At 43.9% G+C, this 57,265-nt stretch carries 62 protein-coding genes and 1 other annotated feature (1 of these 63 cut by a window edge); of the genes, 23 read left to right on the top strand and 39 right to left on the bottom strand.

The window, feature by feature from the left end; translation table 11 throughout:
- From GLW00_RS05415 to GLW00_RS05390, 6 genes are all read right to left on the bottom strand, one after another.
- Positions 1-772 carry the 5' portion of a putative glycoside hydrolase gene (locus GLW00_RS05415; protein WP_160912017.1) on the bottom strand. The gene continues 449 nt to the left of window position 1, outside the view, so only the first 772 of its 1,221 coding nucleotides appear in the window; it begins with the start codon at positions 770-772; the stop codon falls past the left edge of the window.
- A gap of 165 nt (positions 773-937) precedes the next feature.
- Positions 938-1,876 carry an ABC transporter ATP-binding protein gene (locus GLW00_RS05410; RefSeq protein WP_160912015.1) on the bottom strand — a complete coding sequence of 313 codons (939 nt, stop codon included), beginning with the start codon at positions 1,874-1,876 and terminating at the stop codon, positions 938-940.
- Entirely contained in the window at positions 1,873-2,931 is a 1,059-nt protein-coding gene (locus GLW00_RS05405) for an ABC transporter ATP-binding protein (RefSeq protein ID WP_160912013.1), read from the bottom strand. Before GLW00_RS05405 ends, GLW00_RS05410 begins: the two co-directional genes overlap by 4 nt.
- Before the next feature lie 16 nt (positions 2,932-2,947).
- On the bottom strand, positions 2,948-4,078 hold the full coding sequence (gene opp3C / locus GLW00_RS05400) for an oligopeptide ABC transporter permease (RefSeq protein WP_160912011.1): 1,131 nt from the start codon (positions 4,076-4,078) through the stop codon (positions 2,948-2,950).
- A 6-nt stretch (positions 4,079-4,084) separates the two neighbouring features.
- On the bottom strand, positions 4,085-5,011 hold the full coding sequence (gene opp3b / locus GLW00_RS05395; RefSeq protein WP_160912009.1) for an oligopeptide ABC transporter permease: 927 nt from the start codon (positions 5,009-5,011) through the stop codon (positions 4,085-4,087).
- A 182-nt stretch (positions 5,012-5,193) separates the two neighbouring features.
- On the bottom strand, positions 5,194-6,897 hold the full coding sequence (locus GLW00_RS05390; RefSeq protein WP_160912007.1) for a peptide ABC transporter substrate-binding protein: 1,704 nt from the start codon (positions 6,895-6,897) through the stop codon (positions 5,194-5,196).
- Positions 6,898-7,304: 407 nt separating this feature from the next.
- Between GLW00_RS05390 and GLW00_RS05385 the strand changes: the two genes are divergently transcribed.
- Both GLW00_RS05385 and trpS read left to right on the top strand, forming a co-directional pair.
- Positions 7,305-7,676 (top strand): DUF3899 domain-containing protein, encoded by a 372-nt coding sequence (locus GLW00_RS05385; RefSeq protein ID WP_160912005.1) that lies wholly within the window; start codon positions 7,305-7,307, stop codon positions 7,674-7,676.
- Positions 7,677-7,729: 53 nt separating this feature from the next.
- Positions 7,730-7,926: a binding site (T-box leader), on the top strand.
- A gap of 58 nt (positions 7,927-7,984) precedes the next feature.
- Positions 7,985-8,983: a tryptophan--tRNA ligase gene (gene trpS / locus GLW00_RS05380; RefSeq protein ID WP_160912003.1), complete on the top strand. Its 999-nt coding sequence runs from the start codon at positions 7,985-7,987 to the stop codon at positions 8,981-8,983.
- A 29-nt stretch (positions 8,984-9,012) separates the two neighbouring features.
- Here the strand turns inward: trpS and GLW00_RS05375 are convergent, their stop codons facing one another.
- Positions 9,013-9,774 (bottom strand): YjbA family protein, encoded by a 762-nt coding sequence (locus tag GLW00_RS05375; protein ID WP_160912001.1) that lies wholly within the window; start codon positions 9,772-9,774, stop codon positions 9,013-9,015.
- A 90-nt stretch (positions 9,775-9,864) separates the two neighbouring features.
- Positions 9,865-10,065, bottom strand: coding sequence for a YuzI family membrane protein (locus tag GLW00_RS05370; protein WP_160911999.1), 201 nt, complete (start codon positions 10,063-10,065; stop codon positions 9,865-9,867).
- A gap of 181 nt (positions 10,066-10,246) precedes the next feature.
- Between GLW00_RS05370 and GLW00_RS05365 the strand changes: the two genes are divergently transcribed.
- Positions 10,247-11,242 (top strand): LCP family protein, encoded by a 996-nt coding sequence (locus tag GLW00_RS05365; RefSeq protein ID WP_335808446.1) that lies wholly within the window; start codon positions 10,247-10,249, stop codon positions 11,240-11,242.
- Between the two features lie 39 nt (positions 11,243-11,281).
- Here the strand turns inward: GLW00_RS05365 and fabF are convergent, their stop codons facing one another.
- Together fabF and GLW00_RS05355 are read right to left on the bottom strand one after the other, a co-directional pair.
- A complete protein-coding gene (gene fabF, locus GLW00_RS05360; RefSeq protein ID WP_160911997.1) occupies positions 11,282-12,523 on the bottom strand; it encodes a beta-ketoacyl-ACP synthase II in 1,242 nt (413 codons plus the stop codon).
- Positions 12,524-12,541: 18 nt separating this feature from the next.
- The gene (locus tag GLW00_RS05355) at positions 12,542-13,480 is read right to left on the bottom strand and encodes a beta-ketoacyl-ACP synthase III (protein ID WP_160911995.1); all 939 of its coding nucleotides are present in this window, start codon (positions 13,478-13,480) and stop codon (positions 12,542-12,544) included.
- Between the two features lie 193 nt (positions 13,481-13,673).
- Between GLW00_RS05355 and GLW00_RS05350 the strand changes: the two genes are divergently transcribed.
- On the top strand, positions 13,674-13,850 hold the full coding sequence (locus GLW00_RS05350; RefSeq protein WP_160911993.1) for a hypothetical protein: 177 nt from the start codon (positions 13,674-13,676) through the stop codon (positions 13,848-13,850).
- A gap of 89 nt (positions 13,851-13,939) precedes the next feature.
- Here the strand turns inward: GLW00_RS05350 and GLW00_RS05345 are convergent, their stop codons facing one another.
- On the bottom strand, positions 13,940-14,896 hold the full coding sequence (locus GLW00_RS05345; RefSeq protein ID WP_335808445.1) for a BMP family ABC transporter substrate-binding protein: 957 nt from the start codon (positions 14,894-14,896) through the stop codon (positions 13,940-13,942).
- 87 nt (positions 14,897-14,983) lie between these two features.
- Entirely contained in the window at positions 14,984-15,505 is a 522-nt protein-coding gene (locus GLW00_RS05340) for a hypothetical protein (RefSeq protein WP_160911991.1), read from the bottom strand.
- 132 nt (positions 15,506-15,637) lie between these two features.
- Here GLW00_RS05340 and GLW00_RS05335 point away from each other — a divergent pair, with 132 nt between their 5' ends.
- Together GLW00_RS05335 and GLW00_RS05330 are read left to right on the top strand one after the other, a co-directional pair.
- The gene (locus tag GLW00_RS05335; protein ID WP_237417443.1) at positions 15,638-15,817 is read left to right on the top strand and encodes a YjzD family protein; all 180 of its coding nucleotides are present in this window, start codon (positions 15,638-15,640) and stop codon (positions 15,815-15,817) included.
- A 194-nt stretch (positions 15,818-16,011) separates the two neighbouring features.
- On the top strand, positions 16,012-16,830 hold the full coding sequence (locus GLW00_RS05330; RefSeq protein ID WP_160911989.1) for an undecaprenyl-diphosphate phosphatase: 819 nt from the start codon (positions 16,012-16,014) through the stop codon (positions 16,828-16,830).
- 73 nt (positions 16,831-16,903) lie between these two features.
- Here GLW00_RS05330 and moaD read toward each other — a convergent pair whose 3' ends face one another.
- From moaD to GLW00_RS05305, 5 genes are all read right to left on the bottom strand, one after another.
- Positions 16,904-17,137: a molybdopterin converting factor subunit 1 gene (gene moaD, locus GLW00_RS05325; RefSeq protein ID WP_160911987.1), complete on the bottom strand. Its 234-nt coding sequence runs from the start codon at positions 17,135-17,137 to the stop codon at positions 16,904-16,906.
- Positions 17,134-17,595, bottom strand: a complete 462-nt coding sequence (locus tag GLW00_RS05320) for a molybdenum cofactor biosynthesis protein MoaE (protein WP_160911985.1) — start codon at positions 17,593-17,595, stop codon at positions 17,134-17,136. The genes moaD and GLW00_RS05320 overlap by 4 nt, the downstream gene beginning before the upstream one ends.
- The gene (gene mobB / locus GLW00_RS05315) at positions 17,592-18,110 is read right to left on the bottom strand and encodes a molybdopterin-guanine dinucleotide biosynthesis protein B (RefSeq protein WP_160911983.1); all 519 of its coding nucleotides are present in this window, start codon (positions 18,108-18,110) and stop codon (positions 17,592-17,594) included. The genes GLW00_RS05320 and mobB overlap by 4 nt, the downstream gene beginning before the upstream one ends.
- A gap of 168 nt (positions 18,111-18,278) precedes the next feature.
- Positions 18,279-18,563, bottom strand: a complete 285-nt coding sequence (locus tag GLW00_RS05310) for a metal-sulfur cluster assembly factor (protein ID WP_089654274.1) — start codon at positions 18,561-18,563, stop codon at positions 18,279-18,281.
- Between the two features lie 104 nt (positions 18,564-18,667).
- The gene (locus tag GLW00_RS05305) at positions 18,668-19,432 is read right to left on the bottom strand and encodes an alpha/beta fold hydrolase (RefSeq protein ID WP_160911981.1); all 765 of its coding nucleotides are present in this window, start codon (positions 19,430-19,432) and stop codon (positions 18,668-18,670) included.
- Positions 19,433-19,615: 183 nt separating this feature from the next.
- Here GLW00_RS05305 and GLW00_RS05300 point away from each other — a divergent pair, with 183 nt between their 5' ends.
- From GLW00_RS05300 to GLW00_RS05290, 4 genes are all read left to right on the top strand, one after another.
- Positions 19,616-20,434: a Cof-type HAD-IIB family hydrolase gene (locus GLW00_RS05300; RefSeq protein ID WP_160911979.1), complete on the top strand. Its 819-nt coding sequence runs from the start codon at positions 19,616-19,618 to the stop codon at positions 20,432-20,434.
- 94 nt (positions 20,435-20,528) lie between these two features.
- Positions 20,529-20,675, top strand: a complete 147-nt coding sequence (locus GLW00_RS20455) for a hypothetical protein (protein ID WP_202412394.1) — start codon at positions 20,529-20,531, stop codon at positions 20,673-20,675.
- A gap of 2 nt (positions 20,676-20,677) precedes the next feature.
- Positions 20,678-20,887, top strand: a complete 210-nt coding sequence (locus GLW00_RS05295) for a DUF3813 domain-containing protein (RefSeq protein WP_089654266.1) — start codon at positions 20,678-20,680, stop codon at positions 20,885-20,887.
- A gap of 516 nt (positions 20,888-21,403) precedes the next feature.
- On the top strand, positions 21,404-21,943 hold the full coding sequence (locus tag GLW00_RS05290) for a DUF6944 family repetitive protein (protein WP_160911978.1): 540 nt from the start codon (positions 21,404-21,406) through the stop codon (positions 21,941-21,943).
- Between the two features lie 38 nt (positions 21,944-21,981).
- Here GLW00_RS05290 and GLW00_RS05285 read toward each other — a convergent pair whose 3' ends face one another.
- Together GLW00_RS05285 and GLW00_RS05280 are read right to left on the bottom strand one after the other, a co-directional pair.
- On the bottom strand, positions 21,982-22,407 hold the full coding sequence (locus tag GLW00_RS05285; protein WP_160911976.1) for a hypothetical protein: 426 nt from the start codon (positions 22,405-22,407) through the stop codon (positions 21,982-21,984).
- A gap of 17 nt (positions 22,408-22,424) precedes the next feature.
- Positions 22,425-23,252 carry a DUF2785 domain-containing protein gene (locus tag GLW00_RS05280; protein WP_160911974.1) on the bottom strand — a complete coding sequence of 276 codons (828 nt, stop codon included), beginning with the start codon at positions 23,250-23,252 and terminating at the stop codon, positions 22,425-22,427.
- A gap of 133 nt (positions 23,253-23,385) precedes the next feature.
- Between GLW00_RS05280 and GLW00_RS05275 the strand changes: the two genes are divergently transcribed.
- Positions 23,386-23,649: a NifU N-terminal domain-containing protein gene (locus GLW00_RS05275; protein WP_160911972.1), complete on the top strand. Its 264-nt coding sequence runs from the start codon at positions 23,386-23,388 to the stop codon at positions 23,647-23,649.
- A 26-nt stretch (positions 23,650-23,675) separates the two neighbouring features.
- Here the strand turns inward: GLW00_RS05275 and GLW00_RS05270 are convergent, their stop codons facing one another.
- Entirely contained in the window at positions 23,676-24,575 is a 900-nt protein-coding gene (locus GLW00_RS05270; protein ID WP_160911970.1) for a BsuPI-related putative proteinase inhibitor, read from the bottom strand.
- A 63-nt stretch (positions 24,576-24,638) separates the two neighbouring features.
- Positions 24,639-25,487, bottom strand: coding sequence for a YitT family protein (locus tag GLW00_RS05265; protein WP_160911968.1), 849 nt, complete (start codon positions 25,485-25,487; stop codon positions 24,639-24,641).
- Positions 25,488-25,667: 180 nt separating this feature from the next.
- Here GLW00_RS05265 and GLW00_RS05260 point away from each other — a divergent pair, with 180 nt between their 5' ends.
- Both GLW00_RS05260 and GLW00_RS05255 read left to right on the top strand, forming a co-directional pair.
- On the top strand, positions 25,668-26,528 hold the full coding sequence (locus GLW00_RS05260; protein WP_160911966.1) for a DegV family protein: 861 nt from the start codon (positions 25,668-25,670) through the stop codon (positions 26,526-26,528).
- 130 nt (positions 26,529-26,658) lie between these two features.
- A complete protein-coding gene (locus tag GLW00_RS05255; protein WP_160911964.1) occupies positions 26,659-27,570 on the top strand; it encodes a DUF4349 domain-containing protein in 912 nt (303 codons plus the stop codon).
- 35 nt (positions 27,571-27,605) lie between these two features.
- Here GLW00_RS05255 and GLW00_RS05250 read toward each other — a convergent pair whose 3' ends face one another.
- The 8 genes from GLW00_RS05250 to GLW00_RS05215 form a co-directional block, all read right to left on the bottom strand.
- On the bottom strand, positions 27,606-29,018 hold the full coding sequence (locus GLW00_RS05250; protein ID WP_160911962.1) for an alpha-amylase family glycosyl hydrolase: 1,413 nt from the start codon (positions 29,016-29,018) through the stop codon (positions 27,606-27,608).
- A gap of 359 nt (positions 29,019-29,377) precedes the next feature.
- Entirely contained in the window at positions 29,378-30,088 is a 711-nt protein-coding gene (locus GLW00_RS05245) for an SIS domain-containing protein (RefSeq protein ID WP_160911960.1), read from the bottom strand.
- Positions 30,089-30,098: 10 nt separating this feature from the next.
- Positions 30,099-30,821, bottom strand: coding sequence for a GntR family transcriptional regulator (locus GLW00_RS05240; RefSeq protein ID WP_160911958.1), 723 nt, complete (start codon positions 30,819-30,821; stop codon positions 30,099-30,101).
- A 5-nt stretch (positions 30,822-30,826) separates the two neighbouring features.
- Positions 30,827-31,564 (bottom strand): glucosamine-6-phosphate deaminase, encoded by a 738-nt coding sequence (gene nagB / locus GLW00_RS05235; RefSeq protein ID WP_160911956.1) that lies wholly within the window; start codon positions 31,562-31,564, stop codon positions 30,827-30,829.
- Positions 31,561-32,745: an N-acetylglucosamine-6-phosphate deacetylase gene (gene nagA / locus GLW00_RS05230; RefSeq protein WP_160911954.1), complete on the bottom strand. Its 1,185-nt coding sequence runs from the start codon at positions 32,743-32,745 to the stop codon at positions 31,561-31,563. Before nagA ends, nagB begins: the two co-directional genes overlap by 4 nt.
- On the bottom strand, positions 32,738-34,675 hold the full coding sequence (nagE, locus tag GLW00_RS05225) for an N-acetylglucosamine-specific PTS transporter subunit IIBC (RefSeq protein WP_160911952.1): 1,938 nt from the start codon (positions 34,673-34,675) through the stop codon (positions 32,738-32,740). The genes nagA and nagE overlap by 8 nt, the downstream gene beginning before the upstream one ends.
- Before the next feature lie 771 nt (positions 34,676-35,446).
- Positions 35,447-37,288, bottom strand: a complete 1,842-nt coding sequence (gene asnB, locus GLW00_RS05220; RefSeq protein ID WP_160911950.1) for an asparagine synthase (glutamine-hydrolyzing) — start codon at positions 37,286-37,288, stop codon at positions 35,447-35,449.
- A gap of 477 nt (positions 37,289-37,765) precedes the next feature.
- Entirely contained in the window at positions 37,766-38,125 is a 360-nt protein-coding gene (locus GLW00_RS05215) for a YisL family protein (protein WP_160911948.1), read from the bottom strand.
- 161 nt (positions 38,126-38,286) lie between these two features.
- Here GLW00_RS05215 and GLW00_RS05210 point away from each other — a divergent pair, with 161 nt between their 5' ends.
- Positions 38,287-39,483 (top strand): ornithine--oxo-acid transaminase, encoded by a 1,197-nt coding sequence (locus GLW00_RS05210; RefSeq protein WP_160911947.1) that lies wholly within the window; start codon positions 38,287-38,289, stop codon positions 39,481-39,483.
- A gap of 40 nt (positions 39,484-39,523) precedes the next feature.
- Here the strand turns inward: GLW00_RS05210 and GLW00_RS05205 are convergent, their stop codons facing one another.
- The 3 genes from GLW00_RS05205 to GLW00_RS05195 are packed head-to-tail and all read right to left on the bottom strand — an operon-like array spanning position 39,524 to position 42,432.
- Positions 39,524-40,027 carry a GDYXXLXY domain-containing protein gene (locus GLW00_RS05205; protein WP_160911945.1) on the bottom strand — a complete coding sequence of 168 codons (504 nt, stop codon included), beginning with the start codon at positions 40,025-40,027 and terminating at the stop codon, positions 39,524-39,526.
- A complete protein-coding gene (locus GLW00_RS05200; RefSeq protein WP_160911943.1) occupies positions 40,024-41,223 on the bottom strand; it encodes a DUF2157 domain-containing protein in 1,200 nt (399 codons plus the stop codon). Before GLW00_RS05200 ends, GLW00_RS05205 begins: the two co-directional genes overlap by 4 nt.
- An 18-nt stretch (positions 41,224-41,241) precedes the next feature.
- Positions 41,242-42,432 carry a DUF418 domain-containing protein gene (locus GLW00_RS05195; RefSeq protein WP_160911941.1) on the bottom strand — a complete coding sequence of 397 codons (1,191 nt, stop codon included), beginning with the start codon at positions 42,430-42,432 and terminating at the stop codon, positions 41,242-41,244.
- Positions 42,433-42,518: 86 nt separating this feature from the next.
- Between GLW00_RS05195 and GLW00_RS05190 the strand changes: the two genes are divergently transcribed.
- From GLW00_RS05190 to GLW00_RS05165, 6 genes are all read left to right on the top strand, one after another.
- Positions 42,519-42,740: a spore germination protein gene (locus GLW00_RS05190; protein ID WP_160911940.1), complete on the top strand. Its 222-nt coding sequence runs from the start codon at positions 42,519-42,521 to the stop codon at positions 42,738-42,740.
- 11 nt (positions 42,741-42,751) lie between these two features.
- Entirely contained in the window at positions 42,752-42,979 is a 228-nt protein-coding gene (locus GLW00_RS05185) for a spore germination protein GerPB (RefSeq protein ID WP_160911938.1), read from the top strand.
- 44 nt (positions 42,980-43,023) lie between these two features.
- On the top strand, positions 43,024-43,578 hold the full coding sequence (gerPC, locus tag GLW00_RS05180; RefSeq protein WP_160911936.1) for a spore germination protein GerPC: 555 nt from the start codon (positions 43,024-43,026) through the stop codon (positions 43,576-43,578).
- Positions 43,575-43,778 carry a spore germination protein GerPD gene (locus tag GLW00_RS05175; RefSeq protein ID WP_160911934.1) on the top strand — a complete coding sequence of 68 codons (204 nt, stop codon included), beginning with the start codon at positions 43,575-43,577 and terminating at the stop codon, positions 43,776-43,778. Before gerPC ends, GLW00_RS05175 begins: the two co-directional genes overlap by 4 nt.
- Positions 43,771-44,142: a spore germination protein GerPE gene (locus GLW00_RS05170; RefSeq protein WP_160911932.1), complete on the top strand. Its 372-nt coding sequence runs from the start codon at positions 43,771-43,773 to the stop codon at positions 44,140-44,142. Before GLW00_RS05175 ends, GLW00_RS05170 begins: the two co-directional genes overlap by 8 nt.
- Before the next feature lie 63 nt (positions 44,143-44,205).
- Positions 44,206-44,424, top strand: coding sequence for a spore germination protein (locus GLW00_RS05165; protein ID WP_160911930.1), 219 nt, complete (start codon positions 44,206-44,208; stop codon positions 44,422-44,424).
- Positions 44,425-44,601: 177 nt separating this feature from the next.
- Here the strand turns inward: GLW00_RS05165 and GLW00_RS05160 are convergent, their stop codons facing one another.
- The 5 genes from GLW00_RS05160 to GLW00_RS05140 form a co-directional block, all read right to left on the bottom strand.
- Positions 44,602-44,889 (bottom strand): HNH endonuclease, encoded by a 288-nt coding sequence (locus tag GLW00_RS05160; RefSeq protein WP_146814212.1) that lies wholly within the window; start codon positions 44,887-44,889, stop codon positions 44,602-44,604.
- A complete protein-coding gene (gene addA / locus GLW00_RS05155; protein WP_160911928.1) occupies positions 44,873-48,592 on the bottom strand; it encodes a helicase-exonuclease AddAB subunit AddA in 3,720 nt (1,239 codons plus the stop codon). Before addA ends, GLW00_RS05160 begins: the two co-directional genes overlap by 17 nt.
- Positions 48,592-52,092 carry a helicase-exonuclease AddAB subunit AddB gene (addB, locus tag GLW00_RS05150; protein ID WP_160911926.1) on the bottom strand — a complete coding sequence of 1,167 codons (3,501 nt, stop codon included), beginning with the start codon at positions 52,090-52,092 and terminating at the stop codon, positions 48,592-48,594. Before addB ends, addA begins: the two co-directional genes overlap by 1 nt.
- Before the next feature lie 392 nt (positions 52,093-52,484).
- Complete coding sequence (gene lepB, locus GLW00_RS05145) at positions 52,485-53,021, bottom strand: signal peptidase I (protein WP_160911924.1); 537 nt, start codon at positions 53,019-53,021, stop codon at positions 52,485-52,487.
- 54 nt (positions 53,022-53,075) lie between these two features.
- Complete coding sequence (locus tag GLW00_RS05140) at positions 53,076-53,723, bottom strand: TVP38/TMEM64 family protein (RefSeq protein WP_160911922.1); 648 nt, start codon at positions 53,721-53,723, stop codon at positions 53,076-53,078.
- A 211-nt stretch (positions 53,724-53,934) separates the two neighbouring features.
- Between GLW00_RS05140 and GLW00_RS05135 the strand changes: the two genes are divergently transcribed.
- Complete coding sequence (locus GLW00_RS05135) at positions 53,935-54,351, top strand: YhjD family protein (RefSeq protein WP_160911920.1); 417 nt, start codon at positions 53,935-53,937, stop codon at positions 54,349-54,351.
- On the opposite strand, the gene GLW00_RS05130 is transcribed toward GLW00_RS05135, so the two are convergent.
- Complete coding sequence (locus GLW00_RS05130; protein WP_160911918.1) at positions 54,272-54,799, bottom strand: competence protein ComK; 528 nt, start codon at positions 54,797-54,799, stop codon at positions 54,272-54,274. The genes GLW00_RS05135 and GLW00_RS05130 overlap by 80 nt on opposite strands.
- Before the next feature lie 305 nt (positions 54,800-55,104).
- On the opposite strand from GLW00_RS05130, the gene GLW00_RS05125 reads away from it, so the two are divergent.
- A complete protein-coding gene (locus GLW00_RS05125; protein ID WP_160911916.1) occupies positions 55,105-55,551 on the top strand; it encodes a DUF3939 domain-containing protein in 447 nt (148 codons plus the stop codon).
- Here GLW00_RS05125 and GLW00_RS05120 read toward each other — a convergent pair whose 3' ends face one another.
- On the bottom strand, positions 55,552-56,298 hold the full coding sequence (locus tag GLW00_RS05120) for an SDR family NAD(P)-dependent oxidoreductase (RefSeq protein WP_335808444.1): 747 nt from the start codon (positions 56,296-56,298) through the stop codon (positions 55,552-55,554).
- A 635-nt stretch (positions 56,299-56,933) separates the two neighbouring features.
- On the opposite strand from GLW00_RS05120, the gene GLW00_RS05115 reads away from it, so the two are divergent.
- A partial coding sequence (locus tag GLW00_RS05115; protein ID WP_160911912.1) for a helix-turn-helix domain-containing protein occupies positions 56,934-57,265 on the top strand: 332 nt, incomplete at its 3' end.

The raw sequence follows: 57,265 nt of genomic DNA, 5'->3' as shown, positions 1-57,265 counted from the left end.
ATTCGACAAAGTCTGTAACAGCCTGTACACGTTTTTGGACATTGTCCATATCCATATCTCCGTACTTCCCTTGGCCATACTCGAGTACATCGTCACGGCTTCCAAATCCTTCTGGGAAGCGGACATAGTCGTACTGAATTTCTTCAAAACCCATCTCTGCTGCTATTTTAGCAAGTTCTACATTGTATTCCCAGACTTCCTCCATGAATGGATTGACGAAGGATTCACCTTTACCATTCTTCCAAACTTGACCGTTTTGTGTAAAAGATAAATCCGGTCGTTTTTCAGCAAGTAAGCTATCCTTAAATACTACAACACGAGCAATTGGATAGATTCCTTTTTCCTCGAGTTCTTCTAACATGGCTCTAGGATCGTCAATAAAACCCTCGGCAACATCCGCATAAGGGGAACCCTCTTCAGGCTCAAATGTAATGTTTCCGTTATCCTCTTTAATATCTATAACCATGGCGTTCAGTTCTGTATCTTCAACAAGCTTCGTAAGCTCCGCCATCTTCGCTCCACCGGCCGAAGGTCCCGTTACAAAAATACCTCTGACGGCATCTGGGTATTCGAAAGACAGTCCTGAGTTATATGTAAACCTTGCTGCTGGACTTGGAACGGTCAATTCCTTCAAACCCAATTGTTTTTTCGTAAGCATCGCGACTTCTTTTGATCCTTCTCCATCTTCCGCATTTACGTTATGTAATGACCCCATCATTCCGAAAAAGAGAATCCCTGTGAAGATGATCATCCATAGTTGTCTTTTCCCCATGTGCATCCTACTCCTATCCTAATTTCTTCTAATCTTTATTATAAAAGAGGAAGACCAAATATAACAGAGCTCCTTGGCATTTTTTCATAATTTTTCCCTATATCAAGACTATTTCCCTAAACATAGAAAAAAGGCTCTGTCACTTGGACAGAGCCTTAATACCTATTATTCTCCTGTTCCATGCTCACGTTGGTACTGCTCGAATTCTTTAGTAGTACAAAGAACATAGTGACCAGGACGTACTTCACGGAACTCGGGTTCTTCACTCGTATCATGTTTCGTAGGATCATAAGTGAAACGCTCACGAGAACGTTCATAGTCCGGATCTGGTAATGGAATGGCAGATAGTAGAGACTGGGTATAAGGATGAATTGGGTGCTTGTACAATTCATCTGCATCCGCAAGCTCAACCATTTTACCAAAGTACATAACGCCAATCCGATCACTGATATATTTGACCATCGATAAATCGTGGGCGATGAACAAATAGGTTAAACCTTTTTCTTCTTGAAGCTTTTTCAAAAGGTTAACTACTTGCGCCTGGATAGAAACATCCAGGGCGGAAATCGGCTCATCAGCGATGATAAAGCTTGGATCTACCGCAAGGGCACGTGCAATACCGATACGTTGTCGCTGCCCACCACTGAACTCGTGCGGATAACGGTTGGCGTGCTCTTTATTTAACCCTACCGTTTCCAACAACTCCTGGACTCTTGCTTTACGAGCTTTCACATCTTTTGCCAGCCCATGGATGTCCATTCCTTCTGCAATAATATCTTCAACCTTCATACGTGGGTTCAAGGATGCATAAGGATCCTGAAAAATCATTTGCATTTCACGGTTGAATTTTTTCAAATCTTCACGAGATTTTTTCCCGTGTACGTTTTCACCGTCGAAAATGACTTCTCCATCTGTCGCATCGTACAAGCGGATGATTGTTCGTCCAGTTGTCGACTTACCACAACCAGATTCGCCAACCAAACCGAATGTTTCTCCTTTGTAGATGCTGAAATTCAATCCGTCAACGGCTTTTACTACACTATGACGGCCTGTTTTGAAATGTTGTTTTAAATTTTTAATTTCGACTAGTTTTTCTTGACTCATACTCGTTCACCTTCCGAACTGCTGGATGAATTCGCCATACCTTCCATACGCTTTTTCACCGCTACTGGTGGTTCAACCTTGGGTGCATGCTCATGAAGTAGCCATGTAGCTGCATAATGCGAATCGCTGACCTTAAACATTGGTGGTTCCTGTTCAAAGTCGATCTTCATCGCATATTTATTACGTGCAGCAAAAGCATCCCCTTTTGGTGGATCCAACAAATCTGGTGGTGTACCAGGGATAGCAAATAACTCTTCATCTTCACTATCAAGAGAAGGCATAGACCCTAACAAACCCCAAGTGTATGGGTGTTGAGGATTGTAGAAAATATCATCAACTGTACCAATTTCAACAATTTTACCTGCATACATAACCGCCACTCGGTCGGCTACGTTGGCTACAACTCCAAGGTCATGAGTAATGAAGATGGTTGCTGAATCTGTTTTCTTTTGAATATCCTTCATCAACTCCAGGATTTGAGCTTGAATCGTTACATCCAAGGCAGTGGTCGGTTCATCAGCAATTAAAAGCTTTGGGTTACATGCCAATGCAATGGCAACAACCACACGTTGTCTCATCCCGCCCGAGAATTGGTGCGGGTATTGTTTCATACGATTTTCAGCATCCGGAATACCAACAAGTTCAAGTAACTCCAAGACACGCTTACGTGCATGGGACTTATTCATTTTCTGGTGTTTAATCAGACCTTCCATGATCTGATTCCCGACTTTCATCGTCGGGTTAAGAGAAGTCATTGGATCCTGGAAGATCATCGACATCTCTTTACCACGAATTTTTTGCATTTGTTTCTCGGTCATTTTTGCAAGGTCACGGCCTTCAAAGATGATTTCTCCTTCTTTGATACGACCTGGCGGCTTTGGAATCAAGTGCATAAGAGCTTTGGTTGTAACAGATTTACCCGAACCAGACTCTCCTACAATCGCTAAGGTTTCACCTTTTTTAACATCAAAATTAACGCCACGTACTGCTTTGACTTCACCACTGTAGGTGTCAAAGGAGACGTGCAGGTTTTTAACATCTAGTAGTTTTTCCATATTGTACACCTACCTCCTATTCGCGCATCTTCGGATCAAATGCATCACGAAGACCATCAGCTAAGACGTTAAAGGCAATCATGATAAGGGAAATTATAATTGCCGGGAACAAAAGAATGTGCGGATAAATTTGCAAGGATTGGAATCCGGCATTGATCAATGTTCCTAGAGAAGCCATCGGTGTTGGAAGACCAAGTCCGATAAAGCTTAAGAACGCTTCAAAGAATATCGCTGCAGGAATTGAGAACATCGTATTGATGATAATCAATCCTAATGTGTTCGGAATCAAATGTCTTTGCAGGATACGGCTATCCTTCGCACCTAAAGTACGGGACGCCAGTACGAATTCCTGGTTTTTCAGTTTTAAAATTTGACCTCGGACAATCCTGGCCATCCCTATCCAACCGGCTATTGCGAGGGCAATGGTAATGGATAAGATCCCCGGTTCAAGAATCAGAATCATCAAGATTACGAGAACAAGGTTCGGAATACCGACAAGAATTTCAATGAAACGCTGCATGTAGTTATCCACACGGCCACCATAATAGGCAGAAATCCCGCCATATGCTACACCAATAACCATATCAATTGCTGCAGCTAAGAAAGCGATATACAGAGATACACGCGTTCCCATCCATGTACGTGTCCATTGGTCACGTCCAAGACCGTCTGTACCAAACCAGAAGTTCTCGTCCATATCTTTCGCACCATAGACATCATAAGTGGCTCTAACTTCTGCCGGCTCACCATTGGAGCCATCATTTAATACTTCCGTCTTGATAAAATCTTCCTGATTGTTGAAACGCATTAAAGCTTTCTGTTCTGCATCTTCTAATGTGTCGGCGGACTGTACATCAGAAAGTGTACCATCCATTCCAAGCCAACCTAGGCCTTCAACCTTAGGTGGCATTTTTGCACGAGAAAGGTCCTGTTCATATTGTCCATAATCATTCATATATGGACCAAAAGCAGCCATTAAACCTAAAATAATCAAAATAGCAAGTCCAATCATCGCCCCTGCGTTCTTACGTAGACGGATGAAGGAATCCTGCCAGAAAGAAAGGCTCGGCCGCGAAATCTTCTCTATTTCTGTCTCTTTCGTTTCTACGGGCACAAATAAGTCTTTCGAGGGTTTGTGGTTATCCATAGTCGATTACTCTCCTTCCGCCAGTCGAATTCTAGGGTCAATGACTCCATAAAGCAAGTCGATGACCAGGATGATGAATATGAATAGGAAAGCAAGTAAAAGGGTTGTTCCCATAATGATTGGGTAATCATTCATATTGATCGCCTTAACGAACTGCTCACCAATTCCAGGTACGGCAAAAATATTTTCAATTACAAGTGTACCCGTCATCAACGATATAGCTAGCGGTCCCAACACTGTAATCAGTGGAATTAAAGCGTTTCTCAAACCGTGTTTAAATACTACACCGACCTTGTTCACACCTTTGGCACGGGCTGTCACAATATAATCAGATCCCATTACCTCAAGCATTTCTGTTCTCATAAAACGGGCAGCAATTGCAATTGGGAAGATGGCCAACGATACGGTTGGTAGTATGGTATATTCCCAGCCTTCCCACAGGGCAACTGGCAACCAGCCGAACTTAACGCCGATATAGAATTGCAGCAAACCAGCAAATACAAAGGATGGAACCGACTGACCTAAAACGGCAAGGAACGTCGATGTATAGTCCATAATACCATTATGGTAAATGGCGGACACTAACCCTAATAACATTCCTATGATTGTACCTATGAACATAGCTTGGAAACCAAGCTGCATAGAAGGACCAATACGCTCCATGATGATGTTTGTTACTTCTCGGTTATCGAACTGGAAAGAAATACCTAAATCACCTTGAGCTAAGTTGACCATATAGTTAAAATACTGCACTGGAACTGGATCATTCAATCCGTACTTTTCTAAAACTACCGCTTGCTGTTCATCTGATAATTTATCTGCAGCACTTAGGGGAGTACCTGGTAAAAACTTCATCAGAAAGAACGTTAAGGTAGCAATTAAAAACATCGTTATAACCATATAAATTAAACGCTGGGTAATATAACGAGCCATTTCAACACCTCCGAATGTTGTACCTACAAACTTTCTCTTCTTGTTGTTGTAATTGACAGAAATTTTTCTATAATCTGAATAATTTGATGGCAGGGAAAAAGAGAGCATACGCCAACACGTTGGACATATACTCTCTTCCCCTGTAAAGCAAGCCTATATGTGGTTGGAAATTGCTATTTCAATTATTTACCTTCAATATAAGCATACTTGTAAGTGAAATCTGGTCCCATTGGCTGAGTGATTACATCCTTAACATAAGGCTTCCAAAGTCTAGCTGTAGCACGCTGATAAAGTGGTGCAAGTACAGCATCTTCTTGGATTAGAATCTTTTCAGCTTCTAGGAAGGTTTCGAAACGCTCAACTGGTTCTTGAGCAAGCTCATTATTGGCTTTTTCAATCATACCATCGTACGCTTCAGAAGAATAACCAGTTTTGTTGTTTCCGCCATCTGTGACGAACATGTTCAAGAATGTGTTCGGATCGATGTAGTCAGGACCCCAACCAGAGTTCTGGATATCATACTCCATGTTCTCGTCACGCTGAAGACGCTCTTTAAATGGTACAGACTGAACTTTTACAGTCAAACCTTCAAGCTGCTCAAGCTGGTCCTTGATGTAAGCATCCATGTTCATAGCCACTTCACTATCGCCACCTAGGTAGCCAAGTTCAACAGTGTCCATGCCAAGCTCTTCTTTAGCAGTAGCCCATAGTTCTTGAGCTTTTTCAACATTCGTTTCAATCAGATCACCGTTAAGCTCACGGAAATCTTCTTCAGTCTCAGGGTGCTTCGTAAAGTTCTGTGGTACGTGACCAGCAGATGGAATAGATCCATTGTTCAAGATAACATCAACCATGGATTGACGGTCGATTACCATTTGAATGGCTTTACGAGCATTCACGTTACCCAATACTTCATTTTCCTGGTTCATTTTCAAGTAGAACAAAGTAGGTTCTTCTTCAACCACGAACTCATCAGAAGTACGGTATTGGTCTACGAACTCTGCAGAAAGACCAGTACGGTCGATTTCACCAGTGTCATAAAGGTTTACAGCTGTTGATGTTTCTTTAACAACTTTAACGTTAATTTGATCAAGTTTTACATTTTCTGCATCCCAGTAATCTTCGTTCTTTTCAACAGTCCAGCCTTCTCCGTGGTTCCATTCAGTAATCTTGAATGGTCCGTTTGAAAGAAGTGTATCTGCTTCAAGAGCGTAGTCTTCACCATGCTCTTCAACGAAAGCCTGATTTAGCGGTAGGAATGTACCGAAAGTAGTTAGAGATTCGAAGTAAGGAACTGGCTTCTCAAGCTCTACTACTAGTGTATAGTCGCCATCAGCTTTAACACCAAGCTCTTCGACAGGAACTTCACCGTCAACAACAGCTTGTGCATTCTTGATTACGCCACCCATCATGTATGGGCCGTACTCAGAACCTGTATCTGGGTTTACAGCACGTTGCCAAGCGTAAACGAAATCGTTCGCTGTGACAGAATCGCCGTTTGACCAAACAGCGTCTTCACGAAGGTTGAACGTCCATGTAAGACCGTCTTCACTTACTTCGTGGTCTTTAGCAATTCCTGGCTCTGGCTGAGCGTTCTCACCAAGACGATAAAGACCGTCTGTAGTAGAACCTAACCATTGGAATGCTACAGCATCAGTTGCTAGAGATGCATCCATAGTTGGGATCTCTGCAGCGTCTGTAATGTTAAGTACTTGTTCTCCTGAAGCTTCTCCCTCTTCACCAGAAGTGTCTTCAGTTTCTGTTGTTTCCCCGGAGTCAGCATCGTCTGTGGAATTTGACGTATCGTCTGATCCACCAGAACAAGCTGCGAGGAACATGCTAAGTACTAGTGCAAGTACTAGCAATAACCAATTTGTCTTTTTCATGATAGAAAATGACCTCCCCTAAAAATTTTCTAAAAATTTGTTGTGGCGTTTTGTCCACATATCGAATTATACAAGTTTTCTAACTATTTTGCATTACCTTTTTTTTTGAAAACTCTCAGGATTCCCATCATTATTACGTTTCAGTAACACAAAATGAGACTAAATGCCTAGTTTATTTTACAATGTTATAGGCATAAACTTATTATTTATAAGCTCATATGCATAAAAAAAGATATGGGATTTTGAAACATTGTTATTTATTACGGTTATCCGTTAAAGCGTTTGTATAGACCATGCAATATTTTACCAAAGTTGAATTTTCTGTTTATTTAATGTGTTAACAATTCCTTCATACTTATTAAACGTGCTATAATATAGGTCGAGTTTGTATGAAAGGTGGAAATGATGTGATCATCATAAAAAATAAATGGTTGATGTTCGGTTTAAATTTGGCGATTGTAACGATCCTGTTTATCACACTTGCTCCCGCCTACGATTTATTCCATTATATTAACCTGCTTTTCTATATCGCTTACTTCTATATTTTTATTGGTATTATCATGTGGGTCGTACGCGGAGGATTCTTTGACGGGATCACTTACGGATTCAGACGATTCACCAACCGGATGTCCAGACAAAGAGATTATTTAGACGATTGGGAGGAAAAACCCCTTCCCTCTCAAACTGTCCACCAATCATTACCCAAATTTTTCTTATTTCAAGGGATGTTGTTAGGCATAAGTCTATTAGCTTTACTTTTCCTTTACTATTCAGGATAAGTGGTTGCATATATTGAAGGATTCCGATATAATACTGACTTACAAATATCGAACGAAATGCAATGAAGAAGGATAAGTACGTAGGGTAGATCCTCTACAGAGAGGCTGTGGTCGGTGAAAACAGCTGAGGATATCATACGGAATTGGGCCTTTGGAGCTTCAATAGACGTAAATCGGCGTTAACGATTCAAGTTGACTTCTATATATTTAGAAGTAATTAGGGTGGCACCGCGGATCATTCGTCCCTTCCATAATGGAAGAGATGAATGATCTTTTTTCGTTCAAAAATAAATGTTGAGGTGATGATGATGACAAAAACGATTTTCTCAGGCATTCAACCAAGTGGTACGTTAACGCTTGGAAACTACATTGGAGCCATGAAACACTTTACAGATTTGCAGGATGATAACCACTGCTATTTTTGTATTGTCGACGAGCATGCCATTACAGTTCCACAGGACCGGTTGAAATTGAGAGATAACATCCGTGCTCTGGCCGCTCTATACTTAGCCTCAGGAATTGATCCTGAAAAAGCGACCCTTTTCATTCAATCAGAAGTTCCTGCGCACACTCAGCTGGGTTGGATGTTACAATGCGTCAGCTACATCGGGGAGCTTGAGCGAATGACGCAGTTCAAAGATAAATCATCAGGCGGAAAGGAAGCAGTATCTTCCGGACTCCTTACCTATCCTCCATTGATGGCAGCAGACATTCTCCTATATAAGACAGATGTCGTCCCAGTAGGTGATGACCAGAAACAACATTTGGAACTTACAAGAAACTTGGCGCAGCGATTCAACAATAAGTTCAATGATATTTTCACAGTTCCTGAAGTAAGCATTCCAAAAGAAGGTGCCCGCATCATGTCCCTTCAAGAGCCAACGAAGAAAATGAGCAAATCTGATGAAAATCAAAAAGCGTTCATTTCTATGCTGGATGATGAAAAGAAAATCATGAAGAAGATCAAGAGTGCCGTTACTGATTCTGATGGAATCGTGAAGTACGATAAAGAAAACAAACCTGGTGTTTCCAATCTGTTGACCATTGAGTCTGCTTGCTGCGGTGCAAGTATTGAAGAGTTGGAGCAGAAGTATGAAGGAAAAGGATATGGTGATTTCAAAGTAGGGGTCGCAGAGGCGGTCATTGCCGTTCTCAAACCTATCCAGGACCGTTACGAAACATTGATCCATTCCGAGGAATTGGATGAGATCCTAGATGCAGGGGCTGATAAAGCATCCTATGAAGCCAACAAAATGATTCGTAAAGCGAAGAAAGCCATGGGTCTTGGCCGCGTGAAGAAGAAATAACAGACAAAAAGCCAGAATTGAGTTATCCCTCAATTCTGGCTTTTCATATGTTGAGAGACCCCTTCATTCTCTCCTTGCCATATTGTTTCAAAGAAGGGCTGCCCTTTCACCATCTTTTTGCACAGTTCCTCGTGAGCCGTGGACCAGCCATTACAAGTTCCATGATATAGACGATCCCATGCTTCATCATTTGAGAATTGCTTGATGGTCGGATATTGTGCAGGATTCCATTCCGTCAACCAGTATCGTATTTCTTCAGGATGATCGGATTGTTTCAACTGATCGAGTGCCATCATCAAAAGCTGCTTCAACTGTCTCTCTCTCCGCGTCAAGCCTGACATTTTCCTTGGATCTAATGATAAAATATGATGTTCTTTTAATACTCTTTCTTCTATTAAATAGTGCTCGGGTTCTTTTCCTTGGACCATCTCAAATACAAGACGCTCTTGTCGAGGTATTAAACGGCTCTTTTTAACAGGAAGCGTATATCCAATCGTATCAAATACCATTACATCTTTGCCGTTCGTTACGACTGCTGCATATTCAACCGTGTGACGTTCTTGATTCTTCTTCATATACGTTTTGCGGTGGATATCCTGGAGCAGCGATGCTGGTAGATCTTGCAAATCATTTTCAATAAAATTGAAAAGTTCATCACTGATTAAAATCAAAGGAATTTGATCGATCAGTTCAATACCATCCTCTTTGCGCCATTCATGAAAACGACAGACGTTATACCCATTCTCTTCACCTTCAAACCAGTTCACCCACAGATCATGCATGTATAACATTTCGGACCCTCACTTTCACTCGGTGATCTCTTTTGGTTACATTATGACCAATGCTGGCTTTTTTATTCTTTGAATCCATATTTTAGAAAATTAATCTTCCATAAGAATCAAGGCTGTCGTAATGAATATCAAACCGACAGGAAAAAGATAGCATTCCACACGTGTATGAATCAGAATAAAGAATTCCATCCAACTCAACCCGGCAGGAACGAGATTCAAATACGTGATCGTTACCGTTCCGCCTGCGACAGCAAAACCGAAACCAGTTAAGAGCAGCATCCAGTACCACATAGCTTCATCCCCTCCGGCTCGTCCTCCTATTGCTATCTTATGAAAGCAAATGCTTTGTCATGCGGTGAATTCCTCTTTAAATCCTAGTCTTTACTTCATTGGAAAGAACAGGTACATTTAATAACAGACAGACTTTAATAAACAAGCTTTTTTATGGGTTGATTTTGAAAGGATGATGACGGTGTCTCAGTCGAGATCCTTGCGGAAACGCAGCAGGAGAAGGCGAAAACGCAAGCTTTTTATTGGTATGTACGCACTTATCTTTTTAATAATCATCAGTTATTCCGGGTACGAGTACTTGGCAGGTAAGCATCAGGCGATGAGTCAACAGGCTTCCGCTGCTGAAAGTATTGATAAGGTGGAGACGGTCGAAAGTGTGTACAAAGAAGAATTTAACGGAAAAGACAATGGAGACGGGAAAATGACCGTTCTTCTATTAGGGGTTGATCAGAGAGGCTCAGAGATTTCAAGAACGGACACGATCATGGTTGCAGAATATGATCCCGCTGAAAAAGAGGCGAAGGTCGCTTCTTTGATGAGAGACCTTTACGTAGATATCCCCGGACACGGTTACAACAAACTGAATGCCGCCTTCGCTCTAGGCGGACCGGAACTTCTTCGCGAAACTATTGAAGTGAATTTAGGAATTGAAACGGAATACTACTCAATAGTAGACTTTCAAGGGTTTACACAAATTGTGGATACTCTATCACCGGATGGAATGAAAGTGGATGTAGAGAAGAACATGCAGTACCGCTCCGGGGATGGAACGACAGACATCCAATTAGAAGAAGGACCACAGACACTGAACGGGAAAGAACTTCTTGGTTATGTGAGGTATCGAAGTGACGCCCGAGGGGATTTTGCCAGAGTAGAGAGACAACAAAAGGTTATACAATTGATGAAAGAAGAACTCCTCTCATTCCAAGGAGTTATGAAAGCTCCTCGTTTAATTGGAAACCTCCAACCATATATTGATACGAACCTCGGTGGTAGTAAAATGGTCCAAGTCGGTAAAGATCTTTTGCTGAACCCTGTGGAGTCAATGGATATGATCAGCATCCCTACAACCGATAACGTATGGGACGAACGTAAGCCTTATCCAATCGGCCTGGTGCTTAACCACGATAAGGAATCTACGAAACAAACACTGCAGCAATTTTTTGAACAAGAATAAAGAAAACCCGATGTCTGGGTGGCAGACATCGGGCTTTTTTTATTCTTCGAACTTTTGGAAAATCAGACTAGCATTGTGACCGCCAAATCCGAGCGAGTTACTCATCACAGTATTGACCTCTTGTTTACGTGCCTCATTCGGAACGTAATCAAGGTCGCACTCCGGATCTGGAGTTTCGTAGTTAATCGTCGGAGGCAGTATTCCGTCGTTGATTGCTTTTAATGAAATGACCGCTTCAACCGCTCCTGCAGCACCCAAAAGGTGACCAGTCATGGATTTCGTTGAAGAAATCGCAAATTTATTCGCATGCTCTTGGAATACGGTCTTCGCAGCATGAGTTTCGAATTTATCATTCAGCTCTGTAGACGTTCCGTGAGCGTTCAAGTAATCGATGTCTTCCGGTTTCATACCCGCATCATCAATCGCTTGTCTCATCGCACGAGCCGCTCCGTCTCCTTCAGGTGCCGGTGAAGTGATATGATAAGCATCTCCTGTAGAACCATAGCCCTTCAACTCGCCATAGATTTTCGCTCCACGTTTTTTCGCAGATTCCAGTGTTTCCATAATGAGAATGCCTGCTCCTTCTCCCATAACGAAACCATCACGGTTTTTATCAAAGGGACGGCTGGCTGTTTGTGGATCTTCATTGAGAGATAATGCACGTGCAGCGGCGAATCCTGCAAATGACATTTTATTCATAGGTGCTTCAGTTCCACCCGCAATCATAATGTCAGCATCTCCGCGTTGAATTACTTTAAATGCGTCACCAATTGAGTTGGCACCAGAAGAACAGGCTGTCACTGTACAGGAGTTAATCCCTTTCGCGCCAAGTGCAATGGATACCTGACCAGCTGCCATGTCCGGAATCATCATAGGGATGAAAAACGGACTGACTCGACGATAACCTTTTTTCTGGAACGTTTCGAATTGAGATTCATACGTGCCCATTCCACCAATTCCAGAACCAATCCATACACCTGTTCTTGGAGCGACATCTTCTGTAATCTCAAGCTTCGCATCTTCCACGGCCATATGAGCAGCGACCATCGCATATTGGACGAACGGGTCCATGCGACGAGCATCTTTACGATCCACATAGTCAGAAGGATCGAAGTCTTTCAGTTCAGCTGCCACATGGACAGGGTAGTCTTCCTTGTTCACTTTAGTGATCTCCCCGACACCGGAGACGCCATTTTTAATATTGTTCCACATTTCTTCTACTGAATTACCGACAGGAGTTACCGCTCCCATTCCGGTAATGACAACACGATGTTTATCCATCATTCCATTCCTCCTTGGTTACTTCCCCCATCGAAGGGCAACGGCTCCCCATGTGAGGCCGCCACCAAATCCGACAAGAACCACTAAATCATTATCTTTTATCTTACCTGCCTTCACGTCCTCTGACAAAGCAATCGGAATAGACGCTGAAGAAGTATTTCCATAACGCTTCACCTGTGTGGACATTTTTTCTTCAGGGATTCCTAAGCGTTGTCTGGCTGCTTCCATGATTCTTATATTCGCCTGGTGTGGCACTAAATAATCAACATCCTGCTCACTCAGCCCAATTTTTTTAACAACATTTACCGAGGATTCAGGCATTTGCCTTACTGCGAACTTGAATACTTCCCGGCCATTCATGGACAATGTGTCTTCAGGTGTCTGATATAAATGAGGTCCACCTGCTCCATCAGCCCCCAGTTCAAACGAAAGTATCCCCTTGTCATCACTTACCGGTCCAATGACAGCAGCTCCGGCTCCATCACCAAAAAGGACGCAAGTATTACGGTCCGTCCAATCCGTGATCTTCGAGAGTTTCTCAACCCCTACGACAAGAACATTTTTGTAGGCATTCGTTTCAATGAATTGTTTAGCCGTAATGACTCCATACATGAACCCAGCACAGGCGGCACTCAAGTCCATAGCTGCTACTTTGTTAGCACCAAGTCTATGTTGCAGCATGGTCGCAACAGATGGGAATGGTGTATCAGGAGTAACAGTAGCAACGAGGATCATATCAAGTTCCTCTGCTTTCATATCTGCATCTCTTAAAGCTTCTTCCGCTGCACGAAAAGCTAGATCAGAAGTATCCATTTCGTCTGAAGCGATACGACGTTCCTCAATTCCAGTTCGCGTACGAATCCACTCATCACTCGTATCCACCATTTTCTCCAAGTCTTTATTCGTCAGCACTTTTTCCGGCGCATAGTGTCCAATGCCCAAGAATCCAGCATTCATATATTCATCCCCTTAAAGGTAATATCTAATATCAATTCTTATGACTTGGTACTAATTTTAATTCATCTTGGACCAATCTGCAAGTTTTGAAAAAGTCCATCCTGGAACCTGTACTTCTTTTTCATTTCTGTGGTACCTGCCTACAAAATACAGGGGGATCTCTCATAAATTGTAGCAGAGGAGGTGTGCTTGTATGGGCAAAAGAAAATCATCCCCATTTGATGATTTTTGGGGGTTCCGTCAGCCAGAAGAAGATGAAGGGAAGAAAGAATCACAGCCAAAACTCAATGATCTCTTCCAAGAAGCTTCAAAAACATGGAAGTCTGTATCACCAATGATTAAACCTATGATGGATAAATTCAAGAAATAAACATCCAACTTCTTTTAAAAATATTGTTCATATAAGTGATCGGACTTGATATGGATTCAAAAGAAAAACCTCTGAAGCAATGATATGCTTCAGAGGTCTTTTTCAGGGAGCTCTCCCGTTTCTTTATAAGTTTCTACGACTTCCGTCATTCTACTCTGGAAGTCTTCTGGAATACTTGGACTGTATTCCCCCATCTTAATAGCGCCTTCCTGAAAATCGAACGTAAGCATTTCTCCAGGTAAGTCGTCATTCATGTAACGCTCCATCGCTAATTTATATACTTCATCAACCTTTTGTACAGTACTCGTGAGCACCGTATTTTCAGCAACAACAGATTGATCCTCTACATAACCGATGGCATAATTGCCGTCATTCTGCGCCTGTTCGATGACCGCCACATTAAAAACATCTCCTGCCGGGTAAAAAACATCCGCACCCTCTTCTTTCATGGATTCATAATACATGAGGGCCATCTCCGTATTTTCCCAGCTGTTTGTCAGTGAAATATCCACTTCGGAATTCGGGTTTTGATACATGACACCTTCGTAAAACCCTTCAATTTCCGGCTGCCATTCAAATGCTCCAATAATTCCAACACGATCCGTTTTTGTCATTTCACCAGCTACCATGCCTGCGAAAAATCCCATCGCTTGCGCATCAAAATTGAGACTTGTTACATTTTCTGCTGAGAATTGGCCATTAAAATAGATGAAATCCATTTCCGGATAAACCTCATGCAATTCTCTGAAGTGATTTCCATATAAGCTGCTATGGCCGAAAATGACATCAATGCCCTTAGATGCAAACTCATCGACGGCATCGGCTGTATGTTTATATGTGCGTATGCCCTCTTTAAAATAAATATCTACTCCATATTCTTCCTGGATTGATTGCAACCCTTTGTACCCTTGCTGCCCCCATGCTTTGTCATGGATGGTCGTTTCGACAAGCATGCCGACCTTTATATCTTTTTTATAATCCGGAAGACCTTGACATGCAACAAGAAAAAATAATAGAGAGAGGATCATGATGGACTGTAATTTCACATTCAAGCACTCCTAAGTACCTACTTATATCCTCTCCCTATTCTACATTTTTTTCATCACAAAAGTAAATGACCAACATGGAAAGCTCTAGAATTTACGAAGCAGTTGCTCACACCGCCACAAAGCCTCCACTCTTTCGAGAATGATATCCTTGTCCTCGACTCGCTGCTCTACACGAAGCGGTTGCTGATTGAGGAACATGCCGAGGAATGCCTCAATGAAATCTCCAACATAGGTCGCCTTGTGCTCCATGATCCATTGCACGAACTCCCCTTTTTCCTTTATCCCTGTTTTCCCTATGTCCATCCATTCGCCATAGAGAAGAGGAATTTCAATCCACTCGCTCTCTTTATCTCCGTGCCTCAGCAGCAAGCCGTTATCGACTAAATCCACTTCCCACTCATCATTCGATTGTTGAATGTGATTTTCTTTATCGCTTCGTTGAAAAAAATGTTGAAAATTACTGTTCCTCCCGACATACATATATAAGAGATCACTCTTCGGATCCTCGATGGGGTCAATACCGATGACTTCGATCCCTTCTTGAAGAAGATTTGACGTCAAATGATATCCAATCCAATGAAAGCAAGGGTTAACGGTCACCATCATAGGCTATCCTCCTCTTCCTTGTCTTCCTACATTTTATTCAATGAATCCTTCAATCATGAAGCGATTTCATATTTCCTTTTCCTGTACTCTCTGATAAGATAAGGATAGATTGTGTAAAAAATGAGGTGAATAATGATGCGGATGATTTGGACAATCATTTGGGCTTTCCTATTGAGCTTCATGTCCGCTTATGTAGTCAGCAACATGGCTGGGAGCAGTTTCTCTTTCTCCCAAGTCATCATTATGACAATTCTTTTCACCCTTGCTGCAGTTGTTCTTGGGGATGGAATCATCAAAGAAGAAGAAGCATAAGCCACACTCAAGCGTTGCTATCCTTCGGGAGGCAACGTTTTTCATTTGGAAAATGATGAAATCCTCCTCTAGCCACAAAGAGAAGGTTCCTATATAATCGGAGAGTGCGTGAACATCATCACAATTGTTCTATCAACACATACGAAAAATATAGATATAAAAAGGAATACAGATGGGCAGGAGGAACACGTAATATGGAACAACTATGGTTGATCATTAAATACTTATTTCTGGGAATTTTTCAAGGGTTTACAGAACCCATACCGATTTCATCCAGTGGTCATTTGGTCATCGCACAGGAATTACTGGGGATTGAACTGGAAGGTCTTACATTTGAAGTGCTTGTGAACTTTGGGTCTCTCGTAGCAGTTTTAATCATTTACCGGGAAGATCTCATGCGATTGATTCAAAATGGATTCGGATACTTATTCAATCGCAGCCAACGCCATCAGCAGCAAAAAGATGACTTTGATTTCATTATCTACCTGATCATAGGTACGATCCCCGCCGGGGTGCTTGGCGTTCTTTTAGGAGATGCTATTGAAGTTTTATCTACCGTTCAAACAGTGGGGATTACCCTCATTATTACAGGAATTGCCCTATGGCTTATTCGTAACTTGAGAGGACGTAAAGGCGACGGACAATTGACGTGGAAAGATGCTTTAATTGTAGGAATTGGACAAGCGGTCGCACTTATCCCAGGCATCAGCCGCTCAGGAGCGACGATTGTTGCTGCAATGTTTTTAGGCATGAAACAGGAAACTGCGCTCCGTTTTTCCTTTTTATTATTTATCCCAGTCAGTCTGGGAACGATGCTACTATCCATTGAAGATGTGATTAGACATGCCAGTGATGAAAATGCCTGGTTTGCCTACATCATGGCCTTTGCGGGGTCTGTAGTCGCTTCGTATTTCTCATTAAAGTGGTTCATGGGCATCATGGCTCGCGGTAATTTGAAGTATTTCGCATTCTACTGTTTTATCGTCGGCGGACTTGTAGTGCTATTCTTATAAAGACAAAAAAAGCCAGTACAACTCTAAGGATTGTACTGGCTTTTTCTAATGCACCCAGGCTGGATAGAAGGAGTTATCCACCACTGACCGGAGGAATAAAGGCAATCGTATCTCCCTCTGAGATCGTTGTATCCTCCGGCGCAAATTCTTCATTGATTGCCATCATACAGCTAGTCACTTGATCGAGAGAATATTCAGAGCGTACTTTTTCTTTCACTTCTCCTAAAGTCATTCCGGCAGCTGCGAGTCTCACTTCATCCGTTCCAATCGCTTCCTTCAATCCCGCAAAAAATAAGAGTGTATTCATTTAATTTCCTCCTTTAACGGAACTCCCGGCCGCACCTCTTTTTGGTCTCCAATCCACTCTTCACCGTCTTCCCAATGCTCTTTTTTCCAAATCGGAACAACCTCCTTAATTCTCTCAATTGCATAACGACTGGCTTCATAAGAGTCGTTCCGATGTGGTGTGGAAACAGCGATCATTACAGCAATATCCGTAATATCAAGACGTCCAACCCGGTGGGCAATGACTACTTGCGCGCTCGGCCATTGTTTTTCAATTTCTACGGCGATTTGTTCCAGTTTCTTTTCAGCCATCTCTTTATATGTTTCATACTCTAGATAAAGGGTTCGTTTACCTTTCGTAAATTCCCTAACTGTGCCAATAAACGTATTTATGGCACCAGCTTCTCTTCTGATTACCCTTTTCGTCACTTCTTCAACCTTAAGAGGTTCAGTTGTAATCCAACAACGTTCCTCCATCATGCCCCCTCCTTCGCTAAACGATAGACTTCTGGTAAGCGCTTTCTCCACTCTCTGAGCGGTATGGCAGGTAAGGATACTTGGTTCATCAAGCGTTCATCCCAGCAAATGACTAATTGGATATTCGTCACCTGACCAAGCAGAGGCAGGTCCTCTTCCCTTTTTATAATGACAGCTTTAGGAAAGTGTTCCTGTTTGTATCCTTCAACCGCTATTAAATCCGGAGAAAAATGCTGATATATCTCAACAAGCTGTGTCAGTGGGAAATCATCTTCATGTGATAATTCAAGCTGGAACCTGCGAGGGCTGTCCACCCCTGTCATAAAAGCGCCTGATTCATGCAGACGGTAACTATCTGTATCAAGATGCATGACCTTCAGCGGTTCCTCATGACCATGATGCTTAATTGCGGCGACTTTCTCTCCTCGATCCGTACCATAGGCAATCAAATCTGAGAGTAAAGAGGTCTTTCCACTGTTTTTGTACCCGACAATCTGAAAAACCGGCGTTTTGGCCATTCGTCTCCCCTCCTTGGTAATCACTCGCACATGTACAATGACAATGGGCTTGGATGATGTGCACTGGACCGCGAACGGAACAGAAAAGGCAACCGCCGGATCTATTTTCCTTTGTCTATGTAAAAACCCCTACCGTCGTTCACACGGCAGGGGCATAATTTCCATAAATCAATCTGGAATTCCAAGAGCTATCTTCGCATAACGACTCATACGATCTTTGGTCCAAGGTGGATTCCAAACGATGTTGACCTTAATTTCATTCAATTCAGGCAAGTCAGCGAGAGATCGTTTAACATCCTGTTCGATATGACCCGCAAGCGGGCAGCCCATCGCAGTTAGTGTCATCGTTACCGTTGTATCGCCATTGTCATCTATATCGACGCCATAGACCAGGCCTAAGTTGACGATATCAATGCCGAGCTCCGGGTCAATGACATTCTCAAGGGCACCCATTGCATTTTCTTCAAGTGCTGTTGTACTCACATTAGTTCCCCCTTCACAATTCTTCAAACTCTATTATAAACAAAATTTCAAAGAGAATAAAATATTCCCACTGGTTACAATACTAACTCCAACCAATTGACCATTTCGAGCACGGCAAAACGACTGACTTTATGATCACGACCCACCTCTCTCAGAAACCGAATGTTCTCAGGATTCTTGTATTGATCGATGGCTTCATTATAAAAATCATAGGAATGCTCAAATGGAACAACCGGATCCGCATCACCATGCCAGAAAAACAATGGACGCCCATAAAGTTTATCCATTTGCCTGGAAAGGTCAATCCCTTCAAGTGACTGGTATAGTTCCTCAAGGTCTGCTTCTTTCAAGGGAAGTCTGACCCCGGAATTCTCAACATCCTGTATAAGCTTTTGGGCAAATTCAACGGGCTTGGGTGACCCCATCATAACAGCAGAAGCTTGAATCCATGGATACATGGTCAATGCAGCACTCGTCGTAATACCACCCATCGACGTTCCACCTACACCGATGCGTCGATCTTTGATTAGGTCCTGTCGATCGAGTTCATCTTTTATATCTTGAAGCTCTTTTAAATTTTGATACACGATATCCCAAAACTTGAAGTTCAACTCCTGCTTTGGCAGCTCTTCGTCACGCTCGCCATGATGAGCGCTATCAGGCAGAATGACCCGATACCCCTTCTGTGCAAGGAGATAAGCTTGAGGCAAGTTATGCTCTTTTGCGGAAGTAAACCCATGGAAGTAAACGAACACGGGCAATGGCTGGTCTTGTTTCGTCGAATCGACAACAGTTAGAGCGGGTACATTTTTATAAGTATTACGGTAAATCCCAATCATTGTTCCTATTTCCTTTCTGCAAAAACTTTACGTTTTGTTTAAGATGTGTTTATAAATAGTATATATAATATGTATCGTAACACTGCCTTCTTTAATTGGAAAGTGTTAGGTTAACACAAGGGAAATTCTTTACAATCCACCGTTCTCCCCGATAAACTATACATACAAATGAGGTGAAGGATTATGGAACGACATCTGATTGCTTTAGATTTAGATGGCACATTATTAACCGATAATAAAGTCATTAGTGAAAAGACGAAGAATACCGTCCTCAAGGCTATGGAGCAAGGTCATATCGTCGTCATAGCGACAGGCAGACCACACAGAGCGAGCATTAATTATTATCATCAACTCGGGCTTGAGACACCAATGGTCAATTTCAACGGAGCCCTGATTCACCATCCGAAAGACCACCGTTGGGATGCCATTCATTCACCTTTAGGGATCCGTACCGCTCATAAAATCATACACACCTGCCAGGAACTCGGTGTTAAGAACATTCTTGCTGAAGTGAAAGATGAGGTATACCTGGATCAATATGATGAGGAAATCATGAGTATTTTTCAAACAAAAAATGATCCGATTACTGTCGGTCGCCTTCAGTCAAACTTGAAAGATGATCCGACATCCATTCTCATCCATCCGGAAGAAGAAAAAATCCAAATGCTTCGCAAAGAACTGGACGATCACGCTTCTCTGATCGATCACCGTAAATGGGGCGCTCCCTGGCACGTCATTGAAATCGTGCGGGCAGGTATGAACAAAGCTGTCGGTCTGGATAAGATCGCCCGTTATTTCCACGTCCCTAAAGAACGCATCATTGCTTTCGGAGATGAAGACAATGATTTTGAGATGATTGATTATGCCGGTGTCGGTGTAGCAATGGGAAATGCTATCAATGAACTGAAAGATCTCGCTAACCACGTCACCCATTCGAATGAAGACGATGGAATAGGTGCCTTTCTTGATGACTATTTAAAAATAAACAAACATGCCATATAAGGTACAATTTTCCTAGCGTAAAAAACAGCCCTCCTGCCATACTAAGCTTGAACGTGAAAGCGTTCAGGCTTTTTTATGACAGGAGGGTCTTGTCATGGAGCAGCAAAAGAAAACCAATCGTAAACAGGATCGCTGGACAGAAGTTCGAAAATTCGACGAGAGCGAGATGGAGCCGAAAAGGCTTTCAGAAGCGGATCGTAAAGAAATCGAATCAGACCAGCATACGGTAGGAGGGTTTTAACCATGGAGAAAAACCTTTTTGAAAATGCACGCGATGCGGTCAACCGTTTCACCCAAAAACGTGGGGGCAAACACGACGCGACTAGCCAACATGATATGGAAGCCGCGAAACAAGCGATTCAGTCTGCCTATAGCCAATGTTCTCAAGAGGAGAAACAACAGCTACAGCAGTTTGAACAAGAAGTGGAAGCTCATCACAACAACTTACGATAACCATCGTAGAAGATCAGGCCGGTCAACGGCCTGATCTTTTTTAATACTAAGCCCCCTTTTCTTGAAGACTCAGTTCGAGACTTTTATTGAGTGTATGCTGAGCCTCCTCGGACTGCGTACTGTAGGGTCTCACTATGCATTTTTCCCTCCTGGATAGCCGGTTCTGGCATATCTAAATACATCGAAGCGCCCGATTGTGCACTCAATCGGGCGCTTCGATGTATTTAGAAAATCATTAGGGGGTATTCATTATATACCCGGAAAGACAAGTTTATAACTCATAAACTACACTCAAACGAAAACACTTATTATTACCCATAGTTCTTCAACATTCTGGCAGGGTTGTAAAAGAATACTTTTTGAGACTTTCCAGGGTTAGTTGCCCGAGTTGAGCGTCAGGGATGGCCGGTTTCATCACTTTCCAAAAAGTGGTTTCAGTTGCTTTAGACTATCCTCATTTTTTTCTTTATCACCTTAATGCCATTCCGGAGTACCATAAAGAGAGGAGGTATGAACATGGGCAGTAAGAACGACCAAACTCTAATAGGTTCCTGGGTCGTTGCGGCGGGAACCGTTGCTTCAGCCATAAATGCTTCGATCAACGCTCATACAGATAGCGATGACGAGGGCCTTAACCTTATCGGTAATACACTGCAGGCCACTGGAAATGGAATCATTGCGGATGAAACAAACTCCCCTCTATCTGCATCAGGGAATATCATTCAAGCAGCAGGAAACTCTACGATCGTTTATAGTATTCTAAATGATTTAGAGAGAAGAACCGAACTGAACCTTGTTATAAAAGGAAATTTGCTACAAGCATTAGGTGGCCTGGCTGGATTTTCTGAAACGTATGGGACGGACCCTTCTTTGACAAATGCGTACAAATTAAATGGAGAATTATTAGAAGTGGTTGGAAATTCTATTCAGGCTATTGCTGCCGGACGTGAATTGGAAGGAATAGAGGCCGCTGATTTTTCTGCACTTGGGAGTTGGATTCAAGCGGTCGGAGCTATTATAGTAGCCCTTACCATCACTAAACAGGAATGGAGGTAAGTATAAAATACATAAAGGCCGGGAGTATTCCCGGCCTTCTACTCGAATCTGTAATACGACTTCTTTAATGTGAAGGCGTATAGGACATGCCCAATCAACCAATATAATATCGCTGTCCCATCTGTTAAAGCAGGGGTCTCTTTAATGGCTAGGATCGTTAGCGGTACATAGGTCGTAGCAGCAATGGCTGTAAGGAGAATGGCAAGCCCCCACCGGTTCCGGTTGGTTTCCTTCAACTTACGCATAAAGGCATAACTATACAGGATCCCAATGATCCAGGATATAACCATGTGGAAAAGCCATTCCATCAATACCGGCCAATCAATGTTACCTATGACCGGGATAAAGTCCACATTCATAAGCAGTGTGTACACTTTCTTCCCTGTTATCTGCTCTACAAACCACATATACAAACCAAGAACAATTCCTGATGTTGTTCCTATAAAGACTCCCCATCGAATCATAAGCATCCTCCAAGGTTTTAGTAAGCTTCCTGTTTCCTAAGTTCCCTTAATAGCATCTCCAAAACCTGTCTGAGCTCTCGATAATCCCCTTCAAGCATACGAAAGTAAAGAGCCCTCATAAAGTGCTTGCTGTTATTGATAATGATATCTTCATTCGGGTCTTGCCAGCTGTCACGGATATAAAGCAGTGTTTCCAGCCACTCTACCCGCTCGGCATGGCTGATCTTACCAAACATTTTCATAACCGCGGTCACCATCCGCTCTTCCTCATCAAAAAGGTACGGGTGATCGATAAGAAACTGCTCTCTAATCACTGGCAGCATCTCAAGAATTTCTTCTTTTGTAATTTCTTCACAGGCAGCCACACTGTAAATGGCATCAGCTGCATGGGCCATGGCATGTGCCCATCCTTTATCTTTCACGTACCCGCGGTGATCCTTTTCTTGCTGCATATACTTTTTCAAATGGTCCCATACACGATGGACTTCTTCTTCCTTTAAAAAAGGTGAATCTCTATGTTTTTCCATGATGGGCGAAATTAACAATACAGAAAAACTACGTTTAAAGACGGCATCCTCTTCTTTTTTAGAGGTGCCAATTCGGTAGAATAAATAATTTTTATTCAAAACCGACTGTAGAATATTCTTTAATTGTTCATTTGTATAATGACCTCGTTCAATAAACTTCGTGAATATGGAATGGATCAAATCATCTCGTAGAACAGGATGGACAGATCCGATTTTTTGTAGCATCATAGTGGTGAGCTCTTGTAAGTTTTGACCTTCAGGCAGCGTGTAATCATTATCCTTGATCGGCTGTAACACTTCAATCAGTCTTGATTCCATCGCACACACCTCCTAAACATTGCTCTCATTGTACCACATATGATGGCTAATCATGTAACTAGGTGGTTCATAGTTTTGAAGGTTTTTATTTTTTGATAGAATAAGAAGAGACGGAATAGAGGAGGATACTATAATGGCAATTCAAGTACAGGAAACACCCAACCCTAACGCGCGAAAATTCACGACTGAGTCTATGATTTTTCAAGGAGACGGAAGCGTCTCTGTCATGCCTGGTCAAACAAGCGAGCATAAAATTATGAACGATTTGATGGAACTTGACGGCGTCGATAACGTTTTCGGCTTCCAAAACTTCATCACAGTCAATAAACTCCCACAGGCCGAATGGGATGAGTTGACTCCCAAAGTGATGAGTACACTAGAAGAATACGGCTATTAAAAAAATCCGCCATTATGGCGGATTTTTTATTCTTCCGGTTGGAAGTTTTCTAATGGGATATAATTCACATTGGTCGGACTTCCATCTTGTGCACTTTCTTCAAACAATGTAAGGGTCAGAGTCCCAAACATCGGAAGGTCTTCTTCGGGAATATCAATCTTAAGCTCAAATGCAGACCATGAAGGAGCACCTTCATCGACTTGGAAAGCTGTTGGTTCTATTTGCACATTATGACCGTCTTCTACACTGTATAGGAAGCTTCCTTCAAACACGCGCGCCTCTCCATTAACTACATAGGAACCATTTTCTCCTGTGACGGTTAGATCACGAAAAGCTTGGCCGTCTCCATCATGGTGAGACGTTGGTGCTTCTTTTTCAGATCCCTTTCCCTTTTCTTCGTCCTCTTCAATGGTAAAGCTTTGAGTCACTTGGAAAGGATTCGCTTCTAAAGGCTGATCATTGATGGTATTCACAAGAAACGTCATGGTCGCCTCATATGTTCCAGGTTTTTCAATCCCCGTCCACGTTTCTTTCACATCAAAGACATCTCCTTGAGCCAACTCTTCTGTCGTCAATGCCTGTGTGAACATTTTATCAGCAGAGAAGGTGTACACACTTTCTCCTGCTTCATCCTTCACCTGCACTTCATACTTTTGACTGGAAGTAAATCCAAGCGTAACCGGCTCCTCCCCTGCATTTTCCAAGGAAAAATTGAAGGTTGCGGTGTCTGATGTCGGGTCAACCGTTGCGTCCATAGCTATTTGTTCAATCAAACCTTCCATATCCACCTCTGGTTCCTGTTCAGATGGTTCTTCCGTCATTTGATCATCCTTTTCTTCTCCACTTGCTTCATTTTCTGTTTCATTAGCACATGCTGCTAACGACAGCATCAGGGCTCCTAACAAAATGGCCAACAACTTTTTCATGACCCCACTCCTCTATTCTTTTCTATTTATTTTATGAGTCGTTTGTTTATGAAAAAAGTTACACTATTGGTCATCTTTTCTAAAGAAGCCGAAAATACCTGTGGTTTGGACAATGTTCGTGAATGCTTGAGGATCGACTTCCTGAATAATATGCTGTAAATCATAAAGTTCATATCTCGTGATAACCATGACGAGCATATTCTTATCCTGCTGAGTGAAAGCTCCTCTCGCTGGCAATGTAGTAATTCCACGCACCATGTGCCCATGGATCGCCTTTTCCAAGTCGGCTGCTTTCGATGTAATGATCATCGCCGTCAGCTTCTCATGACGTGTATGAACAGCATCAATCACCCGTGTAGTCACATACAAAGTCAGCAACGTATAGAGCGCATTCTCTGGTTTGTACAATAACCCTGCAATCGCAATAATTGCACTATTAAGTATAAGAAAATAAATGCCGATCGGGCGGTCTTTCATCCGGGACAATACCATGGCTACAATATCAAGACCACCGGTGGAAGCACCCCACTTCAAGGTAATTCCAACACCCATTCCGCCGATGACTCCACCAAACACAGCGTTCAAAATGATGTCCTCAGATAATTGCTGGACAGGAATCAATTCAAGAAATAGTGTGGTAAAAGCAACTGATATGGCGCTGTAAACGGTAAACCCCTTTCCTACCTTCAACCAACCTAGAATAGCGACTGGAATGTTAAGTAAGAATAGTAGAATACCTGTACTAACCGGTATGCCGGCGAAATCATTTAAAATACTTGTGAGCAACTGGGCAACCCCTGTAAACCCACTCGCATAAACATTTGCTTCAATCAAGAATAAATTCAGCGAAACCGCATTTAACACGGCGCCGAACAGAACAATCAAGATACGTTTTATTTCAACAGTAAACACAAGCGGACCTCCTAGCCTAATTTCATCTATTCATTTTTATCACCGTAGTAGAGTAAAATCAAGATAATTTTGGTAGAATCGTGTAAAGTTTTGTCGGATAGTTTGCAATCAGTATATTTTGACTATCTCACGGTTTGTGCCTAAACTAAAAGTACATCCTAAAAATAGAAGGTGACGCGTATGCATGTACAAGTATTGTGTGATTCTGCAAGTGATTTAAACCAAGATATGTTCCAACAGCTTACTGTCCATTCGCTTCCTTTAAAAGTCATCATTAACGAAGAAGAATATGAAGACGGAATCGACATCACTCCAAAGGAAGTCTACGAACGGATGCGGAATGGGGAAGCACCTAAAACCGCCCAAGTATCCCCACAAGCTTTTCGAGAAACGTTCACTACTTTAGCTGAAAAAGGCCAGCCTTTCATTTATTTTGCTTTCTCTTCCGAACTATCAGGTACATACCAAACGGCAAAAATGATTGAACAAGAGGTGAAAGAACAATATGAGAACGCCCAATTCGATGTCATTGATACAAAAGCCGCTTCCCTTGGCTACGGATTGGTAGTTCTTAGGGCTGCAGAATTAGCGAAAGATGGTGCATCCTACAATGAGGTTCTTGAACTTGGACAATACCATGCGGCTCATATGGAACACATCTTCACCGTCGATGACCTGGAATACTTACAGCGTGGCGGTCGTGTAAGCCGAACGGCTGCATTTGTAGGCGGTTTGCTGAAAATCAAACCTCTCTTACACATGGAGGACGGAAAGCTCATTCCTCTTGAAAAAATCCGCGGGTCAAAAAAAGTATTAAAGCGCATGCTCGAAGTCATGGATGAGCGTGGAGCTGATCTAGAAAACCAACGCATAGCCATCAGCCACGGTGACGACGTTGAGAGAGCCGAGCAGCTCGCAGACATGATTAAAGAAACCTACGGAACAAAAGAAATTCACATTGATTATGTGGGAGCGACAATTGGAGCCCACGCCGGACCAGGCACCATTGCCCTATTTTTCTTAAATGACACTTATAAATAAACATTCCCAAATAGATGTAACCCTACTCCCTTAATTACGACTAATAACTAAAGGCGCAGGGAGGTTGGGGTGCTCTTTCTATGGAGCGTTCCTTCTTCTGCCTTGCTAAGTCTAATTAGGGGGGCTTTTTATGTACAGAAAAGGATTACCATTCCTACTTATTTTCACCCTCATCATGCTGCTTGCCGCATGCAGCGGAGAAGACAGCAGCGAAGAATCCACCAGCGAAAGTAATTTAGACCGTGCCAATGACTCGATGAACACAGTGGCAGAAGATGCATCAAAAAATGGGCTGGCCGATGCACCTGAAGCAGCTGAAAATGTAACCGAGCAAACGGAAGCTGAGCAGGAAAGAATGATGATTTACGAAGCACACATCGACCTTGAAACCAAAGATTTCGATAAGTTCCAGCAAAAGCTCCAGACACAAATGAATGAACATGAAGCTTATATGGTGGAAACGAATGTACAAAAGACCGAACGTGGGAACAGACAAGGTCATATTCGCATTCGGGTACCTCAACCAAATTTTGAAGACTTACTAAGTGGGTTCGAAACGATATCAGATCAAATCAAATCCAGAAATGTCAACAGTAGAGACGTGACAAAGAATTACGTGGACCTTGAATCCAGGTTAAAAGCAAAGGAAAAAATCGAAGGAAGGCTTCTAAGTTTCTTGGAAGAAGCCAGCGCAACGGAAGACTTAGTGGAAATATCCCAGGATCTTGAACGTGTCCAATCAGATATCGAATCTCTTAAAGGAGAGATGAACTACTTAGAAAATCAAAGTGACTTTTCCACCATTACTGTTTCCTTTACTGAAACCAAAGTCCTCGTTGGTGGAGTTGATCAAGGAGACTTGAATACTTGGGAACGGACAAAGCAAGCCTTCTTCAACAGTATCAATGGGATCATCAACGTCGCTTCCTGGTTGTTCGTAGCAGCCATAGGTTACTCTCCAATCCTTGTACCGGTCATCCTCATTGCCTTGGCCATTTGGATATGGCTTCGAAAGAAAAAAAGCGAATCTAATGAAAAATAAACAAAAAACAGGCCTTAGCGAGGCCTGTTTTTTGTTTATTGTTTATCTGCTTTACGATTCTTCAAGCTGATTACTGTGACAGTTATAACAAATAAAGAAAGTACTCCACCAACGAACCCTATAAACAACCAGTTGTAGCCACTATTTGACTCAACAATGAAGACATCGGCTGTTTCACGTTCCATTCCTAGCCGGTAGGAGCCATCACTTTGCTGACGGACAAGACCATCATGAAGCAAGCCCCTCAACTGGTGATCATCCTCCAGTCCTTCCAAAGTCGTTGTTCGGGTTTCTTCCGCATTATTGATGGCAATGATCATGGCATTACCTTCATAGGTGCGTTTGAAAACGGCAAGTCCATCCTCATTATACAATTCGCGGTAATCTCCTCTTGTGAGGGCTGGAAACTGCTCTCTCATCGAAGTCAGTTTTTCTATCCGTTTTTTCAGCTTTTCATCCCCGGCCTTAAAATTCATCATCGGGAGGTTTTGTGGATCTCCCCCATCATCTATCGGGGTTTCCGTTCCATAATACAACACAGGAATGCCCGGTGCCGTAAATGCATGTGTCAAAGCCAGCTGCCACCTGGTGATAGGATTTTGTCCTTCTTCAACAGCTTCATGTGTAAAACGGGATACATCGTAAAAGTCCAGCTGGTGCGGCTGTGTATGATTCTCTTCTACTAAAAGATCGTTTAAAGAGTTTCCTGCTTGACTAAAAGCTTCTCTTGTCACCGTTCTGAACAAGTGATCTTCATCGATCGATGAGGTGTACACAATTAGTGGACTATCCTGTAAGGACGTTTCACTTAAATCCGAACCATCCGTTATGATCCTGAAACCATCTACCCCTGTTTCTTCTTCCCAAAATTCCATCGTTTCGTTGAAATAAGCGGCTACACTTTCATCATTCACATCAACCTGAGGCAATTGATTAAACCAGGGGTGCTCGTTTACTACCTCTTCCCCTGTCAACCACTCGGACCTTGCCTGGTTCTCTGTCCACGGATGGTTTTCAGACACAAAACCAATAGGAAGATCAAAAATCACTTGGATATCACGCGCATGAGCCTCTTCCACCACTTGTTTCGCTTCTTCAACTGTTCCGAAATGCTCTTCCACATTGCGGAAGTCTGAAACATGGAAACCGTGGTAGCTATCTTCATCATTCTGCATGATCGGGGAGAGTTGAATCGTAGTAAATCCCAATTCTTTTATGTAATCCAATTGATCGACAATTCCTGATAAATCACCGCCATGGTAAGCGTTTGAATCTTCCAGATCTACGCCCTCATTATTGTCCATGTCTCCGTTCATAAATCGATCGACAACAATATAATAAACGCTTTCATCCTGCCATTGCTTCTCTCCGTTTTCTTCAGCTTCTGCCGCCAAAGGCAACCCAAGCATAAACGGGAGGCATGCCAACAGTAGTATTGCTCTTTTCATCTTCCGTGTCCCCCTTACAGATGTCATACCTCATTCTAGAGTAGCCTTTCCCACCTTCCTCCGTCAATCTCCTGTCCGATTCTCCATGAAATTGACACAGTTCTCCCCCTCTCAAAAAAAAAAAAAACAGACCTACGATAGGTCTGGATGGAGCTGATTCAAATCGCAAATATATTAACTGAAAATAAGCTCCCTTTCCTTGAAGACTCAGTTTCGAGACGATTGTGTGATTCCAGTGGCTCCGGGAAAAGGTTCGCTTTCCAGACGCCCCTTCCGCTCCTCCAAGGCAACGAACCCCAGAAACATCTCGAAACTGAGTTTTTCACAATCCTACAATATTACTGAATAATAATATTTCTCTAGAAAGAGATACGTTTGTAAGCTTCCATCATGTTTTGGTTATGTTGATCAGAACCATCGACATTCCCGCTTTTGAAAACAGGAGGTGCTTCACCACTTTCTGCTATTCTCTCAATCGTTCGCGTCATGAGTTCGTGTAAAATCCCTGCTCCTACTACAGAAGAAACTGGAGAATAAGATCGATCTTTGTGCATAATCGTATCTCCAACTGGAACTTCCATGTCAACGACATCATCGACGACATCCTCAAGCCTTGAGTTACTGGGATGACGGGACGGTTGACTTTCTTTATAACCGAGAGAGGTTAAAGCCACGGTGTATAAACCTTTTTCTTTACAAAAAATGGCTGTTTCAATAGGAGCAGGATTGCGACCGGAAGTAGAAATAATCAGGACAGCATCTTTTCTTTGCAAGTCTTCTTTTTCCAAATACGGTTGAACTATTCCTGATTTACGTTCATTTTCACTTGCCTGCCTTGCTCCTCGATGCAGCATTAATTCTTCAATCCAGATAGGATGCACAGGTACAAGTCCTCCCGCCCGATAGAAAACATCCTGAGCAAGTAAACTGGAATGACCACAACCAAAGGTATGGATAACCCCTCCTGCCTGAATGATTCTGGAGAGGTTTTCACCAACTTTCTCAAAGTTATGGAATTGGGAAGAATCAATATCCAACAATTTCTGGGATACTTTTGTTAAATAGCTCATCTTGAACTCCTTATCGATCAATATCCGTGATAAATTTATACCGATCGGCACGATAGGTGGATTTAACGACCTCGAAAGGAACACTTGGAGCAAGGAAACTTTTCCGTTCGATATGAAGCACTGGGGAATGAGGAGAAATATTCAAGTGTTCTGCTTCTTCCTCATCGGCAGCACGTGCTTCGATGATCTGGCGTGCCTGACTGATGGCCATGCCTAAATCGTGCTCTACATACTGATATATGGATCCATGCACAATATCTTCCGTCAAGTTCGGCAGTAATTCATGAGGCATAAAAGTGGTTTCGATGGCCATTGGTTTGTCCTCGGCTATCCTTATCCGCTGAATACAGTACACTTTTTCCTCTTCTTCCAGATCTAGTTTTTCCCGGATATCTCTTGGAGCTGCAATAACATCAAAGGCCAGCAGCTGACTGCTCGATGACATTCCCCTCTGCTTCATATCTTCCGTAAAACTTGTTAACCCTTTCAGCGGTTGTTCAAGTTTCTTTTCTGCTACATATGTCCCTTTTCCCTTTTCACGGTATAGGACACCTGCGTTCACCAAATTTGTCACTGCCTGTCTTACAGTCATACGACTGACTTCAAAACGCTCGGAAAGCTCCCGCTCGGACGGGATCATTTTACCGATCTCAAACTCCTCTTCTTCTATCTTTTGTTTCAAGTACTCTTCAATCTGATAATACAATGGTAACGGAACGTTTTTCTTTAACAAAGGATTCATCCTTTCCGTTGAACTTTCTTATACGCATCTTCATCTACCAGTAAAGTAATGTCATCGTGACTTTTTAATGAAGAGGCAGGAAACTGCTCATCAAGCTCCCCTTGAATCAGTTGGAGAATGGCCTCCGCTTTTCGTTCACCGGAAGCCAAAAGAACAATTTTACGGCTTTTTAATATGGAACGGATGCCCATGGTAATCGCCTTCGTTGGCACGTCTTCCATAGATTCAAAGAAACGGGCATTGGCTTCCCTCGTTGACTCAGTCAGGTGTACAAAATGCGTCTCACTATCAAACGAAGTGCCAGGTTCGTTAAATCCGATATGTCCATTTTCACCAATCCCCAGGAGCTGTAAATCAGGGGGACCAATCCTGTCAATCACATTTTCATAACGCTTGCATTCTTGTTCCAGATCTTCGCTCTTTCCAAAAGGTATGTGCGTGTGTTCTTGATCAATATTGATGTACTGGAACAAGTGATGATCCATAAAATAGCGGTAGCTCTGAGGATGTTCGGGAGCCAGACCTACATATTCATCTAAATTGATTGTCCTTATACGACGAAAGTCTGCACGGTCCTCATTATAGCCCTTAATCAATTCTTTATAGGTACCTAGAGGCGTTCCACCTGTAGCTAAGCCTAGCACAGTATCCGGCTTTTTTGTGATTTGTTCTTCAATGATTCGGGAAGCCGTCTGACTCATTTCCTCATAATTTCTTGCAACAATGACATTCATGATACTCCCCCCTTCCCATCATAACTAATCACTCCACGACAAATCGTTGTCACTACACAGCCTTCTTCATCTAATAGGACGAGATCTGCATCTTTCCCTTTGGCAATACTCCCTTTCCGATCATAAACCCCAAGCTCCCGGGCTGCATTAGCGGAAGTCATTTTAACTAATTCATTTAGACCCACTCCAGCAAAGGTGCGCATTTTCCGTGCCGCTTCTTCCAATGTTAGAATACTACCTGCTAGCGTGCCATCAGAAAGGCGGGCTTCTCCATTTTTCACAGTCACATTTTGTCCCGCAAGATCATAGGTGCCAGAAGGTAGACACTTGGCCCTCATCGCATCAGTGATCAGGATTGTTCGATCACTTCCAAGAACCTTATAAGCTAAGCGGACCGCTTCCGGATGGATGTGGATGTGATCGACAATCATTTCCACGAAAAGGTCAGGATTCGTAAAAGCAGTTCCAACTAAGCCAGGTTCCCTATGGTGAAGACCACTCATTTGATTGTATAAATGTGTCACATGGCTCGCGCCTTTTTCAACCGCATCGTTCGCTTCCGCCAAAGAGGCTTCACTATGTCCCAAGGAACAAATCACACCTTTTTCCCTGACCTTTTCAATAAAAGGAAGAGCACCTTTCAATTCAGGGGCCAAGGTTACGAGTTTGATCTGCTGTTGACTTTCGTTTTGCCATTGCTCAAAAAGGGGGAGGGAAGGTTCCGTAATGTGTTCCAAAGGCTGAGCCCCTGCTTTAGATGGTGAAATAAAAGGCCCTTCGAGATGAATCCCAAGAACTTCTGCTTGTCCATTCCTCTGCTGTTGTTCCATATATGTCCCCACATTTGTGACGGCTTGAGAAATTCTTTCTCTGGATTGCGTCATGGTTGTGGCCAGAAAACTCGTCGTCCCTTCCATCGGAAGCTGAACGGCCACCCCATGCAAAGCTTCTTCAGTAGCGTCCATCACGTCATGACCATTGGCCCCATGGATGTGTACGTCAATGAAACCTGGTAGGAGAGTAAGGTTTCTACCATGCCCATCAATGACAGAAGCCCCGTCCTTAACAATGATTTCTTTCTGAATTTCTTCTATTTTTCCCTCACTTACCCTTACACTACCAGAGGGTATGGTCCTATCTTCCGTAACAATGGTTACATTCGTAATGACCAAATCATTCATTTCCTTTGCCTCCTTCCTCTATTTTCATTACCCCTTTTTGTCCCTGTTCCAGGTATCCTTCTTTAAGAAGTTCCACGTTTGCTCCTTCCGCATTCGTGAAAATAAACGGAGTTACGACAGACGGTGCATTCGCTTTGACAAAATCAAGATCCACACGCAGCAACGGCGTTCCCTGTTCCACCTTTTGTCCAGATTCAACAAGTGCTTCGAATCCTTCTCCATTTAGCTTAACGGTATCCAAACCAACGTGAATCAACATTTCCATTCCATTCTCCAACTCAAGCCCGATGGCATGTTTCGTCGGGAAAACTTGAAGGACTTTCCCGTTCACAGGCGAATGGAAAGTACCCTCTGACGGATCAATGGCAAACCCTGGTCCCATCATCCCTTTGGCAAACACTTCATCCGGGACTTCAGAGAGAGGAAGAACGTTTCCATTCAACGGCATTTGAAAATCTTCTTCTTCTACTTTTCTTGACGGAACCTTTTTTGACTCTTGTTCTTCAAGTGGAATTTTCTCATCCGTGACACCTTCAGGAGAGCGATATCCATGTTCCATTTGTTTCTTCATTGCATCAGCGACAAACTCGACAGAAGTACCCACAATCACTTGTAGATTCCTTTTACCAAGTTTCATGACACCGCGTGCCCCTTGACGCTTCAACTCTTTTTCATTGATTTTGTCCCGGTCTCTCATTTCAAGACGAAGTCGAGTGGTGCAATAATCCAACGTTTCTATATTTTCAGGACCACCTAACGCGTTTAGATAATAGGAAGCTTTCGCATCGTAATCACTGCTTTCTGTTTCAGTAACTCCCTCTTCCACTTCCTCGTCTTCTCTACCTGGTGTTTTCAAATCCAGTTTAACAATAAGGAAGTAGAAAATTACGAAATAGACCGCTCCCATAAATAAGCCGATTAAAATCAGAGTAAACGGATTCTGCGCAATGTTGTAGTTCAGTAAATAGTCAATTAATCCTGCTGAAAAACCGAAACCATGTCTGACATCAAATACAAAAGCAAGGATCATAGACACACCGGTCAACAAGGAGTGTACGACATATAAAAGTGGAGAAAGGAACATGAAAGAAAATTCAATTGGTTCGGTAACTCCCGTAATGAAGGAGGTTAAACCGATACTCAAAAACATTCCTCCAACTGCTGCTTTTCTCTCTTTTTTCGCCGCGGCATACATAGCTAGGCATGCAGCCGGCAGGCCGAACATCATGACTGGGAAAAACCCAGCCAGGAAGTAACCAGCGGAAGGGTCCCCATTCAGGAAGCGATTGATCTCTCCGCGCACAACTTCACCGGCCTCTGTTGTAAATGTACCGAAATCAAACCAGATCAAGGCATTCATAACGTGGTGTAAACCGACCGGGATAAGCAGACGGTTCAGCACGCCATAGACACCTACGCCCAGTTCTCCCCCGTTTAGAATCCAGTTTGCCGTTGAATCAAGGACGGCTTGTGGATACACCCATATATAGCCGAGTACAAAGGAAAGAACGACCATAACTGCTGATGTGATGATTGGAACGAAACGCTTTCCACCAAAGAAAGAAAGGAAGTCCGGGAATTTCACATCATTGTACTTGTTGTACAACATCCCGGCGATGACACCAGCTATCACACCGGCAAAAACACCCATATCCACGTCCTTGTTGATCGCCTCTATTCCACCATCAAGGACCAAATAACCGATGGCACCTGCTAAAGCAGCTGCGCCATTCCCATCTTTGGCAAAACCCATCGCAATACCGATAGCAAATATAAGAGCCAAATTTCCGAGTATCCCGTTACCAGCTGCTGTAATGAACGGAATATTCAACATATCTTCCATCCCTAACCGCACCAGCAAAGCCGCAGCCGGCAATGTAGCGATTGGGAACATTAATGACTTACCTATTCGTTGTAAAAAACTTAGCATTGTCGCTAACCTCCTTCAAATTGAAAACGTTTTACTGAAGTCATCTTACCACCATGTTTTATAGTTGTCTATACCAGTAAATGATGTTTGAATATTCTATAAAAACATCAATCAAATATTCTCCTTACCTACATTTTCTACACATTTCTACGATTTAACCTTATTAAAGAAAATGGCAGGATTGTGGAAGACTCAGTTTCGAAACTTTCCAGGGTTCGTTGCCCGGGTTGAGCGTCAGGGGTGGCTGGGAAGCTACTCGCTTTCCTGTGGGGGAGTGGCGAGCTTCCTCGGGCAACGCCCTGCGGGATCTCGCCGATCTCCTTTCTCCCACGGGAGTCTCGCAGCTTCCCAACCACCCCATTCGATGAAGGTTATAACGAACCCTTATACCAAGTTGGAAGGTCTCCCACTTTCCTGATTGTTGTAGGCAGAAAACGCTCGGTATTAAGCTTTCAGGGTTCAAGTACCTCGAATTGGGAGTATTATCCTTATACTCTCTTCACGCAGAATAGCTGATTATGAAAGAAGTGGTTTCGAGAACCTTCTATGGTGATGGGGCGGAGGGGAATGGCGAGACTCCTGCGGGAAAAAAGTGCTTGGTGAGACCCCACAGGACGCAGTCCGAGGAGGCTCACCGCGCTCCCGCGGAAAGCGAGCTATTCCCCGCAGTCCCATCCACCCAACAGAAGTCTCGAAACTGAGTCTTCAAGAAAAGGGAGCAATTGTGGGATTGGAGGAATTGAAAAAACCGCCCTGGATTGGGCGGTTTGGTTAGAAGGTGACTTTGTAGGTTCTGAGCCAGTGGTCAATCTGGCAAAGATGGGCAATTAACTGTGGACCTGTCATAAGCTGACCGAACCACGGGGTATCAATCGATTTCCCTTCTGTATCCTTAAGTTTCCTCACTTGGTTACGATCAAAAATATCAAAAAGTGGCGCATTCGGGTCCGCAAGCGTCTCTTCCATCCACATACAAACAGCCTTTGTATAATCAGGGTGGAAAGTTTTCGGATATGGATTTTTTTTCCGAAAGAGTACTTTATCCGGTAATATTCCGCGCAAAGCCTGACGCAGAAGACCTTTCTCCTGATCATTATGAAACTTCATGCTCCATGGCACATTCCACACATACTCCACAAGACGATGATCGCTGAATGGAACACGCACCTCAAGGCTCGCCCCCATACTCATACGGTCTTTACGCTCAAGTAAGGTCTGCATAAACCAGTTCATATTCAAATATGACATTTGTCTATGCTTCTTACTATCTTCATCCTCCCCTGCAAGCAGGGGTGTTTCTGCAATAGTTTCCTGGTACCGCTTCAACATGTACCATTCTATATCAATATCCCCTTTTAAATCTTGACGGACGAGCGTAACCCTCTCATTAAGAGAGCGAATCCAAGGAAATCCTTTTCTTTCTTTATCTTCTTTCCTGTAAAACCAAGGATATCCTCCAAAAATTTCGTCCGCGCATTCTCCGGAAAGCGCAACGGTCACATGATTTTTAATTTCCTCACAAAACCAAAGTAAAGATGAATCCACATCGGCCATCCCGGGCAGATCCCGAAGTTCCACGGCCCGTTTCAAACGTGACACAAGATCCTCCGTTCTCGCTTCCATGACCGTGTGGTTCGTTTGATTTTGCGCACTGACAAGATTAATGAACGCTTCATCCCGGTCTGGTTGGAACGCATTCTTTTTGAAAAATTTCTCTTGATCTTTATAATCGATAGAAAATGTCTGGAGTGCACCTAACTGGTCTTGTTTATATTTTTCAGCAGCCACGGCCGTTATGGCACTTGAATCGACACCTCCAGATAAAAAGGTCCCCAGTTTCACATCTGATACGAGCTGTCTCTGCGAGGCGTCCATAAATAATTCGCGTACGCGGGCAACCGTCTCATCAAAAGAATCTCCGTGAGGAGCGCTTTCTACATTCCAATACCTGTCGATCTTCAATTTTCCATTTTCAAACACGGCTCGGTGACCAGGACGGATTTCATTAATTTCTTGAAAGATCCCCTCTCCCGGGGTCCTCGACGGTCCCAAAGACAATAATTCATGAAGACCGTTGCTGTCCACAGCGGATGTAACTTCCGGATGGGCTAACAAAGCTTTCATTTCAGAGGCGAACATCACTCCGTCCCCTCGGTCACTATAGAAAAGCGGCTTAACCCCCAGACGGTCACGAGCTAGAAAGAGGCGTTTCCGGTGTTTCTCCCAGACACTGAATGCAAAGATCCCATTCAAATAGTCAACACATGATCCTCCCCACTCCATGTAACTGACAAGAACTACTTCAGTATCTGAATGAGATTGGAACGTCCATCCTTTTGCCTTCAGTTGATCTCTGATATCCTCTGTATTGTAAAGTTCTCCGTTATAGCATAAAATGTATTCTTCATCCCTCGCCTTGCGGATCATCGGCTGTTTACCTCCGGCAGGGTCTACAACTATTAAACGTTGGTGACCGAACGCAGCCGGGCCCTCGATCCATTTTTGGTAATCATCCGGTCCGCGGTGCTGCAACGTGTTTGCCATTCGATCCAATATCGAAGCCTTTTCTTCTGTTTTATGGGCTGCATCGATCCATCCAACAATTCCACACATCTAGCCTCACCATCCTTTTCCAATACGAAATGCGCAAGTCACGCTTCAGCGCTGGATTTTCACATAAAAAAACCATCATGACTCACTATATGATGGCAACGTTTTTCTTATGAAACCCTCCTGCACTATTAAAGTAAAAGGTTTCTTGAAGACTCCGTTTTGAGACTTTTGTGTGGTTTTAGATCTCCGGGAAAAGGTTCGCTTTCCATGGGGCGGGCGGTGAGCGAGCTATTCCCCGCAGCCCCCATCCACCCAACAATAGTCTCGAAACGGAGTGCTCAACTAAAGGGAGCTTTTATGGAAGAGAGAAAAAGTTACATAAATGTGTTGACATATAAATTGAGAATGATTATCATTATAAATGATAATAGTTATCACCGTTACCCCCCAAATAACGGACGAACATCAGACACAGAAACACAGCCCCTTTTTTCGATATTAAAAAGCTGCATGCGATTAACGCATGCAGCTTTATTTTTATGCTGGCAATATTCCAGCTGGTAAGAAACCAAATCCAAGAATAATTGCAATGATTCCAGCAATGGCAAGTTGTGCCCACCAGATTCCTGTTGGTTTCTTCTTCTTGTATTTGACAGCAACCATTTCCATGGAAGCAATGGTCCAAAGACCAACGAGCAGTTTAATAATTACAAGAGGGCCGTATTCGGCATAACTTGCGAAAAGCGAACCACCGGAATAAAGAATAAGCAAGTAAAAAAGACGAAGAATCATGTGAGAAATCTTTGCCGCTTTTTCACTGCCTTTACGGGTGAACATGACTACTAGACCGACAAGCACGAATGCGATGACCCATGAAGTAATATGTAAGTGCGCCATATTTTATTATCCTCCTTTTCATATGAATCTACGGTTATGATACCACGACTCTTCGACATATTCCTATTATTTTGTTACAGACTTCATTTTCTAAATTATAAGAAAATAAGAAGCAAACCTGTTATAATGATGAAAGACTGAATTGAAAATGGAGGGATTGCATGTCTGTAATTAGTAGTCAAAACATTATTGATCAAACCCAGGAGTATGGTGCGAAAAACTACCATCCACTTCCAATCGTTATTTCTAAAGCGGAAGGTGTATGGGTGGAGGATCCTGAGGGCAATCGTTATATGGATATGTTAAGCGCTTACTCTGCCGTCAACCAAGGGCATCGTCACCCGAAAATCATTCAGGCGCTGACCGATCAGGCCAATCGTGTAACTCTTACTTCCCGTGCTTTTCATAATGATCAGCTCGGTCCTTGGTACGAGAAGATTTGCAAGCTGACGAATAAAGAGATGGCTCTTCCGATGAACACTGGGGCAGAGGCTGTGGAAACAGCCATTAAAGCAGCAAGGCGCTGGGCCTATGATGTTAAAAAAGTGGAAGAAGACCAAGCGGAAATCATCGCCTGTACAGGGAACTTCCATGGAAGGACGATGACGGCTGTTTCCCTTTCTTCTGAGAAGGAATACAAACGCGGGTTCGGACCAATGCTTCCAGGCATTAAACTGGTACCATACGGAGATATTGAAGCACTTAAGGAAGCCATTACAGAAAACACGGCCGGCTTTATGCTCGAGCCAATTCAAGGGGAAGCCGGCATCGTCATGCCACCGGAAGGCTTCCTAAAAGAAGCTTATGACGTTTGTAAAGAAAACAATGTATTGTTCATTGCTGATGAGATTCAGGCAGGTCTTGGGCGCAGCGGGAAAATGTTCGCTTGTGACTGGGAAAATGTCAGTCCAGACATGCTCATTCTTGGGAAAGCTTTAGGCGGTGGCGTCTTCCCAATCTCTTGTGTGGTTGCAAACAGGGAAGTCCTTGGTGTCTTCAATCCAGGTTCCCATGGTTCCACGTTCGGTGGTAACCCACTCGGGTGCGCTGTTTCAGTCGCCTCCCTCGAAGTGATTGAAGAAGAAAAACTGGCAGAACGTTCTCTTAAGCTTGGAAATTATATGATGCAGGAGCTAAGATCGATCGACAACCCGAAAATTAAAGAGGTACGTGGGAAAGGTCTCTTTATCGGTGTTGAAATGACAGAACCTGCCCGTAAATATTGCGAAGAATTAAAAGAAAAAGGATTACTATGTAAGGAAACTCATGAAAATGTCATTCGTTTTGCTCCTCCTCTAGTGATTGAGCAGGATGACCTGGACTGGGCCATCAGTCAAATTAAAGCAGTTTTAAGCTAAGCAAAAAAAATACGACAGCCCTTTGGGGCTGTCGTATTTTTTATTTAAGAGAAGCGATTTTCTTTTGTTTCCAGGGGGCAAGAATAACCTCCACCTCCCGCTCCTCCCTCTGCTCCCAAAACGCCCCTGTATTTTCTTCAATATAGTACCTTCCAAGACCGATATCCACTTGGTATTGTTGGAGCGAAGGATCAGACCATTGATACTTAGCGGTAAGCACCACTTGATTGTCCTCTGTTTCAGGCCACAGGGTAGAAGCTTCTACAAGCTCGTAGATTTTTTCATCATTTTCCTCGAGCAGCAAAAACACTTTTTCTCCTCGGTTCAATGATTCATCGACCGACCATTTCTCTTCTGGTACTCGTTCAATCGCATAGTCCAGTGTTACATAATCCCCATAAAAAGGATCACGCGGGTCCACGGGTGCCGTCTTTAGAGTAATAGTTTGGCCCCAGATGTCCATGACATAGTAAGAAGCGGACATGAGAAGAAGAAACAAGATTTGCAGAGTAACAAGTCCATAAAACCACGAGCGCTGCTTCATCTCTCTTCTCCTCCTTTATGAATGGTGCGTCGTTTTTTCTCAAGGAAGTAACTGAGTGCAAACAATAAAACCCCGCCGATCAGGAAAAACAACGAACGATCCATGAAATCCCAGGCGAGCTGAAAATAAGCTATAAAAGTAGTCAGGAGAAAAGCGACCGTCCCTTTATTGACCCACCTTGACACTTCCTGCTGATATCCTGAGATCAACCATAGCAGGGAATAAAGAAAGAGAATGAAGAGGGACAACATATCTCCAGCTTCAAAGCGGAAAACCGGGACGAACAAAAGCAAGTCAATCCAGTAGTAGTTGGTCGAACTCATCGCAGACCTCACCACAGAAAAGAAGAATAGAATGGCCCAGGCTAAAAAGAAGTAAAGCGAGGACTCCGTTAGTTCACCGACATATTCGTTTCCGAGGAAAAATACCTGCAGGATCAGCATGGTGAAGACAGATACAATACTCAGGGTTTTGAATACATGCACCTTCCCTTTTTCGAGAAGGAAATCCTCCACAACATAAAGCAGTAAGAAAAACGCGATCAACCAATAGTAGGGCATGCCTTCACTAAATACCAGAATGACAGCTTTCAGCATGTAACTCGTTCCAAATGCGGCTAATTGAGTTACTTTCCTTGAACTCAATACGAACCACCCTAAACCAACAATGAACAGAAGGCCCAGCCATATGTGGAAGTGCTGAAAAACAAGACCACTGTAAAGCTGTCCCACCGTCATAATCACAAGTGTTGCGTAAAAAAATGAATCGTCTTTAAAAATCAAAAACAAACCAAAGGCGACGATAGCCCATAAGAAAAATGGAAAAGCACTGTAGGATGTATAGTGATACATTTGACCGGTAAGAAAAATACTGGATCCAAAGATCAGAAGAGCAATCAGGATGAGACTGATCCCGACCCGTTTGGATTTTTTCCTGTACACCCAATCTCCGCACAAATAAAAGACGGTTAGTGAAGTGAGAAGAATCACCATTCTCCCAAGATCCGTCAAATAAGACCAGTTTGATGCAACGAAAGTCAAAAACGCCAGCCCTATGAAAAGAGCCGCAAAAGTGAGCAGCACGGGTTTGTTCTGCTTTTTAGGATAGCGTTCCAACAATTGATCACGCTGGACTTCACTAATAATCGCATCTTCTACCCATTTTTTGCTTTCTTTAACGAGGTGATCACGATTCAAGACATCTGCCCCCTTCTCTTATGAAACTGCCTCTCTTTTTCTTTTCAATGGCTGCTTTTTCCCATACGTCAACGTCCGCCATAACCATTCTAACGGTCCATAACGGAACTTTTTCAACCACGCCTTGCTTATGAAGACTTGGCCGGTGAATATAACTATAACGAGAATCAAACTCCCAATCGGTGGGACGTCACCATATAACCCAAAGCCGACGGAATAAAAAAGAATGAAACTGATTATAGACTGCAGAATGTAATTGGATAAAGACATCCGGCCGACCCATGTTAAAGGATGAACGATACGGGCACCAATTGAGGTCTGGAACAATAGAGTAATAGATAAGACATAAAAGATAGCTGATGCTGAACCACCGATGCTATCCTGAGCCAGCTGAAACCATTCCGGACTTCCGAATAGATGCGGCCCTGCTTTGAAAATGAGGAACAATATACCCGTCAGCACCCATATATTTTTAATGGAATGCAAATGGTCGTTCGGTTTATGAAGCCATCGCTTCCGGCAAAAATACATCCCGAATAAAAACATCGGAATTAAACTTAAAGCGAGAAATGGGAGGTTCCCCCATTGATTTGCATATACCCAGTCGGCTAAGTTTTGCCGCCAGATATCAACGAGCGATCCGCTTCCATAGTTCCCCAGGGCTTCCTGAATGGCCGGACGGTTGACGATGCCCTGCATCTGATCCCTAATCATGTACAGCGCAAAAGTCAGTGGCAGCACAAGGAAGGTCAACATTCCGAACGCCCAGTACAGCAACGATTTTTCATGAACATTGAAAAAGGCCAACAAAACAAGTCCGAGGACTCCATAAGAAAGCAGAATATCCCCGTGCCAGATCAGGAAAGCATGAATGAGACCGAATCCTGTAAGTACAAGGAGACGCCTGAAAATCACACGTTGGTATGGAAGTTGCTTTTCAACAAGACGGTCCTTCATCATCTGGATACCGAATCCGAACATGAAGGAAAACAACGTATAAAAACTGGCTTGGAAGAAAATATCAACGAAATTTTGCACGCTATGACTGAGAGGCGATGGCCAATATTCCGCTGCCCCCCCATACAAAAAATATGGAGCGTTAAATGCAGGTACATTGACCATAAAGATTCCGAGAATCGCAAGCCCCCTGGCTGCATCGACCCAGTCAAGCCGTTCAGATTCGCGGAGAGGTGAACCTTTCCTTTTCATATGTATTCCCCCTATGATAGTTATTTTACTTTTCTTACGTCATTTAGACAATGAAGTTTCATAAACTGTAGAAAGGAGTTTTTGTTATGCCCGCAAAAGTCGGAGCCGTTAAAGTGATTTCCCTATCGTCTTCAAGTATTTTTAACATCGGTGACGTCTACAATATGGCTCCGGAGGCGACAGCAAAAACTTTTGCCGGTGGGGGTTCTTTCAATACTGGTGATGGCATCCGAATCAACATTAATCGATCGGATACGTTCATTAACGACTCCGAGTTTATTGATCAACCCATTGTGAATAATGCATAGGAGGTGCGTCTATGAATCTTACTGTCCACCAGTCCATCTATATTCACGTCCTAAGGATCGGCTCTGTAGCAAACTCTTCTGTTCTTCAAATCGGAAGCTCCGGGGTCATCCAGTCAAAAGCTGATCTGTTTAACACAGGCGGCTATACAGGACCTGGACCCAAAGCACAGCCGAAAGACGGAGAGGTCATCATCCCTGAAGCAGGAGGCGGCACGCTCGTTCCACTTTCCATAACATAGATGTCCCCCTCTCTTCATAAAGTTAGGTTAGGGGGTGAGCGCACTTGAACCAATACAATTCCTGGCAGTCATGGATCCAGCAAATGATGAACCAGATGGAACAACAACAGAAAATGATTGAGCAATTACAAAAAAAAATCGAGCAGATCCAGTCCATCGAACACCCACCAAGGACGGTTATCGAAAAAATCGAATATAAATTTGATCAGCTGAAAATCGAGACGCTCGAAGGAACCCTGCAAATCGGACTGACTCCAAATGGATCCGACCTCTCTGAGATCGGTGACTTATATAGCAACCAAGGGAATCAACTGCCACAAACAGATGATCAGGCGCTGCACTTTTTACAAGAATATATGGTGTCAGACATCCCCGTTTGGATGAATCAGTATTGTCGTGACCATGACATCCAAGTGAGTGAGGAGCATAAAGAACGGATGATTGCAGATGTTCGTAAACAGCTGCCACAGCGCATGGAGTATTACCGTAACCAAGAGCCAGAAGCTCCACCTGAAACCCTCTTCCATCAAATCCAAACCGAAATCCAACACTCCATCGCGCAGTACTTCGAGACTCTACAAGGAGATGATGATCGTTGAATCATATTGTACACAACTATGGCCTGCACGTAGGAAATATTCGCGTGACGGGCGTTTCTGGTTCATCCGTTTTTTTGATTGGAGATAATAAAACCATCCGTCTCCAATCTTTTTTTGACACCCCTCCCGAATCTCTAATCATCGGTCCTTTTGAGAATGTTGAAGAAAATTCAAATGTCGAGTTGGAACCAAATGATTAAGAGGATGGTTTACAGTCAGGACGTCGACATTACCTCAGTGCTCATCGGCTCCATCGTTGATATCGGAGATGTTTACCGTGCCGCCCCCTCTTCAAAAGTGCTGGCTGTACAAAAAGAGGGTTTAGAATTCAAAGCTGACATTTATGATTTCGAAGATTTCCCTATCTTTTCCCAAGAGAGCTCCCCTCCGTTATCCCCTGTTCAGATCGACTCTTTTTTCTATCAAAACCGCCCGATTGTAGTTGACCACGTACGTGTAATCGGGGTTTCTACCGCTGGAGTATTTCAAATTGGAGGCATTGATCATATTGATGCCATCAATTACACGAAACACTTCCGCATCCTCGAGAATGAAGAACAATAAAGGCCCGTTTTGCATACCTTGTAACTATAATGCTTGAATCGCACCAAAAAGGAGGCGATTGCGATGCCGGCTATTGTCGGACCCATCAGTATCAACAGCGTCGGTGGTGGAGTTGTTAACTTCGGAGATTCTTTTTATTTGTCCCCTAAATCTACAGGCAAAACAAATGCCGGATCGGGAGCTCTAAATACGGGAAACTGGATCATTACAAACAATGGACTCAGCTCGACGAACCCATTTGACCCAGACGTTGCCGATCAAAATATTACAGCAAATGCTTAGATACGGATGCGCCCTTGATTGTCAGGGCGCGTTTTGTTTTTCTTGTTAAGTTCAGTTACTTCCCCTCAGCGTTAGAGCACTTTCCTACGAGATGTCATTCCTCTTCATGTGTTTAGAAAGCTAGACTGGACCTCTCCTTTTATCAAAAAAAAGACACCGGACGCGTGTCCGATGTCTTCACTTTCTCTTTCTTCGATTCGATTTTCTTGTCGTTATTTTCTTCTCCGGGTCCTGCTTTTTCACCCAGCGTAAGTATTTTTGCATATCCGGGTGGTCTTTCAAGCGCTCTACACTATGATAAAAAGCGGCCAGTTCTTCGTTTGTGAATAACGCATGAATCTGACGGTGACAGGCACTGCAAAGCATGGCCGTCGGTCCTTCCACGCCTCCGTATTGTTTCGGAATCAAGTGATGCTCTGTCGTCTTGACCGGTGAACGGGAACATAGATCACAGGTCTCTCCCATGTGTATCGACCTCCACCATGAAGGATCCTTCAAAGAAATATAAACAACTCTTGCGGACGGGCTGTTTCCATATCTTTTCGAGAGCCTTTTGATACAAGCTCAATTGTGTTCGATATCTGTCCGCCAATTTCGGTGCAGCATCTTCTGTTCCGTCCGGAATCGCATCAGATTTATAATCCAGAATCATCCAGCCATCTTCATACGGAATCATAGCGTCAATAACACCCTGGATGAAAACTTGCTCATCTGTCGATTCTTCCCAGTGAGCATAAACTTCATTAGCAGGCAAAGTCAGACTGAATGGAACTTCACGTTCAATCTGATCCGTTTGCAATACATATGCTCCTATATCGGTCTTGAAAAAATCCGCAATGGCTTGGAAATCAATCACATCCGCCTCTTCGCGCCGGAGCACTTCTTTGAGAACGAGGTGCTCCACGTACTCTTCCACTTCGTCCCTCTTCCATTGCTTTGTAAAAGGCAAGTGTTGCATGACGGTATGCATGGCAGTTCCGCGTTCTGCTGCCGTCAGCTGTTTGTCCTCCTGCATGAAACGTGGACGCTTGACGATCGGGGCACGGTAAGGGACAAGCAGCTGATCGCTTGAGTATTCGTCCTTCGTCTCACGTTGACGTTTAATTTCCGTCACGGTCTGCTTGGCACGGGTATTTGCGGCTTTTTCATGTGGATACACAAAATCGAGACGCTTCACATAGGCTTCATCCACTGTTTCAGGAACGGCGACTGGTTTCCATTTCTCCACTGCCTGTTGCAGTTGTTCATCACGTTTTTCTTTCACTTCGTCAAGGACACTAAATTCGCTTCCATGAGCAATGCGGACCCGCCACTGAGATTCGTCATAGTGAATTTCTTCAGCGGTTATCACTTCCACATCTCCCCGGAGATCGGACGTGTGCTCGTGACGAATTAACGCAGGGCCCACCCAATCGAGGTAAGACTTTGCCTCCAGGCGATCGTGTGGTGGGAGCACCCAGTCACGGGCATCTACAAAACTCTGCCATTTCTCCTGTTTCTTTTCAAAAGAAGCGACATTTCCGACCATGACAAGCTTCTCTTTCGCTCTTGTCAACGCTACGTATAAGACTCTCATTTCCTCCGCTAAAAGTTCGCGACGTTTAGCTTCTTTCAACGCGTGATAAGCAAGCGTCGGGTACATGAGCCTTTTCTCAGGATTGATATAGCGGGAGCCGAACCCGTAATCTTTATGAAGTAAGTAGCGATTCTTCAAGTCCATCATATTGAATTGTTTGTCCATGGCTCCAAGAATGACAACCGGGAACTCAAGCCCCTTACTTTTGTGAATCGTCATGATTCGGACAACATCTTCCTGCTCACCGAGGGCACGAGCCGCTCCGAGATCATCTCCGCGTTCTTCCATCCGCTCGATAAACCGAAGAAAGCGGAACAATCCACGGAAGGAGGTAGCTTCATAGGAGCGCGCACGGTCGTACAAAGCTCTTAAGTTCGCCTGACGCTGACGCCCTCCCGGCATCCCGCCGACGAAATCATAGTAACCCGTTTCACGGAAAATGTCCCAAATGAGTTCAGACAAAGCCCCTTGGCGCGCCTGTTCCCGAAAGCTTTTCAACAGTTCCAGAAACTCGTCCACTTTCCGTCCCAGATCATCCTTGGCTGCATATGCCTGCATCGCTTCGTAATAGGTCGCGCGCTTCTTAGAGAGACGAATTCGGGCAAGCTCATCTTCATCAAGACCAACAACCGGCGACTTGAGTACAGAGGCAAGCGGGATATCCTGCATCGGGTTATCAATGACCTTGAGCAGGCTGAGCATCACTTTAATTTCAATCGCTTCAAAGTACCCGGTAGAGAGCTCTGCATAAATCGGGATGCCTTGCTGCTTCAGTTCGTCCACGATGGTCGAAGCCCACGTCATCGAACGCATCAGGATGACGATATCCCTGTATTGTAATGGACGCTTTGCACCGGTTTCTTTATCCACGACTTGAAGCGGTTCCCCGCCTTCATACCCGAGCCATTTGCGAATCATTTTTCCATAAGCGCGCGCTTCGAGCTGGGCTTTTTCTAAATCTTTATAAGACTCATCCTCATCACTGTCGCTTTCCTGGGATTCCCGGTCGATGAGGAAAAGCTCCGCATCCGCATCATCAGCTGTTAACTCATCATAGATTTTGTTGCTGTAAATGAGCTCCGCTTCCTTTTCATATTCCATTTCACCGACTTCTTCATCAAGCACTTGACGGAAGATATAATTCGTCGCGTCCAGTACTTGTTTACGACTCCGGAAGTTGCGCGCCAAGTCTATCCGCTCTCCAGCATTTTCTTCATTTCCGTAAAGTTTGTACTTGTTTAGAAATAAGGAAGGTTCGGCATGCCGGAACCTGTAGATGCTCTGTTTCACATCTCCAACCATAAATAAGTGGCCGGCATCTTTCCCTTCTGTCAACAGACGAAGCAACGTTTCCTGTACAAGGTTCGTATCTTGATATTCATCAATCAACACCTCTGAAAACTGCTTTTGGAAACTTTCCGCAACTTGGGAGGGTACAAGATCCACTGGAGTCGCTGTTTCATCGAGTAAAATATGCAGGCAGTAGTGTTCCAGGTCGGAAAAATCCACGATCGCTTTTTCTTTTTTCAACTGCTCATAGCGTCCTTTAAAATCTTTCACGACGACGGCAAGCTGTTCCATGACGGGGTGCAGATCCTGCATATCCTTCAAATAGCTTTCCAGCGAACGGGAGAACCATTCATCACGGACCTCATTCCAACGTTTTTTATAACGGTCCCGGATCTTTTTCGCCTGTTCTTTTTTATCCGCATCACAGTCCATTTTCTTACGGGATAACGTGGCAAACTTCTGCCCCCCCATAAAGCTTTGCATCTCTGACCAGGAATGAGTAAGTGCTCCTTTTGCCTGCTGAATCAATTCAAGATCCGACTCTGCGGTTTCTGCATACGCATAGGGTCCATCCGGTTCTCTAGTAAGGTCCAACACTTGCCTGGCTTCTGTTTCCATGGCTTTTAACTGGCTTTTCACTTCCTGCTTCAGCAGGTTGAGCCATGGCAGGTCCATCTCACTTTCGACCTGTCCTACATTGTACATTTCTACCATTTGATCGATCCAGGCGTCCGGCCATGGATTTTGCGTAGCGAACGTGTACAAATCAAGCACTAATTTCTCTACATCCAAGTCACTTCGGTCGCTTGAAAAGCGTTCAACCACATCAAAAAAGCGCTGCTGTTCTTCGCCTTCTTTTCCGTACCAGTCCTCAAACAGCTCCTCAAGCACCTCCTGCTGAATCAAATCCGATTCAACCGTATCGGCAATCCGGAAGCCAGGGTCAAGATCAAGCAAGTAGGCATAGCGACGTACCACTTCCATACAGAACGAGTGGAGCGTGGAGATGGAAGCGTTTTGCAGCAAGGATAACTGTTTTTTCAAATGATGGGATCCTGGGTTTTCTTCTAACGCTTTCGCCAGTGCGTGTCCTACACGGTTCCTCATCTCCTGTGCCGCGGCATTGGTGAACGTCACTACAAGCAGGGAATCGATATCGACAGGGTCATCTTTATGAAGGAGTTTTTGAATAATCCGCTCTACCAGTACCGCTGTCTTCCCTGATCCTGCAGCAGCAGCCACGAGGATATTCGATCCATGAGAATAAATCGCCCTCTCCTGTTCTTTTGTCCAACTGACCATTACGCATCCTCCTTCCCTTTCGTCAGTCTTTCCAGAACATCTTCATCCTTTAAGTCCTGAAGTTTCCGATAATTGTGTTCTTCCAGTGTGGGATCGAACTGACACACAGAGCGGTACGAGCAAAATTCGCAGGCGACCTGCTGGTTTTTCTGAAATGGATCAAGATCGACCGCTCCATCCGTAATTCTCGTTCCTGCTTCTGTCATCAACCCCCGGATATACTGTTTCAATTGTTCGAAACGTTCCTCATCCGCTGTTTTTGAACTCTTATAAAATCCGCCCTTCGCCTTCAATGCGGCAGGTACAATTTGACTGTATCCTTTTTCAAGACCTGTATCCATCATCTGAACAACACGTTCATTTTCTAAAAGCAGGCCCTGCATTTTAAATTTCTTAAAAATCTCTTCTTCAATTTGCTCATCTTTAAGAAGCTGTTTCCCTGTAATCATCGGGTTATGCACATGGAAATAGAGTACGCCCCCAGGGGTTGCATTCTTTCCAAGCCACTGCTCAGCGTTCGTCAGTACAACATCTAAGTAAGCAAGCATCTGCAGCGACAAACCATAAAAAACATCCACGAGACTCAAGCCTTTGCTGCTTGATTTGTAATCAATGATTCTTAAAAACAGATCTTCTTCCGAAAGAGCTTTATCTACACGGTCGATACGCCCGCGAAGCATGAGTTCGTATCCATTCGGCAAGTCGAAAGATAATGGCGGAAGTTTCGCATCTCCTCCAGTACCGAAGCCAAGTTCCAGACCTACAGGAGAAAATTGACTACTCCTTGCCTGCTCACTGAGAACGAACGCCGCTCGTGCAATGACCTGCTGCAGCTTCTTCTGAATATATTGATAGCGGTTCGAGCTCTTTAAGATTTGATTTTGCAAAATCGGCGCCAGGGAATTGGTCGCTTTTTCTGCGTAGAGGTCTGTATCCTGACGACCTAATTGAGAAAAGTCACGTCCTTCCGCCTGAACCCATTCCGTAATCTGCTTGAGGGCTTCGTGGAAGAGTTGACCGATATCCGGCGCATCCAACTTGTAAGTCCTTCGTTCTTCAAGTCCAAGACTATGCTGTGCAAAATACTGATACGAACAACGATGGTACGTTTCAAGTCTTGAAACACTCGTTTTCACTTGTTTATCAAACAGCTTCCCTGTCGTTTCTTTGGAAAGAGGCACCGGTTTGTTCTTATAAAAAAGACTTTGTAATACACGATTCGTCAACCCATGGGAAGGCTCGTGCTCAATATACCAATTCAGCAGGTCCCACCAGACCGGCTGCATCATATATCCTTTCAGATAACGGGCAAACTGCGAGGTGAGTGCTGACCTCGTCTTTTGAGGATTCGTAATGAATCGCTCCGCCTCGTACAAATCATCAGGATCCTGCAAAAGCACATGCTCCTTCGTATTCGGAAACAATTCCTCCATACGTTGAATGAGGGTCGCCGGAACCTTAGACTTCCCTTCCTCATTACTGAGCGGATAGCTGATCCACAATTGATCTGCGGGCATCGTCAAAGCCAAGTACACATAAAAGCGATCATCCAGCAGCTGGCGGTTGCTGCCATCAGCAAGCTGGATACCATTCTCCGCAAGCAATGAACGCTCCTGTTCAGAAATCATGCCATCACTTGGCGGCTTCATCGGCCACATTCCATCGGTAACACCGAGAAGGAACGACGCTTTAATGCCCGTCATTCTTGAACGATCGACACTTCCGACGATGACATGGTCCATGCTTGGCGGAACGTGGGCAAACGTTAAGGATTCCAAACCACTGTCGATGGTACTGCGGAAGACTTGGAGCGACATTTTTTCATCACCGGCCATTTCCACCATCTCATCGAGCAGCTGCAGGAAATCATCCCATACCTGTGCCTGTTCACGCCCGCGTTCGATCTCCCCTTTTTCATCATAAAATGCACGCCAGGACTCGAGTTGATCCGGTACGCGCAAACCTTCCAGCCATAAGTAGATGACCCGAGCACGGTCTTCAATCGTCTTGGCTGCTCTTAGATTCTCGTCAAATGGCTGCAACGCTTGGCGCACTTGGTTACGGTACGCATTGATCCGCGTTTGTTTAGCTTTCTCTTCATCCGTCTGTGCGGACTGTTCAAATCCACGAAAGCGCTGGTAAACCCATGGTTCATCTGAAAACCATTGGCTACGCGCCCGTATCCCGTACTCAAGCACGTAATTTTCCAGCTCATCTATTGCATCTTCATTCAATGGATGCGTGCGGTCTGTCTTTGGGATAAACCCGGTTTTTAACAAGCGGAAAACAGAATCATAACGGAAGTTCCCCTCTACAACATCCAATCCAGAGCGAATGAGCTCAATCATCGGATGGTTAAGCATCGTCCTTTTTTCATCGATGAACACCGGGATGTCATAATCATCAAAGAGGGTTTCAATCAAACTATGGTAAACGTCCGGCTCACGCATCAAAATGGCCATATCCTTATAGCGATAGCCTTGATCACGAACGAGATGAAGAATTTCCTGTGCCACCCCTTCGACTTCTGCCCGGGGATGAACCGCTTCTGCAATCTGAATCGGCACTTCTCCTTCAAATGGGGACGCCGGTCGTACATCGTAATACTCTTCTAAGTGCATGAATGCCGGCTGATCTTTCATTCGGCCTGACGTATGGTCGAGCACTTCCACATCTTCCAAACGGGCCCCAGCTTCCTCGGCAACCTTTTTCAGATCAAGATACGTTTGTTTCGTTTCATGGAAAAGATCCAGCTCAGGGTTCTCTTCTCCTGACGGTTCCTCTGTGGTCAAAGTAACATGAACCGTCTTCACCTTTCTCAAAAGAGTTTCAATGACCTGATACTCCTGAGGCGTAAAGCTGTGGAAACCGTCGATGTACACTTCTGCTCCTTCTAAAAAAGAAGCTTCAGGAATTTTGCTGGCAAGAAGCTGGAGCTGATCCTCACTATCTATGTATTGATCTTTCAGCGCATCAACAAGATGATCATAAATATAGGTCATATCGTCCAGCTTGTCCCTCAACCCCTGTTCCTGACTCGTAGTGTGAACAAACTGATCAAGCGCGTCCATCTGGGCTTGAAGATCTTCCGGCGTAATGCGGTAACGCTTGAATTCCGTAATCATTCCCTCCAGCTGTTCAATGAACCCCTGCTTCTCCACCGCTTTTTGAAAAACACGCCAATCGGACGTCCGTTCTTCTACGATTTTACGCAGCATCATTTGAACCCCTGTAGATGTGATGAACTTCTTCGTTCCCCCTCCCGTTTCCTGGAGTACTCTCCAGGCGAGTCGTGAAAAACTGAAGACTTGGGCACGAATGGACCCTTCCACTCCTTCTCTTTTCAGGAGGCCATATTCCTGCTGGAAGGTCATCTGATCCGGAACGATGTAAATAATCGCCGGACCTCGTGGGTCATCTTTTAATTTTGCTTCTATTTCATTTAAGCAACGCGTACTTTTTCCTGCTCCTGAACGACCGAGCAAAAATCGCAGCCCCATACCGACCGCTCCTTTCTTTCTCATTCTGTATTTATTTTATCATTTTTCCACCGTTTATGATGCTCTCCCGCTCCTCCACAATCGCTCCCTATTCTTGAAGACTCAGTTTCGAGACTTCTGTTGGGTGGATGGGGGCTGCGGGGAATAGCTCGCTTTCCGCGGGAGCGCGGTGAGCCTTCTCGGACTGCGTCCTGTGGGGTCTCACCAAGCACTTTTTTCACGCAGGAGTCTCGCCACTCCCCCACAGGAAAGCGAGTAGCTTCCCAGCCACCCCTGGCGTTCAACCCGGGCCACGAACCCCGGAAAGTCTCGAAACTGAGTCTTCAACTATCCTGCCATATAGTTGAATAAAGATAGACATAAAAAAACCGCCCGTTAAGGACGGTTGCGTTTTAGAACTGTACGCCGAGTTGGTTCATCGGCCAATAGCGTACATCCACTTTTCCGACGACGGTATCAGCAGGTACAAACCCGAAATACCTACTATCCAGACTGTCCCGTCTATTGTCCCCCATGACGAACAAATGACCTTCTGGGACCGTCTGATGCCCCGTCACCTCTTCCAACGTGAAATCTTCCGTAAAAGGCAGACCGTCATTCGGACGGAGTGAATCGAGATAACTTTCGTCGACACGTTTACCATTGATGTATAACTGATCATCTCGAACGGCAATCTCATCCCCACCGATTCCTATGACGCGCTTCACATAATCCTCTTCTTCATTTGCATGGAAAACGATGACCTGCTGTCTTCCGATATCCTGCCAATCATAAACCGCTTTGTTGACCATTAGTAAATTCCCGTCATAGAGCGTAGGCTCCATCGATTCGCCGTCTACAATGTAGCTTGCGAATAAATAAGAGCGGAACACAAAAGCCAGCAACAGGGCGAGTAATACTGTTCTGATCGCTCTTTTATATTTTTTCATTGTTTGCGCCTCCAGGTGGTATGCTACAAACATTTTACCCTCGAGGAGACAAACTTAATCCCCGCTGTACGCTTTCTGTTCCGCCTTTATTTGTATTCTTTTCTCGATATACTTCCCCAGCACCCAGAAAAGTAGAATGCAAACACCGACAACAATCGATTTCACTGGATTCTGCGCAAACGATGCAATGCTTGAACCTACATAGGCGATTGTAAAAATCATGACGGCTTTGCCCAAAAGGACGGCTAGGATGAATTGCTGACGACTGACATTGGATAATCCAGAAACCACATTAATGATCGATGAGGGGGAAAAGGGAAAACACATGAGCAAGAACAAGGGTCCAAACCCATGCTCCTCCACCCACTTCGTCACTTTCTTCACTTGCTTTTGCTTTGTAATCTTCCTGAATAAACGCTTGTCCCCTAATCGGCGAATAATAAAAAATACGCACAACGATCCAAAAACAGCCCCAAGCCATGAATAAAGAAATCCTTTGAACAACCCATACACGACAGCATTGGCCAAAACAAAGGCGACAAGTGGCAAAATCGGCAAAAACGCTTCAATAAGAGGGAATAGGATGCCCGGGATTGGTCCAAACCGTTCCAATCCTTCAAGCTGCCTTATGATGTAATCAAATAGTTGATCATTCTCCGCTAAATGGCGCCATTGGTTAATTTTTTCAAACACTGAATCCATGATGCTGCTCCTTATGTACACTAGTGACCAGTGTATGCTTTTCTCTATTTTATCTGAAATCCCGCTCCATGCCTACCAGTATGTGCGTCCTTATCTAGCTTTTCCCCTTCCTGCCATTTTCAACCTTTTTGTAAAACAATCTTGCATACATTGGACCTTTCCGTGGTATAATACAAACAAGAACACTTGTTCGTATTCGGAGGAGAATGACATGAGGTATCTAAAACAAAAAGAATTGGATCTCGCTTCCCGTTATTTGTTTTTATCTATGGCCATCACTGTTATCAGGCAGGATCGGAAACACATGGAACATGGGAAATTCAAAATCAAGGAGCCGTACATGGAGATGCTCGGAAAAATGGAGCTGGAAGCGCGAAAGGAACGGAGAGAACTAAGAAGACAAATGGACCATATGAAATTGCAGGTCGTTGAATCCGGGAGGAACGATTCATTTACCTCTTTCCTTTTTTTAGCTCATGGATATGAGGAGAAGCGCAACTATTTCAATCCAGCCATTCGAAAAAAAGTGGAAAATATTCTGTTTGAGCTTATGAGAAGGTCTCAGCAATCCGTTCAGCACGATGATCAGCAACCACAGGTGTCGAATGGAAACGGTCTTCAAGAATGACGCGCAAATGAGCGGTGCGTTGAACTTGATTGGCGAACATGCCATCAGAAACGGGAAGGTTAACAGACATCCCGTTCGTGAATTGAACAGTCGTTGTTTTATTAGGTTCTCCACGGTAGGAGCGAATATATTTGTGGGCGATCCAGGAACAGTCTTTTCGTTTCGGGGAGATAATCGGGAAGAAATAAATGCCCATCGCTTCTGATATGACAATCGGGGGTTTGTGCGTGTAACCGGTCAGCTGCTTTGTGCCAGCAATCCGACCATCGAGGCTGCTTGCAAAGTAACGGCAGGAACGATCGATAAGACCACTTGGACATTTTGAAATGACAAAGCGCTCATCCGTCTCCATAACTTCCGTAAAAGCTTGTCCACCCTCTGGGTTTTTGGCGATAAGAGCAATCGTCTGAGGGTTAATCTCGTATTCTTTTCCATGAACATATGTCATCCACTACAACACCTCTTCCATTTCAAGTGGCGGCAGCTCTACACTCAGGTCGAACCTACCGCTCATCTTCTTTAATTTACCAAATTGCCCGACAAAAGTCTAAACATTTTAAAAAATGTTTCATTTCAACGATTCTGCTATACTACAATTACACCTTTTCTTCTTTCTGCCCTTTGTTTCCTCTCTGCTCTTCACCACGACCAAAGTCAGGATTGAGTAATGTGAAGAAATCGAGTTCAGGCTGAACCGGTTGATCTTTCATTTGAAACACCTCTCAAGCAAAATTCATTTTAGGAGGAATATACATGTGGAGTCGAAAAAACAAGAAGTCGAAACTGGAGAAGAAGGATTTATCCATACACGATGTCCGAAAAGCCGTCCATGCCTACGCGGATGACAAGCCCAGCGATGTCCCTCTTAGTGTAATCATCAAAGAGGACCTCACACTGGATTATGAACTTTTATCCCCCTACTTAAAAGCTGTGCCCATTCAAAACTTCTACATGTCCCGGGAAACCTATGAATTGTTTGAAGAACAGGATCAGGATCTCGCATTGGATATCGATCTCGTTCAACATGCCGTCGACCAATATATGAAACAGACACAGGAACTGCCAATCATAGATGATGACCCATACAAACGGATAAGTTATTATAAGCTTGAAAATCATCATTTGTTACAACGAAGACCAGAACGTGACTTTTATCTTACAAAAGAAGAATTTATGATTACCTACAAAAAGCCTGAATGATCACCGATCTGCCGTCCCTAATGTCATCCCACCATCTACAACGATTTCTGTTCCCGTGCAATAGGAACTGTCGTCAGAAGCAAGGAAAGCAATAGCTTTAGCTATTTCCAGGGGCTGCCCGATTCTACCGAGCGGGATAGAATGATAAAATTCCGGTACCCCTTTCCCCTCTGTCGCCATCTCGGTTTCAACTCCCCCTGGGTGAACCATATTGACACGAATTCCGTACGGTCCGAGTTCTATAGCTGCAGCTTTCGACATGGCCACCACAGATGCTTTCGTTGCCGCGTAGGCGGATGACTGGCTAATCGGAGCAAAAGAAGAAATGGATAAGTTGTTCACGATAGAACCCTCGCCCTGTACGATCATATAAGGGACAGCTGCCTGCATTCCGTAAAAGACCCCCAGCTGATTCACTTGGATCAATTGCTCGTATTCCTCTGATGTCATCTCTATAAAAGGCTTGCGGATTAAAAGACCAGCATTGTTAACAAGTACATCCAACCGCCCGTACCTACGGACGATCTCAGCTGTTGCAGCCGTCCACTCCTCATTCTTAGTTACATCCAACTGTACCGCCAATGCTTCCGAAGACCCTAACGCTGCCACCACCTCTTCAGCAAGGTGGATATTTCGCGCTCCAAACGCCACCGATGCTCCAAGAGACAATAAATATTCCGCAATGGCCTTTCCCTGTCCACGATTTGCACCAGTCACCAACACCACTTGACCCTTTAATTTTTTCACCACTTTACGCTCCCTTCCATCCATCGTTCCGTTATTTTAAACACAATCAGCGAAGCTCATACTTTCAAATTCAAAACTCTGCCCACTATTAAAGTAAATGGCAGGTTTCTTGAAGACTCCGTTTCGAGATTTTTGTGAGAGTTTAGGGCTCCGGGAAAAGGTTCGCTTTCCATGGGGCGGGCGGTGAGCCTCCTCAGGCTACGCCTTCCGGGGTCTCACCTGTCCCACACGTCCCATAGGAGTCTCACCGTTTCCCTCCGCCCCTTTACCATGGAATAGATTCTCGAAACCAACACTAAAAGGCAGCTCTTATGATTTTGATAGGCAGATTATAGAACCCCTGCACTTATAAATAAGGTTCTACTCCTTCCCACCTATAGGCAAGCAAAAAGGGCTTTGTATCAAGCGATTACGCATTCTAAACGTCCATTGGATAGATTACATATTATCCATTTCCTATAAACATATAAGCTAATTTTATAAGTAGTGTTTTCGAGAATCTTCCTTGGCAAAGGGGCGGAGGGGAATGGCGAGACTCCTGCGGGAAAAAAGTGCTTGGTGAGACCCCACAGGACGCAGTGAAGTGACCCCCAAGAGTTGGACACCTTCTAACTCTGACCGAAGGGGGATACACCTTGAATAAATTTACGAATGAAGACAAATTTCAAGCCGTCCATCGATATCTTGATGAAACCATCAGCTACCGTCATCTAGCTAAAGAAATCGGCGTAGACAACTCTGTTTTACGTTATTGGGTGAAATTATATGAGTATCACGGAGATCAAGCTTTTGCGCCTCCCTATACAAACTATTCCTCAGAATTTAAACTGAAGGTAATTGCATGTATCGAAGACGAAGGGTATTCCATTCGTGAGGCCTCAGCTCTCTTCCATATCCCCGATTATTCCATGGTTCGAAGGTGGATGAGGAAATGGAAGAATGGCGGTATGGGAGCCCTTGCGTCCAA

The organism is Halobacillus litoralis (genome assembly GCF_009856445.1).
GTDB lineage: Bacteria > Bacillota > Bacilli > Bacillales > Halobacillaceae > Halobacillus > Halobacillus litoralis.
Note: the sequence above shows the minus strand (reverse complement) of the source record. Positions and strands in the feature narration are given on the sequence as shown.

Bases quoted from the DNA above. Each gene is read 5' to 3' on its own strand.
- GLW00_RS05410 (WP_160912015.1), bottom strand. From the start codon at position 1,876: ATGAGTCAAGAAAAACTAGTCGAAATTAAAAATTTAAAACAACATTTC.
- GLW00_RS05405 (WP_160912013.1), bottom strand. From the start codon at position 2,931: ATGGAAAAACTACTAGATGTTAAAAACCTGCACGTCTCCTTTGACACC.
- opp3C (WP_160912011.1), bottom strand. From the start codon at position 4,078: ATGGATAACCACAAACCCTCGAAAGACTTATTTGTGCCCGTAGAAACG.
- opp3b (WP_160912009.1), bottom strand. From the start codon at position 5,011: ATGGCTCGTTATATTACCCAGCGTTTAATTTATATGGTTATAACGATG.
- GLW00_RS05390 (WP_160912007.1), bottom strand. From the start codon at position 6,897: ATGAAAAAGACAAATTGGTTATTGCTAGTACTTGCACTAGTACTTAGC.
- trpS (WP_160912003.1), top strand. From the start codon at position 7,985: ATGACAAAAACGATTTTCTCAGGCATTCAACCAAGTGGTACGTTAACG.
- GLW00_RS05375 (WP_160912001.1), bottom strand. From the start codon at position 9,774: ATGTTATACATGCATGATCTGTGGGTGAACTGGTTTGAAGGTGAAGAG.
- GLW00_RS05370 (WP_160911999.1), bottom strand. From the start codon at position 10,065: ATGTGGTACTGGATGCTGCTCTTAACTGGTTTCGGTTTTGCTGTCGCA.
- fabF (WP_160911997.1), bottom strand. From the start codon at position 12,523: ATGGATAAACATCGTGTTGTCATTACCGGAATGGGAGCGGTAACTCCT.
- GLW00_RS05355 (WP_160911995.1), bottom strand. From the start codon at position 13,480: ATGAATGCTGGATTCTTGGGCATTGGACACTATGCGCCGGAAAAAGTG.
- GLW00_RS05350 (WP_160911993.1), top strand. From the start codon at position 13,674: ATGGGCAAAAGAAAATCATCCCCATTTGATGATTTTTGGGGGTTCCGT.
- GLW00_RS05340 (WP_160911991.1), bottom strand. From the start codon at position 15,505: ATGATGGTGACCGTTAACCCTTGCTTTCATTGGATTGGATATCATTTG.
- GLW00_RS05335 (WP_237417443.1), top strand. From the start codon at position 15,638: ATGATGCGGATGATTTGGACAATCATTTGGGCTTTCCTATTGAGCTTC.
- GLW00_RS05330 (WP_160911989.1), top strand. From the start codon at position 16,012: ATGGAACAACTATGGTTGATCATTAAATACTTATTTCTGGGAATTTTT.
- moaD (WP_160911987.1), bottom strand. From the start codon at position 17,137: ATGAATACACTCTTATTTTTTGCGGGATTGAAGGAAGCGATTGGAACG.
- GLW00_RS05320 (WP_160911985.1), bottom strand. From the start codon at position 17,595: ATGATGGAGGAACGTTGTTGGATTACAACTGAACCTCTTAAGGTTGAA.
- mobB (WP_160911983.1), bottom strand. From the start codon at position 18,110: ATGGCCAAAACGCCGGTTTTTCAGATTGTCGGGTACAAAAACAGTGGA.
- GLW00_RS05310 (WP_089654274.1), bottom strand. From the start codon at position 18,563: ATGGGTGCCCTTGAGAATGTCATTGACCCGGAGCTCGGCATTGATATC.
- GLW00_RS05305 (WP_160911981.1), bottom strand. From the start codon at position 19,432: ATGATTGGGATTTACCGTAATACTTATAAAAATGTACCCGCTCTAACT.
- GLW00_RS05300 (WP_160911979.1), top strand. From the start codon at position 19,616: ATGGAACGACATCTGATTGCTTTAGATTTAGATGGCACATTATTAACC.
- GLW00_RS20455 (WP_202412394.1), top strand. From the start codon at position 20,529: ATGGAGCAGCAAAAGAAAACCAATCGTAAACAGGATCGCTGGACAGAA.
- GLW00_RS05295 (WP_089654266.1), top strand. From the start codon at position 20,678: ATGGAGAAAAACCTTTTTGAAAATGCACGCGATGCGGTCAACCGTTTC.
- GLW00_RS05290 (WP_160911978.1), top strand. From the start codon at position 21,404: ATGGGCAGTAAGAACGACCAAACTCTAATAGGTTCCTGGGTCGTTGCG.
- GLW00_RS05285 (WP_160911976.1), bottom strand. From the start codon at position 22,407: ATGATTCGATGGGGAGTCTTTATAGGAACAACATCAGGAATTGTTCTT.
- GLW00_RS05280 (WP_160911974.1), bottom strand. From the start codon at position 23,252: ATGGAATCAAGACTGATTGAAGTGTTACAGCCGATCAAGGATAATGAT.
- GLW00_RS05275 (WP_160911972.1), top strand. From the start codon at position 23,386: ATGGCAATTCAAGTACAGGAAACACCCAACCCTAACGCGCGAAAATTC.
- GLW00_RS05270 (WP_160911970.1), bottom strand. From the start codon at position 24,575: ATGAAAAAGTTGTTGGCCATTTTGTTAGGAGCCCTGATGCTGTCGTTA.
- GLW00_RS05260 (WP_160911966.1), top strand. From the start codon at position 25,668: ATGCATGTACAAGTATTGTGTGATTCTGCAAGTGATTTAAACCAAGAT.
- GLW00_RS05255 (WP_160911964.1), top strand. From the start codon at position 26,659: ATGTACAGAAAAGGATTACCATTCCTACTTATTTTCACCCTCATCATG.
- GLW00_RS05250 (WP_160911962.1), bottom strand. From the start codon at position 29,018: ATGAAAAGAGCAATACTACTGTTGGCATGCCTCCCGTTTATGCTTGGG.
- GLW00_RS05245 (WP_160911960.1), bottom strand. From the start codon at position 30,088: ATGAGCTATTTAACAAAAGTATCCCAGAAATTGTTGGATATTGATTCT.
- nagB (WP_160911956.1), bottom strand. From the start codon at position 31,564: ATGAATGTCATTGTTGCAAGAAATTATGAGGAAATGAGTCAGACGGCT.
- nagA (WP_160911954.1), bottom strand. From the start codon at position 32,745: ATGAATGATTTGGTCATTACGAATGTAACCATTGTTACGGAAGATAGG.
- nagE (WP_160911952.1), bottom strand. From the start codon at position 34,675: ATGCTAAGTTTTTTACAACGAATAGGTAAGTCATTAATGTTCCCAATC.
- asnB (WP_160911950.1), bottom strand. From the start codon at position 37,288: ATGTGTGGAATTGTTGGATGGATCGATGCAGCCCATAAAACAGAAGAA.
- GLW00_RS05215 (WP_160911948.1), bottom strand. From the start codon at position 38,125: ATGGCGCACTTACATATTACTTCATGGGTCATCGCATTCGTGCTTGTC.
- GLW00_RS05210 (WP_160911947.1), top strand. From the start codon at position 38,287: ATGTCTGTAATTAGTAGTCAAAACATTATTGATCAAACCCAGGAGTAT.
- GLW00_RS05205 (WP_160911945.1), bottom strand. From the start codon at position 40,027: ATGAAGCAGCGCTCGTGGTTTTATGGACTTGTTACTCTGCAAATCTTG.
- GLW00_RS05195 (WP_160911941.1), bottom strand. From the start codon at position 42,432: ATGAAAAGGAAAGGTTCACCTCTCCGCGAATCTGAACGGCTTGACTGG.
- GLW00_RS05190 (WP_160911940.1), top strand. From the start codon at position 42,519: ATGCCCGCAAAAGTCGGAGCCGTTAAAGTGATTTCCCTATCGTCTTCA.
- GLW00_RS05185 (WP_160911938.1), top strand. From the start codon at position 42,752: ATGAATCTTACTGTCCACCAGTCCATCTATATTCACGTCCTAAGGATC.
- GLW00_RS05170 (WP_160911932.1), top strand. From the start codon at position 43,771: ATGATTAAGAGGATGGTTTACAGTCAGGACGTCGACATTACCTCAGTG.
- GLW00_RS05165 (WP_160911930.1), top strand. From the start codon at position 44,206: ATGCCGGCTATTGTCGGACCCATCAGTATCAACAGCGTCGGTGGTGGA.
- GLW00_RS05160 (WP_146814212.1), bottom strand. From the start codon at position 44,889: ATGGGAGAGACCTGTGATCTATGTTCCCGTTCACCGGTCAAGACGACA.
- addA (WP_160911928.1), bottom strand. From the start codon at position 48,592: ATGGTCAGTTGGACAAAAGAACAGGAGAGGGCGATTTATTCTCATGGA.
- addB (WP_160911926.1), bottom strand. From the start codon at position 52,092: ATGGGGCTGCGATTTTTGCTCGGTCGTTCAGGAGCAGGAAAAAGTACG.
- lepB (WP_160911924.1), bottom strand. From the start codon at position 53,021: ATGAAAAAATATAAAAGAGCGATCAGAACAGTATTACTCGCCCTGTTG.
- GLW00_RS05140 (WP_160911922.1), bottom strand. From the start codon at position 53,723: ATGGATTCAGTGTTTGAAAAAATTAACCAATGGCGCCATTTAGCGGAG.
- GLW00_RS05135 (WP_160911920.1), top strand. From the start codon at position 53,935: ATGAGGTATCTAAAACAAAAAGAATTGGATCTCGCTTCCCGTTATTTG.
- GLW00_RS05130 (WP_160911918.1), bottom strand. From the start codon at position 54,799: ATGACATATGTTCATGGAAAAGAATACGAGATTAACCCTCAGACGATT.
- GLW00_RS05125 (WP_160911916.1), top strand. From the start codon at position 55,105: ATGTGGAGTCGAAAAAACAAGAAGTCGAAACTGGAGAAGAAGGATTTA.